Source organism: Nonomuraea insulae (assembly GCF_042656245.1).
This window is the reverse complement of the sequence record NZ_JBHSPA010000073.1, coordinates 56709-102602: the sequence shown is the minus strand read 5'-3', so window position 1 is coordinate 102602 and position 45894 is coordinate 56709. Positions and strand designations below refer to the sequence as shown.

Sequence of the window (45894 nt, the reverse complement as noted above, 5' to 3'; positions counted from 1 at the left end):
GCGGCCTCTTGCCGTTCCTTGCCGAATTGTCATTCCCTGCCGAATTGTCATGCTTCGCCGGGTTGTCACTCCTTGCCGGGGAAGCGCATGATCACCGTGCTGCCGCCGCTGCCCACGCGCAGGGTCAGGTCGGAGGAGAGCAGGCGGGCCACCCACAGCCCCATGCCGCCCACGGAGCCTGGCATGGGGCCCGGCTTCCACGCCCCCTCGTCGTGCACCTCGACGACGAGGTCCCCGTTGACCGCCCATGTGCGGATGGTGGCCCGTCCGGCCCCGTGGGTGACGGCGTTGGTCGCGACCTCGTTGACGGCGATGACGAAATCGCCGATGGCCTCTTCCGGCATGCCGAGAGCGCCGGCTTCGTCCTCGGCGAACTGACGGACCTGAGGTAGATCCGGCAGCCGGAAGCGGCGCTCTTTCACGGGCACGCCGGGTGGCGGACTCGTGTAGCCCGACTGGGGCTCGACGTCCTCGTTCACCCGGCGACCGCCCTTGTCAGCCGACCAGCTCGGTGCGCAGCTGGTCGAGAACCTTGCGAAGTATGCGTGAAACATGCATCTGGGAGATGCCGAACTCGGCCGCGATCTCGGCCTGCGTCATGTTGCCGAAGAAGCGCAGCAGCAGGATGTGCTTCTCGCGGGAGGGCAGCGCGTCGATGAGCGGCTTGACGGCTTCCCTGTCGACCATGTTGCTCAGCGTGTCGTCGTCCTCCGGGATGACGTCTCCGAGTGAGGCGGCGTCGTCGTCGGTGCCGAGCGGCGCGTCGAGCGACAGCGTGCTGTACGCGGCCGAGGCGTCGAGCGTGAGCAGCACGTCCTCTTCGGTGATGTTCATCTTCGCGGCCAGCTCCGCCACGGTCGGCGACCTGCCGAGATCCTGGCTGAGGTCGGCCACCAGCCGGTTGAGCTCGGAGCGGCGTTCCTGGTAGAGACGGGGCACCCTGATGGCCCAGGTGCGGTCGCGGAAGTGCCGCTTGACCTCGCCGGTCATGGTCACGACCGCGTACCCCCTGAACGCGTGGCCCAGGGTCGGGTCGAAGCCGTTGACGGCCTTCATCAGGCCAACATATGCGGCCTGGAGGAGATCCTCCAACGGTTCGCCGCGGTAGCGGTAGCGCCGGGCGATCTCCATGGCGAGCGGCCTGTGCATCTCGACGATGCGCTCGCGCAGGCGCTCCCTGTGGCTGTCGGGCGTGGCTTCCCTGACCATCTCGGCCAGAAGTTCTTCCGCGGTCATCTCCTCGAGGATGTATTCCTGCACAGCCATCGCTGCTCCTCATATGGATCGCAGGCGGCCTCATCACAGGAAAAAGCCCATGCAGAGGCACGCCTCGCTCTAACTCTCGAGACCGAAGCCCTCTGCTGGACTTCGCCTCCAGTGTCCCCCATACGGCCGGAAGTATTCCTGGATCGCGCGGTGACAGTAGGGTTGCCCCGTGACAATGCCCGAGAACGGCGAGGAGCCATTGGCGGCCCTCCGCCTGACGTCGTCGACCGTGGACGAGATCACCGTGGTCAGGGTCGATGGCGTGCTCGACGCCACGACCCGCGATCAGTTCGCCGACTGCCTGACGATGACGGGCACTGATCTGATCCTTGACCTGGCCGGGGTGACGTTCATGGATTCACGGGCGCTGGGGCTCATCGTGCATCACTGGCAGACGAGCCTGGCAGCGGGCGGCAAGTTCGCGCTGATCGGGGTCGAATACTCCAAGTCCAAGGTGATGTGGATCACCGGGCTGGCGCAGCGCCTGCCGCTCTACGACACGCTGGACGACGCGCTGGCCGCCATCAAATAGGGCGGGTCAGCGCTTCGAGGACTTGCGCTGGTGCTCCTCCACCAGAAGCCTGGCCAGGTCGGCGACCTTGACCTGGTGGTGCTGGGAGATCCTGCGCAGCTCTTCGAAGGCGGCCTCGGCGGTGCATCCGCTGGTCTGCATGATGATGCCCTTGGCCTGGTCGATCAGGGAGCGTCCGGCCAGGGCCTCCTGGAGTTGCGCGGCGTCGGTGCGTACTTCCTCGAACTCCCACATGTTCGCCATGGCCACCCCGACCTGCTCGGTCAGCATGCCGGCGAGGGAGTGGGCGCCCTGGGGCGAGAAGGCCCCTGGCCGTACCGAGTAGAGCCCGACGACCAGCAGGGCCGGCGGCGCCTCGATGGGCACGGCCAGCACGGAGCGCACGCCCCAGCGGGTGGCCAGGGCTTCGTAGCGGGGCCAGCGGGTCTCTTTGAGCACGTCTGTGATGGTCGCGCGGCCGCCGCTCTGCCTGGCCTCGATGGACGGGCCCTCGCCGAGTTCGCGTTCGCCCTCGACGAGCATGATGAGCTCGCTGTGCGAGCCGGAGACGAGGACCCGGTGGTCGCGCCAGTGCTCTGCTGAGGAGCCCGAGCAGCCGGGTACGCCGGCCGTCAGTGCCGTGGTCAGGCCGCGGAGCACGCTCTCTGTCGAGGTGCCCTCTCCCAGCCGTCCGAGGGTCGCGAGGTCGCGGGCAAGTCCGGGAGTGATCATCGCGGTCGATTCCATAGCAACAAGGCTCTACCCCTTATGGCTAGCATTATCCCGAGTGGCGTAGCGTTCAGACCATGACCATGCCGGACCTCGAACACGCGCTGGACGCGCTGACCGGGCGCGTCTCGTCGCTACGTGAAGCGAGGGCCGCCTATCCCGCCGACCTGGCGCCGACGCTCGACGCGGCGCTCGCCGAGCTCGACACCGCCGCCGAACTGCTGGCTGAGGCGCGCGAGGAGCTGCGCAAGGTCCCCAAGCGGGCGGGGGGCAAGAAGGACGGGGCGCAGCGGGAGCTGAAGCTGCTGCGGCAGGTGTTCCGGGCCTTTCCCGTGCCCGTCATCGTGCTCGACGGCGGCGGCGTGGTCAGGCGGATCAACCCCGAGACCTCCCGGGTGCTCGGCAGCCCCGACGGCTACCTCGTGGGACGGTCGTTTCCGCTGCTGGTGGACGTGTCGCGGCGGGCGGCGTTCCGTTCGCATCTGACGTCGGTCCTGCAGACCGGGCAACCGTCGGCGTTCGAGACGCGGCTGGCGCACCAAGGGCGCACGCACACTGTGCAACTCGCGTTGACCAGGCTGACGATGCCGGGCGAGCCGCAGCAGATGGTGGCGGCGGTCGCGCTGCCGACCGAGGTGCAGTTGCCCGAGCCGGGCGCGCGGCGGCCCGAGCAGACCGACGGCGCGCTGCTGCTGGAGACGGCCAAGCGGCAGGACCTGCTGGTCAGGATGGCCAGGTTGCTGCTCGACGAGGAGGCGCTGCTGCGGCCCGTGGCGCTGCAGCGGGCGACGCGGCTGCTGGCGGCCGAGTGGGCCGACTGGGTGATCGCCGACGTGGTGCGTGACGGCGTGCCGCGCCGCTCGGTCGTCATGGCGCCGAAGAACCATCCGCTGGGTGAGCTCGTACGGCAGGTGGAGGCCGCCGATCCGGCCGGCAGCCAGGTCGTGGTGCAGGTGCTGGAGCGCGGCTCCGGCGTGGTGCAGGAGATGCTGGACGACGAGACGCTGCTCGGGTTCTGCGCCGACGGGCCGGTGCTGACGACGATGGGCGCGGGCTCGATGGTGTGCGTGCCCATCGGCCGCTCCGACGGCGTGCTGACGCTGGTGCGCACGCACGACAGGCCGCCGTTCTCGCTGGCCGACCTCGCGATCATGCAGGAGGTGGGGCTGCAGATCGGCCTCGCCGTACGCGCTCAGACCAGCTTCCAGATCCGCTCCAGGGCGGCGGACGCGCTGTCGGCCAGCGTCGCCCCGCGCAACCTGCCCGACGTGCCCGGCTACGAGGCGGCCGCCGTCTACCATCCGGGTGCGTCGGTGGGCGCCGAGTTCTACGACGTCTTCCCCGTCTCGGGCGGGTGGGGGTTCGCGCTGGGCGGGGCGGCGGGCAAGGGCGAGGAGGCGGCCTCGGTCAGCGCCATGGTACGCGGCGGGCTGCGGGTGCTCAGCGCCTGGGATTCCGACCCCGACCTGGTGATGCGCAAGGTCAACGAGGCCCTGGTCACGCAGGGGACCGGCATGTTCGTGATGGCCGTGGCGGGGTTCGTGAAGGGCCGCGAGATCCATCTGTCGTCGGCCGGGCACCATCCCGCCGCGCTGTTGCAGCCCGACGGGCGGGTGCGCTTCGCCGCGGGCGGCGGGGTGCCGCTGGGCATCTCCCCCGAGGCGGAGACCGGGGTGGAGCGGCTGACGGTCGCCCAGGGCGAGACGCTGTTGCTCTATTCGGAGGGCCTGGTCTCCTCCAGGGACGAGCGGGGCGAGCCGTACGGCGAGGAGCGGCTGGCCGACGTGCTCAGCCGGTGCGCGGGTCAGGCGCCCTCGACCGTGGTCAAGGCGGTGGAGGCGGACAGGCACGCGTTCTCGGGCGGCGTGGTGTGGGACGAGATCGTGGTGTTCGCGCTCCGTGGTGTCTGATCTGCGGGGGTTTGCGATCGGCGTGAACCTGGGTATTGTCGGAATCATAGAACGACGTGCCTAAGACGCAGGCACACCTGAAGGCTTTCCACGCTGAGGTGTGCCATGAATATCGCGATCGTCGCTTCCGCCAACGGTAACCAGCGCCACCGCATCCTTTCCGTCGCACGTGAGCTGGGGCGCGAGCACCACGTCACCATCTACTCCCGCCGTGACAACGCCGAGGGCAAGCCCAAGACGCGGGTGGCCCCGGGAGTCACGCTGGAGCACATCGAGGTGGGCCCGGCCTGCGAGCTCACCAGTGACGACGTGGTCCCGTACCTGAACGAGGTCGGCGACCACCTGATGACGCGGTGGAGCCAGGACCGGCCCGACGTGATCCACGCCCACTCGTGGACCGGCGGACTCGTCGCCGTGGCGGCGGCCAAGGGGCTCGGCGTACCGGTCACGCAGACGTTCCACCTGATCGACGCCACGCACATGCAGCTGGAGCGGGCGCTCGGCCGCCGGGCCAACGCGGTCATCGCCGGGTCGGGCGACGAGGAGTCGGCGCTCATCAGGCTGGGCGTGCCGCGCGGGAACATCGCGGTCGTCCCGTATGGCGTGGACACCGAACGTTTCCAGCGCCGCGGCGCGATCGCCACCCGCGGCACCCGCAAGCGTCTCCTGCACGTGGGGCCGCTCACGATCGACCGGGGCGCACACACCATCGTGCGGGCCCTGCAGGGGCTCGGCGACGTCGAACTCGTCATCGCCGGCGGGCCGGAGCCCGAGGACCTGGACGGCGACAGGGACGCGCGCCGCCTGCGCGCGCTGGCGGAGCAGCTCGACGTGGCCGACCGCGTGACGCTGCTCGGCCAGGTGAAGCGGGCGGCGGTGCCCAAGCTGATGCGCAGCGCGGACGCAGTGGTGTCGGTGCCGCGCGAGGCCGGGACGGGGATCGTCGCGCTGGAGGCCATGGCCTGCGGCGTGCCGGTGATCGCCTCGTCCGTCGGCGCGCACCTCGACTCCATCATCGACGGCGTCACCGGGCTGCTGGTGCCGCCGGACCGGCCCGCGCGTACCGCGCGGCTGGCCCGCGAGCTGCTGTACGACCCGACCCTGCGCACCGCGCTGGGCTACGCGGGCGCCGACCGGGCCCGCTCGCGCTACTCATGGGAGCGGGTGAGCCAGGAGCTCGTACGGGTCTACGAGGCGGCCTGCGCCTGACCTGTCTCCCACACTCCGGCAGGTGGCATCAGCCACCTGCCGGCACCATTTCCACACGATCGGCATCCTGACCACGGTGAGCCGCGGCCGTGAGGCTTTGACCCGTACGTTGCTCGGTGCGCCCAAAGTGACAGATGGGGTGTTATCAGAGTGAAATCTTTGCTTCGATGGTCCGCATGTCCAAACGCAGCACGATCGTGGCGGCGGTGGCGCTCGCCGGCGTCGCCGTCCTTCCCCAGACCGCGCACGCGCAGACCCAGAGCTGGGGAGCCCCCGTCCTCGTGGAGAACTTCAACGGCTCCTCGATCAACACGAACAAATGGATGATCTACCACTCGCCCCAGGCCGGACACAACCCCCGCACAGGAAAGGCGTCCTCGGTCTCCGGCGGCGTGCTGCGCCTCAAGGGCGGTATGTACGGCGGCAAGGACCTGTCGGGGGGTGTGGCGACGAAGCTGGCGCAGGAGTACGGCCGGTGGGAGGTCAGGTTCAAGGCGGAGGCGGGCGCCGGGTACACCCCGGTGGCCCTGTTGTGGCCGACCTCGCAGGGTGAGGACTCCGACTATTCCGAGGTCGACTTCGCCGAGATCGTGGACCCGAAGCGGCGGGGTGGCGGCATCTTCGTCCACGGCGGTCACGGCCGCGCCCAGCGTCAGCTCCGGGCCGACTTCACCCGGTGGCACACGATGGCGGTGGACTGGCTGCCGGGGCGGCTGACGTTCTGGCTGGACGGGAAGCGGCTCTGGGACTATCGGGGCTCGTACGTGCCTTCTGGGCGGAAGATGGGGCTGGCGCTGCAGAACGACGTGGTCTGCGAGCCGCGCTGCCGCGACTCCGCCACGCCTGACACGGTCTCGATGTACGTGGACTGGGTGAAGGTCTACAAGGCCAGGTAGCTGAGCCGATGAGTTTGTGTCGGTCCTGAGGTCTACATTGGCGGCCATCGAGAAGGAGTCAGCCAATGACCGAGTCCAAGACCCACACCCTTGAGGTGCCCGGCGCCACCCTCGCCTACGACGTGCGGGAGGCCGCGGCGAGCGGCGAGCCGATCCTGCTGCTGATCGGTTCGCCGATGGACGCCAGCGGCTTCACCGTCCTGGCCGGGCATTTCGGTGACCGCACGGTGGTGACCTACGACCCGCGCGGCACGGGCAGGAGCGAGCGGAGCGACGGGCTCGCCGAGTCCACGCCCGACCTGCACGCCGACGACCTGCGGCGGCTGATCGACGCCCTCGGCGGCGGGCCCGTCGACGTCTTCGCCAGCAGCGGGGGCGCCGTCAACGGGCTGGCGCTGGTGGCGCGGCATCCCGGGCTGGTGCGCACGCTGGTCGCCCACGAGCCGCCCGCCGCCCAGACCCTGCCCGACCGGGAGGCGGCGCTGGCCGCCGTGCAGGACATTCGCCGCACCTACGACCGCGACGGGTTCGGGGCGGCGATGGCGAAGTTCATCGCGGTCACCGCGCATCAAGGCGAGATTCCCGCCGACTTCGCCGACCGGCCCGTGCAGGAGGTGCCCGGGCTCCCCGCGGACGACGGGTCGAGGAATGACGTGATGTTCGCGCAGAACCTCATCACCTGCACCCATTACGAGCACGACTTCGAGGCGCTGCGCGCGGCCTCGGCCCGCGTCGTGATCGCCGTCGGGGCCGAGTCGGAAGGGCAGATGGCGCGCCGCTCGGGCGAGGCGATCGCCGCGCGGCTCGGTGCCGAGCCGGTCATCTTCCCTAGCCACCACGGCGGTTTCCTCGACGCCACGTTCGGGATGGCAGGCGAGCCGGAGGCCTTCGCCGTCACCTTGCGCCAGGTCCTGGACGCCTAGGACGAGCACCACCGTCATGTTGTGCCGGGTCCTGGACGCCTAGCACGTTGCGTCAGGTCCTGGCCGGCCTAGGACGGCACCAGTCTGGCCGCCTTGAGCCCCAGGTGCACGGCCAGGCGGTCGTCGCCGTCCGACAGGTCGCGGTGGGTGAGGCGTTCGGCCTTGCCCAGCCGGTAGTAGAGCGTCTGGCGGTGGATGCCGAGCTCGGCGGCCGTCTTCTGGACGTGGCCGCCGCGGTCGAGGTAGATCTCGACGGTCTGGGCCAGCTCGGGGTTCAGCGCCGCCGTCTCGGCCGCCAGCTCGCGCAGGTCCGCCTGGCTCAGGCGGGCCAGCAGGCGGTGCACGCCCAGGTCCTCCCAGCGGGCGATGGGGGCGTGGCGGGGGAAGTGCTCGGCGATGCGCAGCGCCTGGCGGGCCTCGCGCCAGCTCAGCCAGGCCTCGGCCGGGTCGTCCCTGGGGGCGCCGATGCCGGCGGCGGTGCCGTACGCGCTCTGCACCGTTCGCGCCGCCTCGCCGGCCAGGTGGGCGGCGGCGAGCAGGGCGACCGGTGAGCCGGGGCGGGCCAGGACGCCGCGCGGGAGCGTCCAGAGGGCGGCCACGCGTTCCTGCGACTCGCGCACGGCGATGGCCGTGACCGGGCCCGGCACCTCGATCTGGGCGCCGGCGCGTTCCTCGGGGTCGGGCGAGAGCAGGGCGCGCAGGCCGCGGCCGACGTCCTGCCTGCTCCTGGCCTCCTGGGCGAGCGCGGCGGCGGCCCTGGCGACGAGCGGCGCGGCGGCGCGGAGGGTGTCGTCGGTCAGTTCGCCCGAGTCGAGCAGCCACAGGTAGCCGTAGGTGACATCGGCGTGGCGCAGCGGCCAGCAGACTCTGGCCAGGACCTTGAGCTCGGCGTCGGCGGGGATCCTGACCGGGCCGCCGGCGCGGGCGATGCCGTAGCGTTCGAAATAGTCGCGCACCTCCCCCGTGGCGCGCCGGCGCAGGATGGACTCCTGACGGACCGTGTCGATGTCACCGTGCTGAGCGCCGTAGGCCAGCAACCGGAACGAGCGGTCCTCCAGCGTCGCGGACGCCCCCAGCCGGGCGGCGATCTCGTCGACGATCTCTTGTAGGTCTGCCGAGTTGTGCATTTGTACGACAGCCTGCCACACCACGCGTTACGCGCGTCGATGGCCCCCTCTGAGCTGCTGTTTCTACACTATGAGCATGCTGGGTCAACTGCTGCTCGCCGCTTCAAGGAGCGGTGTCGTACGCCGTACCGTGGCGGGCTTCCCGCCCACCAAGAAGGTCGTGAAGCGGTTCGTCGCGGGCGAGAGCGTCGAGGAGGCCCGCGACGCGATCGAACGGCTGCGCGACGCCAAGCTCGCCGTGACCGTCGACCATCTCGGCGAGGAGACGCTCGACGGGCGGGCCGCGGAGGCGACCGCCGACGCCTACATCACGCTGCTCCAGGCGATCAGGCCGCTCGGCCTCGGGCCCAGGGGCGAGGTGTCGGTGAAGTTGTCGGCCGTCGGGCAGCGGCTCGACGACTCTATGGCTCTGGAGCACGCCCGCGAGATCTGCGCCGCCGCCGCGGCCAACGGCTCGACCGTGACGCTCGACATGGAGGACCACACCACCGTCGACTCCACGCTGACGATCCTGCGCAAGCTGCGCGAGGACTATCCCGCGACGGGGGTGGCGATCCAGGCGTACCTGTTCCGCAGTGAGCAGGACTGCCGCGACCTGTCCTCGGAGGGCTCACGGGTACGCCTGGTCAAGGGCGCCTACCGCGAGCCCGCCACCGTCGCGCACCAGGGCAGGACCGCCGTGGACAAGGCGTACGCGCGATGCCTGCGGATCCTCATGGCGGGCAAGGGCTACCCCATGGTGGCGACGCACGACGACCGCATGATCGCGATCACGGAGCTGCTCGCCGACCGGTTCGGACGGGCGATCGGCGACCACGAGTTCCAGATGCTCTACGGAATCAGGACCGACCGGCAGGAGGCCCTGGCCGGGGCCGGTCACACGGTTCGCGTCTATGTGCCCTACGGCGACGACTGGTACGGCTACTTCATGCGCCGGCTGGCGGAGCGCCCCGCCAACGTCACCTTCTTCCTTCGTGCCCTTGGGGGTAAGTGAAAAATGGATGCCATCAGCAACGTCCCCGTGCCCGCTAACGAGCGCATCTACGGTTACGCGCCCGGCAGCGCCGAGCGGGCCGCGCTGGAGGACCGCATCAAGGAACTGGCCGGGTCGTCCCTTGACCTGACCATGACCATCGGCGGCGAGCAGCGTCTGGGCGGCGGCGCCCCCATCGACGTCGTGCAGCCGCACAACCATGCCTCCGTCCTGGGCCGTGCCAACGACGCCACGGCCCAGGACGTGCGGGACGCCGTCGACGCCGCGCTCCAGGCGGCGCCGCTCTGGCGGGCGCTGTCATTCGACGAGCGGGCGGCGATCTTCCTGAAGGCGGCGGACCTGCTGGCGGGCCCGTGGCGCCAGACGCTGAACGCGGCGACCGTGCTGGGGCAGTCGAAGTCGGCGCAGCAGGCGGAGATCGACGCGGCCTGCGAGCTGATCGACTTCCTGCGGTTCAACGTGGCCTACGCGCGTCAGCTCTACGCCGACCAGCCGATCTCGTCGCCCGGTGTGTGGAACAGGATGGAGTACCGGCCGCTCGAGGGTTTCGTGCTCGCGATCACGCCGTTCAACTTCACCGCCATTTCCGGAAATTTGCCGACTTCGGCGGCCCTGATGGGAAATGTCGTTGTCTGGAAGCCTTCGCCCACCCAGCAGCTCGCCGCGCACCTCACGATGCGGCTGCTGGAGGCGGCCGGGCTGCCGCCCGGCGTGATCAACCTGGTCACCGGCAACGGGCAGGCCGTCTCGGAGGTCGCGCTCGCCCACCCGGCGCTGGCCGGCATCCACTTCACCGGCTCGACCGCGACGTTCCAGCACCTGTGGCGCACGATCGGCACGAACATCTCCGCCTACCACGGCTACCCGCGCATCGTCGGGGAGACCGGCGGCAAGGACTTCGTGCTCGCCCACCCCTCCGCCGACCCGGCGGTGCTCTCGACGGCGCTGATCAGGGGCGCGTTCGAGTATCAGGGGCAGAAGTGCTCGGCCGCCTCGCGGGCGTACGTGCCGCGCTCGGTCTGGAACCGCATGCGTGACGACTTCGTCGCCACCGCCGAGTCGCTGACCGTGGGCGACGTCGCGGCGGACCTGTCGACGTTCATGGGGGCGGTCATCGACGGCCGGGCGTTCGCCAAGCACAAGGAGGCGATCGACCGGGCGCGGGCGGCCTCGAACATCGACGTGCTCACCGGCTCCTACGACGACTCCACCGGCTACTTCGTCAAGCCGACGATCCTGGAGTGCGCCGACCCGGCCGACGAGATCTTCGTCAAGGAGTACTTCGGGCCGATCCTCGGCGTGCACGTCTTCGAGGACCGCGACTACGACACGGTGCTCGACCAGATGGAGGGCATCGCCCCCTACGCGCTGACCGGCTCCGTCATCGCCCAGGACCGCTACGCGATCGCCGCCGCCTCCGAGCGGCTGCGCTTCGCGGCGGGCAACTTCTACGTCAACGACAAGCCGACGGGCGCCGTCGTGGGCCAGCAGCCGTTCGGCGGCGCCCGCGCCTCGGGCACCAACGACAAGGCCGGCTCGATCTTCAACCTGACCCGCTGGGTGAGCGCCCGCGCGATCAAGGAGACGTTCGTGCCCGCCACCGACCACCGTTACCCGCACATGGGCTGATTTCCGCCCATCTTCGGCGAGAGCCCCCGGCCTGCCCCGGGGGCTCTCGGCGTATCGTGCGCCGGGTGATCGATCATTACCGCGCCCTCTTCCAGCGGTACGGGTGGCTGGAGGACCGGCTCCGCTGGATCGTCGTGCGGCCTCTGGACGAGGAGCTCACGGTCGACGACCTCTTGTGGCGGCTGAACGGCGGCCGCGATCCCGAGCACCGTGTCGTGCGGCATCCCAGGGAGGCGCCCTCACTGGAGGACCGACCACTGTTCTTCCTCTTCGAGGACGCGGGAGCCTGGGGCCTGTTCGAGTTCGGCCACGGCTTCGTCCTGCCGGACGACGCCCTCGCGGAGCTCAGCGAGGGGGCCCGGCTGTGGATGACGAGCTGGCACTTCAACGGCGGCTGGACGCTGCTGTACGCCGCCGACGGCCGGATCCGAGCGTGGACGCGCGACTTCGTCTTCACCGAGTTCCGGAGCGAGGACGGCGATCCGAGCGTCCTGGCCGGCTTCCGCGGCATGCTCGACGGCCTCGGCCCCGAGGACTTCCAGGGCAGGCGCGCCGCGGCGCTCGCCTTCATCGAGGAGTCGGCCGGGCTGCGGCTCGAAGGCGACTGGCTGGACGCGGACGAGGCCACCGCGATCATCCTGGACGGGCCGTCCGTGGCCTAAAGTGCAATAAGTGCGTCGTTGACGCCATGACGGGCCCGCGACCAGCATGGAAGGCATGCAACGACGGGTTCTGATCGTCGTATTCCCCGGTTTCCAGCTCCTCGACATGGCCGGACCGGCCGACGTGTTCGGGACGGCGGCACTGCTGCGGCCCACGGACGGTTACCGGGTCGAGCTGATCGCCGTGAATCCCGGGGCCGTGACGGCCGGGAACGGGGTCACGGTCACGGCCTCCTCGCTGGGCGAGGCCGCAGGGCCGGTCGACACGTTGCTGGTGGCCGGCGGGTTGTCGGTGCCCGAGCAGGTGGCCGACCGTGAGCTGATCGCGGGCATCGCCCGGCTGGCCGCGGGGGCGCGGCGGGTGGCGTCCGTGTGCAACGGGGCGTTCCTGCTGGCCGAGGCCGGGCTGCTGGACCACCGGCGGGTCACCACGCACTGGCTGGTGGCGGGTGAGCTCAAGAGCCGCTACGACCGCGTCGAGGTCGACGCCGACCCCCTCTACATCGAGGACGGCGACGTCTGGACCTCCGCGGGCGTGTTGTCGGGCGTGGACCTGGCGCTGGCGCTGGTGGCCAGGGACCACGGCCACGCGCTCGCCAGGACCGTCGCCCGCGGCCTCGTGGTCTATCTGCACAGGCCGGGAGGGCAGAGCCAGTTCAGCACTCCGATGCGGGCCATGACGCCGCGCAGCGAGCCGCTCAGGGAGTTGCAGGCCTACATCGACGCGAACCCGGCCGCCGACCTCAGCGTGCCCGCGCTCGCCGCGCGCGCCCGGATGAGCGAGCGCCACTTCTCACGCGTCTTCACCGAGCAGACCGGCCTGTCCCCCGGCCGGTACGTCGAACGCAGCCGGGCCGACACCGCCAGGCGGCTCCTGGAGGTGACCGGCCTGCCGCTGGACGCGGTGGCCAGGGAGTCGGGGCTCGGCCGCCCGGAGACGCTCTACCGGGTCTTCCGGCGGCACTGGCGGGTCTCGCCGGGCGACCACCGGCGCAGGTTCCAGTCGAAGGAGAGGTAAGCACATGAACGTCGTCATCCCGCTCTATCCCCGGTTCACGGCGCTCGACGCGGTGGGCCCGTACACGGTGCTGGCGTTCGCGCCGGGCTGGACGGTCACGTTCGCCGCGGCCGAGGCCGGGCCGGTCACCGACGACCAGGGCACGCTCACGCTGATGGCCACGGCCTCGTACGCCGACGTGCCGGCGCCGGACGTGATCGTGGTGCCCGGCGGCCCCGGCACCCTGGACGTCCTGGAGGACGAGGCCCTGGTCGGCTGGATCAGGCAGGCGCACGAGCACACCCGCTGGACGACCTCGGTGTGCAGCGGCTCGCTGCTGCTCGGCGCGGCCGGGCTGCTGCAGGGGGTCAAGGTCACGACCCACTGGGCCATACTCGAGTTCCTGACCCGCTACGGGGCCGAGGCCGTGAGCGAGCGGGTGGTCGGCGAGGGGAAGATCGTGACGGCGGCCGGGGTGTCGGCGGGGATCGACATGGCGCTGACGTTGCTGGCGCAGGCGACCGACGTGGAGACGGCGCAGAGCGTGCAGCTCGCGATCGAGTACGACCCGCGGCCGCCGTTCTCCTGCGGCTCCCCGAAGACGGCCCCCGAGGGCATGGCCGCGCGCGCCCTCGGCCTGATCAGCTGAGATACCGAACAGCCCCTCGTCCCTCCAGCCCGGGACGAGGGGCTGCCCCTTCCTGGCCCTATGTCCGGAGGGCCAGGAGGTCACTGTCCGGGTAAGGGCCGCGGCGCCGCCGAACCATTGCCCGCTCCGACGGCGGCGCCGCGCCCAGCATCCCGGCTCGCAGCACCCCTGGGCGAGCCCCCGCCGGCCGCCCATCGGAGCGTCCTCGGCCCGCCCTTGGAGCGTTCCAGGGGGCCGGGAGCGGTACGGGTCCCGAATCCACGGTCCGTCCGCCGCCCGCGCCGGTGCTGCGTGCCATGCTCTGTCTCCTTGGCCGGTGGAGGGGGTTGCTGGTGAAACGGCCGGAGGTTGCTGAAGGAGGCTATGGGGTGGCGTGAACCCCTGGCTTCAGGGCGGGACCTAGGGAAATCCCTAGGTTGTGATCGCCACGGGTACCCGGGCCCTCAGTCCCGGCGGCCGGCGCCCAGCGGCAGGACGTCGAAGTGGACGACCACGTGCCCGGCGGACTCGGGCGGATCCTGCCTGCCGTCCGACGCCGCCCGATAGCGTTCCAGCACCTCGAACACCTCATCCCGCATCCGCGCCGTCTCCTCGGGCGTGAGCCTGAGCGACCGCCGCCCGTACGTGCTCACCTCCACCCACTCCTCCGGGGCCTCGGCGGACTCCTGGCGCCAGCGGGCCAGTTCGGCGCCGCGGCGGCGTACCAGATCGTCGAGCAGGTACTCCATCGCGCCGGCCGTCTCGGCGTCGTCGTCGGCGGCGGGCGGCTCGCCGTAGGAGAAGCCGCCGGGCACCACGCGCCAGTACTTCTCCTTGCCGCGCCCCATCCCCCGCACCACCTCGATCATGCCGTGCTTGGCCAGCTCCCTCAGGTGGTAGCTGGTCGCCCCGGTGTTCTGGCCGAGCAGCCCGGCGAGCCCGGTGGCGGTGGAGGGGCCGTGCTCGTCCAGGAGTTCGTAGATACGCAGTCGCAGCGGGTGAGCGAACGACTTCAGGGCGTTCGCGTCGAGCGTACGGGCGGAAAAGCTCTTGATCTGCATCGCTGTGCAAGCCTATCTTTGCAAAGAAACTTATGCACACTTTCCCTTACACACTAGTCGGAGTCGGGCATGGTACGTCTTGGGCGATCTTTCTGGTTCCTGTGGTCCTCCACCGCGTCGTCCAATCTCGCCGACGGCGTGCTGAAGGTCGGGGCGCCGCTGCTGGCCGTGTCGTTGACCCGCTCCCCCACCCTGGTGTCCCTGGTGGGAGCGGCGGCCACGCTGCCGTGGCTGGCGCTGGCGCTGCACGCGGGCGCGATCGCCGACCGGGCCGACCGGCGCCGCGTCATGGTGCGCGCCAACCTCGCCCGCGCCGTCATCCTCACCGCCGCCACGACCCTGGCGGCCCTCGGGCTGCTGAACCTGTGGCTCCTGCTGGCCGCCGTGCTCCTGGCCGGCGTGAGCGAGGTCTTCGCCGACCTCTCGGCGCAGTCCATCCTCCCCATGGCCGTCTCCCAGGACGATCTGACCAGGGCGAACGGCCGCGTCTCCACCGCCCAGATGATCGGCAACGACTTCGTCGGCGCGCCGGTGGCCGGCCTGCTCGTCGTGTCGCTGCCCGCCGTGCTCTTCGGCGCCCCCGCCCTCCTGTACGGGGTCGCCGGGCTGCTCCTGCTGGGCATGCGCGGCACGTACCGGCTGCGAGCCGCCGCCAAGAGGCCGATACGCGCGGACATCGCCGAGGCGCTGCGTTACCTGTGGTCGCACCGGGTCCTGCGGGCCCTGGCCATCACGGCCGGGCTGCTCAACCTGGCCAACGCCGCCTACTTCGCCGTCTTCGTGCTGTGGGTGGTCGGGGACGGGTCGGCGATGGGGCTGGGGCCGGGCGAGTACGGGCTGATGACCACGGCCTTCGCCGTCGGCGCGGTCTTCGGGTCGCTGCTGGCGGGGCGGGCCGCGGCGATGTTCGGGGAGTTCAGGACGCTGGTGGGAAACTGGCTGATCAGCAGCCTGCTGCTCCTGGTGCCGGTGATCGTGCCGTCCGCCTGGACGCTCTATCCCACCGCCGTGTTGTGGGGGCTGGTGGGCGCGGCGGGGAACGTGCTGGTCATCTCGACCCGGCAGCGGCTGATCCCGGCGGAACTGCTCGGGAGGGTCAATTCGGCATACCGGCTCGTCGGGATGGGCGGGATGCCGCTCGGGGCGGCCCTGGGAGGCGTCGTGGCCGAGTTCGCGGGGCTTGGAGCCGTGCTGGTGGGCGCAACGGGAGTATGTTTGGCAGCAGTCGGACTCGTGTGGCGCGCTTTGTCAGATCAAATTTCTGGGCCTCTGACCTGCAAACCTACACTTTCCGACATATCCAGATCACGTTAGGCACCCTACAGCCTGTGCTGAGGTGACATGATTATCCCCGAGCTTTGAGGGGATGGTATGCGGGAGATCGGCGGACGGTACCTCCTGAATGAGGAGGCCGGTCGTGGGGGTATGGGAGTCGTCTGGCGGGCGTTCGATCAGCTCCTCCACCGTACGGTGGCGCTTAAGGAGCTGACCTTGGCCGGAGAGGCCGAGATGGTGCGCCGCCGGGTGCTGCGTGAGGCCAGGATGGCTGCCGGGCTGACGCATCCCAACATCGTCACGGTGCATGACCTGATCGAGGAGGGTGGCAAGCTCTGGATCGTGATGGAGTACCTCGACGGGCTCTCATTGCACCAGTTGCTCTCCCAGGTGGGCACGCTGCCCGCGCAGTCGGTGGCGGCCATCGGGCAGCACCTGCTCGCGGCCCTGCGCACCGCCCACCAGGCCGGCGTCCTGCACAGGGACGTCAAGCCCGCCAACGTCATGCTGACCGGCGACCGGGTGGTGCTGACCGACTTCGGCATAGCGACCGCCGAGGGCGACATCCGCATGACCACCTCCCGGCGGCTGCGCGGCACCCCGGCGTTCATGGCCCCCGAACGGCTGCACGGGGGGCCGGCCAGCAAAGAGGCCGACATGTGGTCCTTCGGAGCCACCCTCTACAGCGCCATCGAAGGCCAGCCGCCCTACCCGGGGCAGGACGCGGCCACGGTGCTGGGCATGGCCCGCAGCGGCCCCTACCCACCGCCGCGGCGGGCCGGGGTGATGCGGCCCCTCATCGAAGGCCTCCTGCACCACGACCCCGTGCGGCGCTTCACGCCCGAACAGACGGCGGGCTTACTCGCGGGCATGCGCGCCAGCGCCTACCAGGCAGCCATCTGACCTTCCCCTCCTAACGGCGGGATGGCCGGACCACGGTGCGTCGACCCCTGTCGCGCTCTCCACCCTGCACCAACGGCTCAGCACCGCCCCTTCGCGCCGCCCACCACCGACCGACCCCTTCGCGCCGCACAACACCCCACCGCACCGGCGCCACGTGCCCCGAGCGGGCGCGGCACTGGAGCCCGAGCGGCCGCACGACGCCGGGCGAACCGCGCGTGACGCCGGGCGAACCGCACATGGCACTGAGAACCGCGCATGACGCTGGGCGAACCGCGCATGGCGCCGGGCGGGCCGCGCGCGAGCAACGGCCCACAGGCGGAAGTGCGCGGGCGGAGGCGCTTAGTCTTGTTTGGCGCGGGCCTCGGCCTCGGCGGCGTCCATGGCGGCCGCCTCCTCCGGGGTAGGTGCCGAGCCGCCGAGGTGGGCGGGTTGCCACCACACCCCCGGCGGCACCTCGGGGTAGGTCCGCTGCGCCCGGTCCACCAGCTCCGACAGCCGCACGTGCAGGTCGGCCGCGTGGTCGTTGACGTTCTCGCCCCGCTTGGGGTGGATGGGCTCCCCCACCAGGATGGTGAGCGGGATGTGCCGTTGCAGGAGGTTGCGCGGCCGGCCCTTGGTCCACATGCGCTGGCCACCCCACAGCGCCACCGGGATGATCGGCACCTTCGTGGCCTGGGCCATGCGGATGGCGCCGTTCTTGATCTCCTTGACGGTGAACGAGCGGCTGATCGTGGCCTCGGCGAAGACGCCCACCACCTCGCCCGCCTTCAGCATGCGCAGCGCCGTGGCGTACGAGCCCGCGCCCGCCCCCCGGTCCACCGGGATGTGGTGCATCCCGCGCATCAGCGGCCCCGAGATGCGGTGGTCGAACACGTCCTGCTTGGCCATGAACCGCACCAGCCGCTTCGACGGCAGCGCGGCGAACCCGGCGAAGATGAAGTCGAGGTAACTGATGTGGTTGCTCACGAGCACCGCCCCTCCGGTTCTCGGCACGTGCTCGGTCCCTTCCATGTGGAAGCGGACGTCGAGCACGCGAAAGAGGGTCCGCGCGGCGGCGATCACCGGCGGGTACACGATCTCAGCCATGAGCAGAAGGTAACGTATTCAGGCACGCTTCACGGAAGTCGGGAGGCGGACCATCCCCCTGACGTTGCCGTGCGCGGTCCTCCTGATGCCCGTGGGGTCGATGTCGTAGTCGGGGGCGACGGCCCTCGTGAGCTCCTCCAGCGCCACCCTGCCCTCCAGCCGGGCGAGGGGGCCGCCTAGGCAGTAGTGGCGGCCGGCGCCGAAGCTGATGGCCCGGGCGGTGTCGCGGTTCAGGTCGTACACGTCGGGGTCGGGGAAGACGCGCTCGTCGCGGTTGGCCGAGCCGATCAGGAGCCAGACCTTGGCGTTCTCGGGGACGCGGGTGCCGTACCACTCGAAGTCGCGCGTGAGGCGGCGGGCGGTGCCGTGCGCGGGGGTGTCGTAGCGCAGGGACTCCTCCGTCCACCGCTCGATCGCCCCGGCGAAGGCGGCGGCGCGCTGGTCGGGGTTGCGCCACGCCCAGTACCAGGCGGCGCTGAGCAGGTGGGTGGTGGTCTCGGCGCCCGCGCCGATGAGCAGGAACAGGAACGCCACGATCTCCTCGTCGGTCAGATCGTCGTCGGCGACGAGCGCGGAGACGAGGTCGTCGCGGGGCGCGGCCCGGCGTTCGGCGACGATGGAGCTGTAGTAGCCGCCGAGTGAGACGACGCCCTTGACGCCGTCCTCGGACATGGTGCCCTGGGGGTCGTACTCGAGGATGGACCTGGAGTCGCGGCGCACCCTGGCCCGTTCTGACGGCGGGACGCCGACCAGCTCGGAGATCACGTCGAGCGGCAGCACGGCGGCGAAGTCGCGGGCGAAGTCGAACGTCCCCCGCTCGACCGCCCGCTCGATGTGCCCCCGGGCGATCTGCCTGATCATGGGTTCGAGCGCGGCGACCCGGCGCGGGGTGAAGCCGCGGGAGATGGCGGCGCGCATGCGGGTGTGCTCGGGCGGGTCCATGGCCACGAACGACAGGAACGTGCGCACGTGTGTGCCCCAGGCGCCCGGGTCGAGGAGGGGGCCGTGGTCGCTGGACAGCAGGCCGCTGTCGGAGAGCGCGGCGGAGACGTCGGCGTGCCGGGACAGCGCCCAGAAACCGAGGTCGGTGTTGTGGTACAGCGGCGCTTCCGCGCGCAGCCGCGCGTAGACGGAGTAGGGCTCGTCGTTGACCGCGGGATCGTACGGGCTGTAGAAGACGTCCACGTCGCCCACGCTACGACGCTTGCGCGGTCGTGAAAACGGGCAGATGTTTTGACCATGAAGAAGCTCATCAACACGGCAGGCACCGTCGTTGAGGACGCGCTGAACGGCATGGCCGCGGCCCACCCGTCGCTGCGGATCCGCGACCAGGTGGTCTACCGGGCCGAGGGCCCGCGCCGCGGGAAGGTGGGGCTGGTCTCCGGCGGCGGCTCGGGCCATGAGCCGCTGCACGCCGGTTTCGTCGGCTACGGCATGCTCGACGCCGCCTGCCCCGGCGAGATCTTCACCTCGCCGGTGCCCGACCCGATCATCGAGGCGACGAACGGCGTGGACGGCGGCGCCGGGGTGCTCCACATCGTCAAGAACTACACCGGCGACGTCCTCAACTTCGAGATGGCCGCCGAGCTGGTCGAGGGCGTCGAGGTGGTCAGCGTGCTGGTGGACGACGACGTGGCCGTACAGGACTCGCTCTACACGGCGGGCCGGCGCGGCACCGGGGCGACGCTGTTCGTGGAGAAGATCGCGGGGGCGCTGGCCGAGGAGGGCGCGCCGCTGGCCGCGGTCGCCGCGGTGGCGGGCGAGGTGGACGGGCGCAGCAGGTCGTTCGGCATCGCCCTGACCTCCTGTACGACTCCCGCCGCCGGCAAGCCCACCTTCGACCTGCCGGAGGCGGAGGTGGAGCTGGGCATCGGCATCCACGGCGAGCCGGGGCGGGCCAGGGTGCCGCTGGCGCCGGCGCGCGAGCTGGCGGGCATCGCGATGGAGGCCATCCACGGCGACCTGCCGCTGCGGGGCGACCTGCTGGTCATGGTGAACGGCATGGGCGGCACGCCTCTCATGGAGCTGTACGTGGTGTTCGCGGAGGTGGCGGCGTACGTGAAGGGCAAGGGGGCGCGAGTGTCCCGCTCGCTGGTGGGCAACTATGTGACGAGTCTGGATATGCAGGGCTTCTCCGTGACGGTCTGCCTGCTCGACGACGAGCTGACCCGGCTGTGGGACACCCCGGTCGAGACGCCCGCGCTGCGTTGGGGGCGCTGATGGAGACCGATCTGTTCGTGGCCTGGTTCGAGGAGGCCGCCAAGCTCGTACGCCAGGACCGCGACCGGCTGACCAGGCTCGACGCGGCCATCGGCGACGCCGACCACGGCACGAACCTCGACCGTGGCCTGACCGAGGTCTGCAAGGCGCTGGCCGACACGCGGCCGGAGTCCCCTGAGCAGGTGCTGGCGACGGTGGGCACGACGCTGATCCGCCGCGTCGGCGGCGCTTCGGGGCCGCTGTACGGATCGGTGTTCCGGGCCATGGGCAAGACGCTGGAGTCGCCAGTGACGCTGGCCGGGTTCTCGGCGGCGTTCGAGGAGGGGGTCGTCGCGGTCGAGCGGCTGGGCAAGGCCGCGCTGGGCGACAAGACCATGGTGGACGCGCTGGCTCCGGCCTCGCGGGCGCTGGCCCTGGCCGTACGCGACGGGGTCGGGGTGCGCAAGGCGCTGGACGAGGCGGCGCGGGCGGCGGAGGAGGGCGCCAAGGCCACGATTCCGATGCAGGCGCGCAAGGGGCGGGCCAGTTACCTCGGCGAACGCAGCATCGGGCACGAGGATCCAGGGGCGGCGTCGGCGGCGCTGTTCCTGGCGGCGCTGGCATCCGTGGCGGGATAGGCGCCGACGCGAGATGGCCCCCATGGCGGATTGGCTGACGATAGGACGGCGTGGATGGTCGGGGTGGTGCTGGTCTCCCACAGTGCCGGGCTGGCGGCCGAGGCGGCGGCGCTGGCGCGGGCCATCGCGGGTGCGGACGCGCCCATCGCGGCGGCCGGAGGGACCAAGGACGGCGGGCTGGGCACGAGCTTGGACCTCATCGAGGCGGCGGTGCGCAGCGTCGATCGGGGACACGGGGTGCTGCTCATCCCCGATCTCGGCAGCTCGGTGCTGACCGCCCGGCTGCTGGAGGAGGCCGGGCGGCGGGTGGTGGCGGACGTGCCGTTCGTGGAGGGGGCGATCGCGGCGGCGGTGGCGGCGGGCGCGGGCGCGAGGCTGGCCGACGTGCTGGCCGCCGCCGAGGACGCCCGCACCTTCCGCAAGCTCTGACCCGCCTACATGCCGGCGGCGATCAGCGTTCGACCAGGGCCAGCACGCGTACGGGGCTGCCGGAGCCGCCCACGATGGGCAGCGGCGGCGCGAGCACGACGGCGCCGGTCACCGGGAGGCGGTCGATGTTGCGGAGCTGGGTGAGACCGTACTTGCCCGCGCCCAGCAGGAAGGAGTGGCAGGGGAAGGCCGGGTCGAAGGAGTGGGCGGCGCCCGCGTCGGTGCCGACGGTCTCGACGCCGAGGCCGAGGATCGGGGTCTCGCTCGCCAGCCACCGCGCGCACTCCGGCGAGATGCCGGGGGTGTGCGGGCCGCTCTCGTCGGCGTTCAGGAAGGCGGCCTGGTCGGCGGAGCGGGCGTCCCAGCCGGTCCGGTAGAGCAGCCAGCCGCCGTCGGGGAGCGGGCCGTTGGCCCGCTCCCACTCCTTGACGTGGTCGATCTGGAGGAGGAAGTCGGGGTCCTTCGACGCCTCGGCGGCCAGGTCCAGCACCACGGCGGGCGCGATGAGGCTGCGCGCGGGCACCTGGGAGACGTCCTGGCCGTCACGGCCGGTGACCCAGTGGACGGGGGCGTCGAAGTGGGTGCCGGTGTGCTCCCCGGTGTGGATGTCGTTCCAGTACCAGGCCGGGCCTCGATCGTCGTAGCGGCTGATCTCCTCCAGCCGGAACGGGATCGTGTTGCCGAACGGTTGCGGCAACTGCAGGATCGGCGTCTCCGCCGTGAGAGGCGCGGTGAGGTCGATCACCTCGATCGCCCCGCTGCGCACACTGTCCACGAAGCTCCGCAACACCGACATGACTTCCTCCTTGATGGGCTGAGCGCATCCTCCTACGCTCGCCCTACCAGTGCAAAGTGCTCCTTACACGCCCCGGCAGGCCGTCCGGGTGCCGTCCAGCTCGTAGGTCTTCTTCAGCGAGTTGAAGTTCTGGGCGTTGGACTTGGCGCAGAACTTCGAGGTGGCCAGGTTGTACTCGACCTGGAAGACGGCCTTGCCCGCCTTGACGAACTGGTCGTAGCCGTAGTCGCCGTTCTGCGCGGTGGTGCACTCCGAGTGCTCCCAGCACTCCTCGTTCAGCGCGAAGTCGAAGTACGGCAGCAGCGCGGGGATCTGCTCCACGTCGTTCTTGAGCGCCACGGACAGGCCCCGCTTGTGCGCCTCGTTGGCGAACCAGGTGTTGTACGCGAGCTGGTCGGCGGCCTTGAGCGGGAAGCCGCTGTCGTTGCTGTAGCCGTCGACGTTGTCGGGCTCCACGGCGTCGAACCCGGCGGCCTTGCACATGTCGAGCCGGGCCTTCATGATCTTGCCGAGCGTGCCGGTGTAAGCGCGGATGTCGAGCCAGCGCTCGCCCTCCCAGTCCTCCAGCGGCGTGCCGAGCACCTCGTCGGGGAACTGGCCGGCGTCGGGGCGCCAGTCCTCGTAGGTTCCCGCGCTGATGTAGCAGACGACGCGGCGGCCGGGCTTGGCGGCCTTGAGCGCCTTGACGATCGCGCCGTCCTGGGCGGCGAAGCCGTCGATGTCGTACATCTGCACGTCCAGGTACGGCTTGGCGGGCAGCGACGAGAGCCGCCACTCCCAGCTCGTGTTGAGCGCGGGCTTCCAGCAGCCGGCGCAGGCGACGGGAGCCGGCAGCTCGGCGGCCTGGGCGGGCGGGGCGGAGATGAGAGCGGTGGCCGCCAGAGCGATGGCGGAGACGATGACGGAAAGACGCATGGACACTCCTCGCGAACGAAAGGGTTCGGATCGGTGGCGACGCGCGCTGTTCCGCACTCTCCGCTGCGCGTCCTGGCCAGGGACGCCGGAGTGGCATGGCCCATAGAGAGCAGGGACTCACGCCAGCACGCTCGGGACGGGGCTCCTTTCTGTCGCCGGATAGAATTGCGCGTTCCTGACGGGTTGTCCAGCGTTTCAGGCAGAAAGGTGCGTCAAGCCCGGGTCCACTCCGCGCAACCACCGGTCTGGAAGGCCTTGTCCGTGGCCTGGACGGTGACGCTGGCGGGGCCTGTGGGCATGCCGCTCGCGAGCACGTCGGCGAGCGCGATCGTGCCGGGGGTCACGCTCTTCAGCCTGGCCCAGTAGCACATGGAGAACCCGCCGGTGGGCCCGGCCGTGCGGTAGGTGCCTGGCTGGATGTCGGTGCCGACGACGAGCGTGCGCAGCGAAGGAAGGCCCGCGGCCGGGCCGGTGGTGGTCCCCGCGGCCGGAGGCGTCGTGGTCGCACCGGGCTGGGTCTGGCCCGGCTGGGACGTCTGGCCCGGCTGGGACGTCTGGCCCGGCTGGGACGTCTGGCCCGGCTGGGACGTCTGGCCCGGCTGGGACGTCTGGCCCGGCTGGGACGTCTGGCCCGGCTGGGACGTCTGGGCGGGCGGCGTGCCGGGGGCCGTCTCCTGGGGCGGGGTCGTCGTCTCGCCGGGGGTGGTGGCGTCGGGCATGGCCGGCTGGCTCTCCTCGACCGTCACCGTGACCTTGGGCGCGGGCTCTTCCGCCGGCGTCGCCGTCTGCGCGCCGAACCCCACGAACACCCCCAGCAGGAAGCCCAGCAGCGCGGTCAGCCCGGAAACGAGCACGATGATGGGCGGACTGCTCGTCGCCCGGGGATACTCAGGGGGTGGGGGCCCGTACATCACGGACCAAGCGTGCCATCACTGTCAACGATGGAGATAATCGACGAGCGACGCCTTCTCCGTCTCGAGTTCCTCGATGGCGCTCTTGACCACGTCGCCGATGCTCACGATGCCGACGAGCCGTCCGTTCTCGACGACGGGCATGTGCCGGAAGCGCTGCGTGGTCATGGTGTGGCGCAGCGTGTCGACGTTCTCGCCCGGCCCGACCGTGGTGACCTCGGTGGTCATGATCGACGAGACCGGCGCGTCGAGGATCGTGGCGCCCCGGTCGTGCAGGCGACGCACGACGTCGCGCTCGGAGACGATGCCCTCGATGGTGAGCCCGTCGGAGGAGACCACCACGGCTCCGATGTTGTGCTCGGAGAGCTCGGCGAGCAGCTCCCGCACGGTCGCCCCAGGCGCAACTGTCGTGACTTCGCTGCCCTTGTTGCGAAGGATCGTACCGATGAGCATGTGCACCACCCCTGATCCTCAGTGTTCCAAGCCTGGGTCCAGGCAAACAACACCCTAGGGACCGCGTCAAGCGGTCACGTAGGCTGCGTCCGTACCAATCCGGATAATTACCTGGGGACAGCGAAATGACCGAGCCGCTCAACACCGGAAGCCACGACCTTCCTGTCACCGGCGAACTGGCCGCGTTCATGCGTACGGGGTGGGCGCGAGCGGGAGGGGCCGAGGTGAGCGCACGGCCGATCGCCCCGTGGGCGGCCAAGCGGCGCGCCGCGCTGGCGCAGCGCTTCCCCGGTGAGCGGCTGGTGATCCCGGCGGGCGGGCTGAAGGTGCGCAGCAACGACTCCGACTACCGGTTCCGGCCGCACAGCGCCTACTCCTACCTGACCGGGGCGAACGAGTCCGACGACGTGCTGGTGATCGAGCCATCGGGCGAGGCGGTCCTCTACGTCAGGCCGCGCGCCCCGCGCGAGGAGGGCCAGGAGTTCTACCGCGACCGCCGCTACGGCGAGTTCTGGGCCGGCCCCCGCCCCGACCTGGCGGAGGCCGCGGAGCTGTACCAGGTGGAGTGCGCCCACATCCGCGACCTGGAGGCGGGGCGGCCCGCCAGGGTGCTGCGCGGAGTGGACGCCACAGTGGACGCGCGGGTGCCGAGGGGCGAGGGGGACGCGGAGCTGGAGTCGTTCCTGTCGGAGATGCGGCTGGTCAAGGACGAGTGGGAGGTCGGCGAGCTGCAGTCCGCGGTGGACGCGACCGCGCGCGGCTTCGAGGACGTCGTACGCGCGCTCCCCCAGGCCATCGGGCACCCCCGGGGCGAGCGGTACCTGGAGGGCGTGTTCGGGCTGCGGTCGCGGCTGGAGGGGAACGCGGTCGGCTACGACAGCATCGTGGCCTCCGGGTCGCACGCGTGCGTGCTGCACTGGATCCGCAACGACGGCGCCCTGAACCCCGGTGACCTGCTGCTGCTCGACGCGGGGGTCGAGTCGGACACGCTCTACACCGCCGACGTCACCAGGACCTTCCCGCTCTCGGGCCGGTTCGGCGCCGTGCAGCGGCAGGCGTACGAGCTGGTGTACGAGGCCCAGACGGCCGCCATCGCCACCCTCAGGCCCGGCGCGCGCTTCCGCGACTTCCACCTGGCGGCCATGCGTGTCATCTGCGAGGGCCTGCGCGACTGGGGCCTGCTGAAGGAGAGCACCGACACGCTCATGGAGACGGGCCTGTACCGGCGCTACACGTTGTGCAGCAGCGGCCACATGCTCGGCCTGGACGTGCACGACTGCGCGCGGTCGAGGGCGGAGGTCTACCTGGACGGCGTGCTGGAGGAGGGCCAGGTGCTGACCGTGGAGCCAGGACTGTACCTGCAGCCGGACGACCTGACGCTGCCGGAGGAGCTGCGCGGCATCGGCGTCCGCATCGAGGACGACCTCGTGATCACCGCCGACGGCGCGAGGCTGATGTCCTCCGCGCTGCCCCGCCACCCAGACGAGGTCGAATCCTGGATGGGCGCCTTGTCGTAACGGACCGGTCACGTTTCGTGCCGTACTGACAAGGTGTGACCTGGGTCTCATACCTTTTCCTCAAATTCCCACCAAAGCATGGCCTACTGGAAAACCCGTCAGTAAGGTTGCCAATCCGTAGGCGGCGGAGGTGGTGATGGCCTGGTCCGGGTACGTCGGACGCCGGGCCGGCTCGGCCCTCGGCCAGGTCGGAGACCTGTTCGTCATCGTCCTGGAGGGCCTGCGCCGGAGCTGGGACGTCAGGCGCTGGTGGTGGGAGTTCGTCGACCAGTGCTGGTTCCTGGCCCGCGTCACCAGCGTCCCCGTGCTCCTGGTCTCCCTGCCGCTCGGCGCCACCGTGGCCTTACAGGTGGGCGAGCTGGCCCGGCAGCTCGGCGCCGGCTCGGCCACCGGCAGCGCGGTCTTCGTCGGCCTCATCCGCGAGGTCGCCCCCCTCGCCAGCGCCCTGCTGATCGCCGGGGCCGGCGGCAGCGCCATGACCTCCGACATCGGCGCGCGCAACATCCGCGACGAGCTGAGCGCGATGGAGGTCATGGCGGTCAACCCGATCCACCGCCTGGTCACGCCGCGCATGTGGGCGGCCAGCACGATCGCGGTGTGCCTGTGCCCGCTGGTCATCCTGGCGGGCGCGAGCGGCGGCTACTTCTTCAACGTGGTCGTGCAGGGCGTCACGCCGGGCGCGTACTTCGAGGGCGCGCTGTCGCTGGTGGTGGCCTCCGACCTGTACGTCACGCTGTTCAAGGCGTGGATCTTCGGGTTCATCGCGGCGGGGGTGGCCTGCTACAAGGGCATGACGTGCGCGGCCAGCCCCGTCGGGGTGGGGCGGGCGGTCAACCAGGCGACCGTGGTGACGTTCATGCTGGTGTTCACCTTCAACTACGTGATCTCCGCCGTGTACTTCCTGGCCTACCCGCCGAGGTCGCTCTGATGGCGACGCGGACCGCCGGCCTCAGACTCGCCCTGCGGGGGCGGGACGTCGCCGAGCGGTTCGCGACGCTGGCCGACTGGCCGCTGTTCGTGTGGAGGGTGCTGTTCTACTCCGTACGCGACATCGTGCTGCGGCTCAAGTACGCCAAGGTCGTCGTCCGGCAGGTCAGCGACGTCGTCGTGGGCGTCGGCGCGACCGTCATCGGCGGCGGGATGATCTTCGTGGTGTTCACGATGGCGTTCGTCGTCGGCGCGACCGTGGGCCTGCAGGGCTACCAGGGGTTGCAGGCCATCGGCGCGGAGTCGTTCATGGGCCTGGTCGGCAGCTTCGCCAACGTCCGCGAGATCACCCCGATCATCGCGGCCACCGCGCTGGCGGCGCAGGTCGGCTCGTCGTTCACGGCGGAGCTGGGCGCGATGCGGATCTCGGAGGAGATCGACGCGCTGGAGGTGATGGGCATCAACGCCTTCACCTACCTGATCTGCACCCGGGTCGTGGCGGCGCTGCTGGCGCTGGTGCCGATCTACCTGATCGCGTTGTTCGCCAGTTTCTTCGCCACCCGGCTGATGTGCACGGTGCTGTTCGGGCTGGCGCCCGGGGTCTACGACTACTACTTCTACCTGTACCTGCCGGTCAGCGACATCGTGTTCAGCGTCACCAAGGTCGCCGTGTTCGCCTTCGCGGTCATCGTCATCCACTGCTTCCACGGCTTCCACGCCACGGGCGGGCCGGTGGGCGTGGGGGTGGCGGCGGGCCGGGCCATCCGCCAGTCGATCGTCACGATCGTGCTGCTCAACCTGCTGCTGTCGTTCCTGTTCTGGGGCGGCGGCGGCAACATACCGCTGACGGGGTGATCCGGTGGGCCGAGCTGATCTCTCCCTCGCAGCCCGGGTGGGCATCGCGTTCGCCGTGCTGGCGGTGATCGCCGCGGCCACCCTGTACGTCGTCCGCACCGCCACCGCGATCACCGGCACCCGGATCGACGCCGTGTTCGGCCGGGCCGGGCAGGGCCTGGACGGCAGCTCCCCCGTCAAGATCCGCGGCATCACGATCGGCAAGGTGACCGGCGTCTCCCTCGACGCCAAGGGCAGGGCCGTGGTCACCATGCACCTCGACCCGGGGATCAAGGTGCCGCGGACCACGGTCGCCTCCGTGGAGCCGACGTCGGTGTTCGGCCCCAAGTTCGTGGACCTGCGGCCCGGCGCCGGCGAGGCCAACGGCCCGTTCCTGGCGGCCGGCGCGGTCATCACGGACACCGAGGACCCGCTCGACCTGTCCGACACGCTCGGCGAGGCCTACCGCGGCCTGGACGCCATCGATCCGCGCGAGGTCACGGTCATCGTGCACACCCTGGCCAAGGGCCTCGAAGGCGAAGGCCAGAACCTGCGCGAGCTGCTCGGCGACGCCGGCACGATCGTCGGCGTCGCGCACAGGCAGCGGGAGCGGGCGCGGCGGTTCCTGCAGGACACCGCCCTGCTGGGCACGGCACTGTCGGACAAGGGCGACGAGCTGGTCTCGATCTCCTCCGACGTCAACGTCATCACGCCGGACCTGCTGAAGCGGGCCGACAAGGTGCGCGCGCTGCTCCAGGAGATCACCTCGATCTCCGGGCAGGTGTCCCACGGCCTGGCCGCGCACCGCCAGGACCTGCGGGCCGGGGTGCACTCCGGGGAGCGGGTGGCCGCGCTCATCTACGCCCAGCTCGGCCTGGCCGGCGACGGCGTACGCGGCCTGAACCGGCTGGTGGACCTGCTCAACGAGCTGATCGAGGCGCCGGGCCCCGGCGGCAACCGCCAGCTCCAGGTGGAGGCGTTCGTCGCCACCGACGTCTGCGAGCTGATCGTCGGCGCCTGCGGCCCGACCGACGGGAGGCGCTGACATGGAACGCGTCCGGCGCCGGTGGACCTTCGTCCGCTTCGCCCTGTTCATCGGCGTGTGCGTGTCGCTCATCGTGGCGGTCGGGGTGCAGATCGCGCGGGTGAGCACGGGCGGCGGCTACCGGCTGGTGGCGATGTTCGACGACGTGTCCGGGCTGGTCGAGGGCGACCAGGTCAAGATCGCCGGGGCGCCCGTCGGGCAGGTGGACACGATCAGGGTCGTGGACGGGCGGGCGGAGGTGACCATGGAGGTGCGGGAGGCGGTCAGGGTGCCCGCCGACACCGAGGCCGCCGTACGCTGGCGCAACGCCGTCGGCCAGCGCGTGATCTACCTGCTGCCCGGCACCGCCCCCGGCCGGCTGCCGCCGGGCTCGCGCATCACCCGCACCTCCTCCGTGGTGGACATCGGCGAACTGGTCAGCGACCTAGGCCCGCTCACCCGCAGCCTGGACCCCGAGCAGATCAACCAGCTCCTGACCGCCGCCGCCAAGTCGCTCAAGGGCAACGACAGGAACATCCCGCGGCTGCTCGACAACGTCAACGCCATCACCACCACGCTCACCGAGCGCAAGAAGACCATCGAACAACTCCTGAAGGACTACGCCACCGTCACCGGCGTGGTCGCCAGGCGGGACAAGCAGATCGAGCGGCTCATCGACAACCTCGTCACGCTGTCGGAGGCGTTCGCCGACAACCGCGAGCTGGTGGACGACGCGCTGGTGGAGCTGTCGGCCACCTTCCACACCTCCAACGAGGTGCTCGGCAAGAACGCCGACGAGCTGGGCGGCCTGGTGGACAACCTGTCGGGGCTGACCGGCGGCATCAGGCGGCACGTGGGCGAGATCGACCGGACGGTCAGCACGTTCCAGCCCCTGTTCGCGCGGGCGTACTCCAGCGTCAACCGCGGCCACTACTTCATCACCGCGGTCCCCTGCGTGGCGCTGAACGCCGCGCCCTGCCCGTACGGGATGCAGACGCCGCCGCCGCTGCGCAACACCAGGATCCAGAGCGAGAAGGACCTGCGGAAGCTGCTGGTGGGCGAGTGAAGTCTTTCCGCGACAGAAACAAGCACGCCGTCGGGCTGGTGTCGCTGGCCACCCTCGCCGCGGTGCTCGTCGCCACGTTCCTGGTCGGCAACCTGGGGCTGCTGGAGGGCGGCTACACCGTGTCGGGCGTGTTCGTGGACTCGGGCGGCCTGCGGACCGGCAACGACGTCCGCGTCGCCGGGGTGCGGGTCGGCAAGGTCACCGAGGTACGCGCCGACTACGCCCAGGGCAACGTGGTCGTCACGTGGAGGGTGGACGACGGCGTCCGGCTCGGCCGCGCCACCCGGGCCGACATCACGCTGTCCAACCTGCTCGGCGGCCGGTACGTCAAGCTCACCGGCGCCGTCTCGGCCCCCTACCTCGACCAGCTCCCCGAGAGCCGGCGGCGCATCCCGGTACAGCGGACCGGCGTGCCCACGCTGATCAACGACGCCATCAAGGACGCGACCCGGCTGATCGAGCGGCTCGACACCGACGCCGTGGACGACCTGCTCACCGAGCTCGGCAAGATGGACACCTTCAAGCGCGGCCGCGTCACCCGGTTGCTGGACAACATCGGCGACCTGTCGGACACCATCAGCAGGAGCGAGCCGCAGGTCCAGCGGCTGCTCGACAACGGCACCAAGATCATGGACGTGCTGGAGAAGAAGGACCGGCAGCTCGGACGGCTCATCGACGCGGTCGAGGTGATGCTGAGCGAGCTGCGCAGACGCCGCAACGAGCTGCGTACGCTGCTCGGCGACGGCAGCGACCTGGTCCAGAGCACCACCCGGCTGATCACCGAGCACGAGGGCACGCTCGTCCAGGTCCTCGACGACAACGCCGCCATCACCACGCGGCTCAGCGGCAGCAACGAGCGGCTCAACTCGCTGCTCGCCTGGGCGGGGCCGACGTTCTCCGGGCTGTCCACGATGGGCGGGCAGGGGCCGTGGCTGGAGGCCATCGCCACGGGTCTGGGCCCGATCAATCCGGAGGTGCTGGCCGCGATCGCCAGGGACAGGAAGAGCGACAGATGAGACGGCTCGCGGTGGTGCTGCTGGTCTGGACGTTACTGGCCTCGGGATGCTCGGTGCTGGGGGCGGAGCCGTACCGGCTGGTGGCGATCTTCAACAAGGCGCCCTCCCTGTACGAGGAGGCGCGGGTGAAGGTGATGGGGCTGGACGCGGGCTACGTAGAACAGATCCAGATTTTTGGCGACAAGGTACGGGTTGAGCTGCGAGTCGATCGGAACGTGCCGTTACCCTCCGACGTCAAGGCCGTGGTCGCCCCGCAGAACACGCTCGGCGAGCGCAACGTCGTGCTCTACCCCCCGTGGAAGCCCGGCAAGCAGCGGATCCAGCCCGGGGCGACGATCCCGCTGGAGCGTACGGACCTGCCGGTGGAGATCGACGACGCACTCGACGCCTTCACCAAACTGACCGACGCGCTCGACGACGACAAGCTGGGCGACGTGGCCGGCGACCTGGCCGACGGCGTCAGGGGGCGCGGCAAGACGATCAACAACGCGATCGCCGACACCTCCGAGCTCACCGGCGTCCTGGCCAAGCAGGACCAGCAGCTCGTCGATCTGGCCAAAGGGCTGAACAAGCTGGCCACCAGCCTCAACAAGCGCGAGAGCCAGGTGACGGGCGCCATCGACGCCTTCTCCGAGGCCAGTGCGATCCTGGCGGACGAGCGGCGGCGGCTGCGCGGGTTCGTCTCGTCCATGGCCGGTTTCGTACGGCGCGGCGACGTGATCATCGAACAGTACGCCGAACGCCTCCCCCAGGCCGCCGGGACCCTGGCCGAGCTGGTGCTGACGGTCCGGGCCAACAGCGCCTCCATGGCGCGGGCGGTCAAGGGCGCGGCCGACTTCGCCGACGTGCTGATCGACTCCTGGGACCGCGAGCAGCACGTGCTGAAGATCCGCGTCGTGCTGAACGCGATGACCAGGGCGTGGCTGACGCCGCTGTTCGACGCCCTGAACCTGGGCGAGGTGCCGTGCCTGCCCGGCGGGCTGAGCAACTGCCCCTTCTCGCAGCGGGGAGGCGGGCGATGAGGTTGACGGCCGCTTTGGCGGCGCTGGCCCTCACCGCGTCCTGCTCCCTGCAGACGCTGGGCGCGACCGGCGGCGACCTGACGCTGAACGCGGTCTTCGACGACGTGCAGAGCCTGGTGGCGGGACACAGCGTGCAGATCTCCGACGTACGGGTGGGCACCGTCACCGGCATCGAGCTCCAGGGGTACCGGGCCAAGGTCACCATGTCGATCCAGTCCGCGCACCGGGTGCCCGAGGGCAGCACCGCCACCGTGGCCAAGACGTCCGTGCTGGGCGAGAACTACGTGCTGCTCAGCCCGCCGCCGGGCAAGGACCTGGCCACGGGGCCGTACCTGAAGAACGGCGCCACCATCTCCGACACCTCGGTCGAGCCGGACATCGAGCAGGTCACCGCCAGGGCCGGGCCGCTCATCGAGGCGCTCGGCGCGCAGGACGTGAACGCCGTCCTCGACGCGGCCTCCACGGCGTTCGCCGGGCAGGGCGACGAGGTCAACAAGCTGATCAAGCAGACCGCGCAGGTCACCGACGCCTACGCGGCCGCCCGCCAGGACCTCGGCACCACGATCGACGCCCTGGCCAGGCTCGGGGACGACCTGGCCAAGGGCAGCGCAGAACTGGACCGGCTGCCGGGCACGCTCGCCTCGGCCACCGAACGGCTCGCCCACGGGCGCAAGCACGTCAAGAAGGCCATCGTCGCGCTGACCAGGCTGGCGAAGGAGGCCAACCTCACCGTCTATCCGCGCCACGCGGCGCGGCTGCGCACGCTGCTGCGCGAGCTGGCGGCGATCTCGTCGGCCATGCAGCGGGGCAAGGAGGACCTGAAGGCGCTGGTGGTCAAGCTCCAGAAGTTCATCGACGCGCCGCCGATCACGGTGAACGGGCAGGTGCTGATCTACGTCTGGCTGAAGGGCGTGCTGCCGTCCAAGCGTGCGGATCCCGTACGCGATCGGATCGAGGACTTCCGCCTGCTGCTGGAGCCGCCGCGATGAGAAACCGGATCTATCTGAACCTGGGGTTCTTCGTGCTGCTGGGGATCGTCATGACGGTCTGGGCGTTCAGCACGATCATCCGGCTGGACGCGATCGAGCGGCCCTACCGGGTGTCGGCCGAGTTCGTCTCCTCCCCCGGGCTGATTCGCGGGTTCGACGTGGCGTACCTGGGCGTCCGGATCGGCAAGATCGGCGATGTGCGGCTGGCGCCTGGCAAGATCGTCGTGGGCCTCGACATCGACAGGGAGATCCGGCTGCCGAAGGGCGTCACGGCCGAGGTGCGGCGCAGATCGGCCGTCGGGGAGCCGTACGTGGAGCTCTCCCCGCCCGCCGCCGGCGTCACCGGGGCCCGGCTCGCGGCCGGCGACACGATCCCGCTGGCCAGGACGACCGTGCCGCTGGACTACAAGAAGTTGTTCGAAGGGGTCGGCAAGCTGCTGAGCGCGGTGCCGCCCGAGGACGCCGACACCATCGTGCACGAACTGGCCGTCGCGCTGGACGGGCGGGCGCCCGCCATCAGGAACATCATCGACGACGCCCACTCCCTCACCGGCACCCTGGCCGACAACGCCGCCGTGCTCGACGACCTGTCCGTGCAGCTCACCCGGCTCACGCACACGCTGGCCGGCAGGCGGGGGGAGCTGGCCTCAGGGATCACGGACCTGAGCACGGTGACGGCGGCGCTGCGGGAGTCCCGTACGGATCTGAACGCCTTCCTCGACCAGGGGCCCGGCGTGTTCGCCCAGATCGACCAGGCCGTACGGACGTCCAGGCCGGGGTTCTCGTGCCTGCTGACGGCCCTGGGGCTGCCGCACGAGCCGGCGTTCTCGGCCGCCACCGAGCGGAACGTGCACCACCTGCTGAGCATCATCCCCACCGCGCTCTCCCTGGCCGACGACATCAGCGACCGGCGCGAAGGCACGGTGTACGGCAAGGCGGCGTTCGTCTTCAGCGTGCCCGGTGGGCCGACGCCCGCCGAGGAGTACGCGGGCGCCCTCGGCCCGCCCACCGTCCCCAAGCTTCGCGCCTGCCCCAACCGCGCCCCGGCCCCGGACACCTCCGATGACCCGTCCGACCGGCACCGGGACGTCGCCGCCCAACCGGACGATTCCGACCGCCCGGTGACGAAGGCGACGCGCACTCCCGCGCGGCAAACCCCGCGAGCCACCGAATCGCCGTCGGGCGTGGCCTCCACCCGGGCCGCGTCCGGTACCCCGATGAACACCGTCCCGCTGATTGCCGCGATTTTCCTCGCCGTGGTGGCGAGTGGTGGCATCGTGGGCTGGATCGCGGCGGGCCGGGCCGCCCGCCGCCGTGAGGAGCCGACATGAGCACCAGGCACGACCTGGCCGAGCAGGCCCACCCCGACACCCCACCCCCCGCCACCGAACCCCCCACCGACCCCACCCCACCGGCAGCCGCCGAACCCCCCACCGACCCCACCCCACCGGCAGCCGCATCCGGCGCCGCAGTTCCCGATGGGGATGCCGGAGGCGGCGCGGACAAGGACCCCGCGACGGAGGTGGAGTCCGGTGCGGGCACCGGCTCTGGAGGCGAGACGTCCAGGGGCGGGCGGTTCACGCGGGCCAAGGTCCTCGGCGCGCTGGGCGCGATGCTGGTGGCCGCGATCGCCGCCACCGCCGTCCTGCAGTGGGTCTCCGCCGCCCAGGCCCAGGACGCCCGCGCCGCGCTGGAGGCCGAGCGGTCCCTGCGCCTGGAGGTGTCGGGCGCGGCGAGCGCGTTCAGCCGGGCGCTGCTCAGCTACGACTACAAGGACCTCCAGACCACCCGCTCCACCCTGGCGGCCCAGGCCACGGGCGACTTCCTGGCCACCTACGACACCGCGTTCGGCGGCGCGATGGCGCAGGTGATCGTCAAACTCGAGGCCGTCTCGCAGGCCACCGTGCGCGAGGTGTACCTGTCCGACGTGGACGAGGCCACCGCCCACGCCATCGTCGTCGTCGATCAGCAGGTGAACACTTCCGAGGCGATCCGCTCCGTCACGGATTCCCACCTTAAGATCAGCCTTGTGAAGGAGAAGGGGAGCTGGAAGATCAATGACGTGACCGTGCTCGGCGCGGCCTCGGAAGACCAGTACAACCTCGACGGCGACAAGAAGAAGGATTGACGATCGGCCCTTTAGCGATGGGCGGCCACCCCGACGAGGTGCGCGCGCCGGACGACTGGCTCACCGAGGTGGAGCGGGAGCGGGCGGCCCACTTCATGTTCGAGCAGGACCGGGTCTGCTTCATCGCGGCCCACCTCCTCATCAGGATCTGCGCCGCCGCCGTGCTCGACGCCGACCCCCGGGAGCTGACGCTGCTGCAATACTGCGACCTGCACGGGCTCGGGCACGGCAGGCCGTACCTTGAACAGGCCCCCGATCTGGGCGTGAGCTTCAGCCACACGCGCGGCTACGTCTGCGCGGCGGCCGGGCCCGGCAAGGTCGGGGTGGACGCCGAGCACGTACGGCCAGGTCCTCTCGACAAGATGCTGGCCGACCGCGTGCTCACCCCGCGCGAACGTGCTCTGGTCACCGGCAACGACGAGCTGATCAGGCACTGGACCCGCAAGGAGGCGCTGATCAAGCGCGGCGAGCTGACCCTCGACAAGCTCGGCGCGGGAGGCGACGACCTGACGGGACGTCACCTGCTGGAATGGAGCACAGGACCGGACATCAGGGTCGCGATCGTCACCGACGCGCCCGCCAGGAGGGTGGCCATCCCGGAGGTCAGCGGCGGCGGGTCGGAGTGGGGTCGAGGAAGACCTGCATGACCCCGGGGAAACACTCCCGCAGCCGCCGGTCCACCTCCTCGCAGGCGATCTCCACCCCGGCCGCGCTGAACTCGTCCCTGAAGTCGATCTTCGCGGCGACCAGGATGTGGCCCGGCCCGATCATCATGGTGAGGAGCTCGACCACGTCCTGCACCTCGGGCTGGGCCGTCAGCACTGCGCGGATGCCGGTCTCGATGCCCTGGGGCGCGGCCTGGCCGATGAGCAGCGACAGGTTCGACTGGATCAGGATGAGGGCGACGACCACCAGGAGCAGGCCGATCGCGACGGAGGCGGCCCCGTCCCAGAGCGCCGAGCCGGTGAGCTGCGAGCCGAGCAGCCCGGCGGCGGCGATCAGCAGTCCGACGAGGGCGGCGGCGTCCTCGAACAACACGGCCTTCAGCGGGGTGTCGGAGGTGAGCCGCACCAGGCGGAACGGGTTGACGTCGTATCGCGCCGCCTCGGCCCGCAACTGGGAGAACGCTTTCGAGAACGACACGCCCTCGATCACGAACGAGACCGCCAGCACGACGTAGGACGGGGTGAGGTTCGACAACTCCTCGCCGTGGCTGATCTCGTGCAGGCCGTGCGTGATGGAGAACCCGGCCCCGCCCACCAGGGTCGCCACCGCCGCCATCATCGCCCAGAGGAAGCCCGCCTTCCCGTACCCGAACGGATGACGCCGGTCGGCGGGCTTGCCCGAGCGGCGCACCGCCACCAGCAGCAGGATCTCGGTCACGGTGTCGGCGGCGGAGTGGGCCGCCTCCGACAACATGGCCGCCGAGCCGCTGATGAGGCCGGCGACGAGCTTGGCCAGCGCGATGGTGAGGTTCGCCGCTCCGGCCACGAGCACGGTGCCCAGGCTCTCCCCCGACTTCTCCTCCATAGCGCTCCACGATACGTGCGCTAGATTGGGGATCTTGGCTGCTCCCCTCCCTGAGGAAAGGGATTCCTGCTTCACCGCCAACCGCCCGCCCAGGAAAGGAGCCCCTGTTGAGGTCTTACATCAGCTCCACAGGCGTTTCACCTCTCCGCCAGCCCGGCGGCGAGGATGTTCCGCGCGGCGTTGACGTCCCGGTCATGGACCACGCCGCAGGCACAGGCCCACTCCCGCACCTGCAACGGCAGCTTCCCCCGCAGGGCGCCGCAGGCCGAGCACAGTTTGGAGGAGGGGAACCAGCGATCTATGATCACCAACTCCCGGCCGTACCAAACAGCCTTGTACGCCAGCATGCTCCGCAGTTCGCGCCATGCGGCGTCGGCGATGGCGCGGGCCAGCGAGCGGTTCTTGATCAGATTGCGGACGGGCAGGTCTTCCACGGCGATCACTTGGTTCTCGCGAACAAGCCGGGTGCTGACCTTGTGCAGATGATCGCGCCGACGGTCGGCGATCCGGGCGTAGACCTTCGCGACTTTCAGCCGGGCCTTGGCCCGGTTCGCGCCGTCCGGCTGCTTGCGGGCCAGCGCCCGCTGGGCTCTGGCCAGCTTACGGCGGTCGGCCCGCTCATGCCGGGGGTTGGCGATCGTCTCCCCGGTGGACAGCGTCGCCAGGGCGGTCAGACCTGCATCCACCCCGACTATCCGCTCGACCGGCGGCAGCGGGGCAATGCGTTCCTCGACCAGGATCGACACGAACCAGCGCCCGGCCGCGTCCTTGGACACGGTGACCGTGGACGGCTGCGCGCCCTCCGGCAGCGGCCGCGACCACACGATGGCCAGCGGCGCGTCCATCCTGGCCAGCGTCAGCCGCCCGTCCCGCCAGCGGAACGCCGAGCGGGTGTACTCCGCCGACAGCCGCGATCTCTTGCGGGACTTGAACACCGGATAGCGGGCTCGTTTGGCGAAGAAGTTCGCGAAGGCGACCTGCAGATGGCGCAGCGCCTGCTGCAACGGCACCGACGACACCTCCGCCAGGAAGGTCAACTCGCTGTCGCGTTTCCACGCCGTCAGCGCCGCCGAGGATTCCGCGTAGGAGACCCGCCGCCCCTCCCGGTAGGCGCGAGTGCGCTCCTGCAACGCCCTGTTGTAGACCAGTCGCACACAACCGAACGTCCGGGCCAGCTCAGCGGCTTGCTCGGGGGTTGGGTAGAAGCGGTACTTGTAGGCCCGCTTCACGATCTGCGCCACAACTCAAATCTTAGTACACGATCAGTAACGCTGCGTACACATGTTCGATCCTGTCGCACCGTTCCGCGTTTCCTCTCCGCCCTGAAGAATGGGGTTTCCACGCTTGAGGAGATTCGATGAGCGCGCCTCGCTGGCTTTCATCCGCCGAACAGCGTGCCTGGCGTACACACCTGGCGCTGCACAAGCTGCTCATGCACCGGCTCGACCGCGAGCTGCAGGAGCACTCACTCTCGTTGAACGACTACGAGATCCTCGTCAACCTCTCCGAGAGCCCGGAACGGCGCATGCGGATGAGCGACCTGGCGGACGCGACGATCCAGTCGCGCAGCCGGTTGTCGCACCAGATCTCCCGCATGGAGGCCAAGGGCCTGGTGACCAGGGAGGACTGCTGGGACGATCGGCGGGGCACGTTCGCGGTGCTGACCGACGAGGGGTGGGAGACCATTCAGCGGGTGGCGCCGCACCACGTGGGTGGCGTGCGCGAGCACTTCGTCGACCTGCTCACCGACGATCAGCTTGAGGCGATCGAGGAGGCGTACGCGCCGATCGTGGAGCACCTGAAGAAGCTGCGCTGACATCTCGTGGAGCAGCTGAAGAAGCCGCACTGACTTTCTCGTGGGACAGCTGAAGAAGGCGCGCTGACATCCAACCGATATCCGCGACGCCCCACGCGCGTTCCAGCCGGTGGATACGATCCGGTCATGCTCAGAAGGTTACTGATCGTGGCGGTCCTCGCTCTGGCCTCGGCGTGCTCGTCGGGTGGTGGCGGGGCCGAGTTGCCCGCAGGGCCCGACCTGATGAAGAAGGCCTCGGAGGCCATGAAGGCCGTCAAGTCGGCCGGCTTCTCGATCGCGACCGAGGGCAAGCCGCAGGTGCCGGTCAAGAAGGCCGACGGCCGGCTCACGGCGCAGGGCGACGCCGACGGCACCATCACACTTGAGGTGCTGGGCACCCTGCAGGAGGTCACGTTCACCTTGATCGGTGACACCGTGCACTTCAAGGGGCCGACGGGCGGCTTCCAGAAGATGACGCGCGCCCAGCTCGCGCAGTTCTACGACCCGTCGGTGATCCTCGAACCCACCAAGGGCATCGCGCAGCTCCTCGCCACGGCCACCGATCCCAAGGTGGAGGGCGTGGAGAGCGGCTCCTACCGGGTCGCCACGACCTTCCCCGGCGACGTCGTCGGCCGGATCGTCCCCGGTGTCACGCAGGGCGTGAACGGCAAGGTCTGGCTCGACCAGGCCAGCAGCCGCCTCACCAAGGCCAGCCTGCCGTTGAAGGACGGCACGGTGACGGTGACGTTCAGCGACTACGACGCGCCCATCACGATCACGCCGCCTCCCGCCACGTGAGGCGCGCCCGCCGGGTGGTGCTCGGCGCGGGCGGCGCAGTGGTGCTGCTGGCCGCGCTGGACGCGTACGTGGTGGTGACGGTCCTGATCGACATCGCCGAGGACGTGGACATCCCGCTCAACCACCTCGAACGCGCGACGCCGATCGTCACGGGCTTCCTGCTCGGGTACGTGGCCGCGATGCCGCTGCTCGGCCAGCTCTCCGACCGGTACGGGCGGCGCCCCCTCATCCACGCCTGCCTGGCCGCCTTCGCGCTCGGCTCCATCCTGACCGCGCTGGCCTCCGGCGAGGTCATGGTGGTGGCCGGGCGTACCGTGCAGGGCGTGGCCGGGGGCGCGCTGCTGCCGATCACCATGGCCCTCATCGGGGACCTGTGGGAGGAGCGGGAGCGGCCGGTGGCCCTCGGGGCCGTGGGGGCGGCGCAGGAACTGGGCAGCGCGCTCGGGCCGCTGTACGGCGGGGTGCTGGCGCTGGTGCCGAGCACGGTGGTGGCGGGGGTGGAGCTGGGGGGATGGCATGCCATCTTCTGGATCAACGTTCCCCTCGCCGCCCTGGCCGCCGTCGCCGTCCACCTTACGATCCCGCCCCGATCCCCCGCACCCACCACCTCCACACGCGCCTCCGAGACCGCACCCACCATCTCCGCAAGCTCCTCCGAGACCGTGCCCGCCTCCGGAACGGCACCTCGCACGGCGGACACCAGCAAGGGCGCGGGCGATTCCGAAGCCGCCCTCCCTGAGCCGGGGACCGCATCGGCGCGCCCCCTCGGCACGAACGCGACGCCGTCGGCCTCCACGGACCTGCGGGCGGCAGGCCGAGCGGACGAACCGGCAGGTCCGACAGGACCCACGAGTGGTCCGACAGGACCGGCGAGTGAGCTGGCAAGGCGAGCGGATGAACCGGCAGGACCGGCCAGTGAGCTGGCAAGGCGAGCAGGCGAACCGGCAGGGCAGGCGGGCGAACCAGTAGCCGGGCGGGTGGACGTGGTCGGCGGGGTGTTGCTGGCGCTCGCGCTCGGTCTCCTGGTCGTGGGCCTGTACAACCCCGACCCCGCCCGCGCCGTACTCCCGCCCTGGGGCCTGCCCGTGCTCGCGGCGGGCGCGGTGGCGGCGGCGGGATTCGTGTGGTGGGAGATCCGCTCACCCGTCCGCCTCCTCGACCTCACCGGCACCCGCAAGGGCCCCCTGCTCGCCACCCTGGCCGTCAGTTTCCTGGCCGGGGCCGCGCTCCTCGTCACCATGGTGTTCGTCCAGTTCACCGCCCAGACCCTGCTCGGCGAGGACGCGCTGGGAGCGTCGCTGGTCCTGGCCAGGTTCCTGGCCGCCCTGACCGCCGGCGCCCTGGCCGGCGGGTTGCTGGCCCGCAGGCTGGGCGATCGGACGGTGGCGGTGGCGGGCATGGTGCTGGCCGCGGCGGGTTACTGGCTGATGAGCCGGTGGCCGCTGGACCTGGCCGGCGCGGGCCTCGTGGTGGACCTGGACCTGGTCGTCGCCGGTCTGGGCCTCGGCCTGGTGATCGCCCCGGTGTCGTCGGCGGTGCTGCGCGTGAGCACGGCGGCCCAGCACGGCGTGGCGTCGGCGGCGGTCGTGGTGGCCAGGATGATGGGCATGCTGGTGGGTATCGCCGCCGTGTCGGCGTGGGGGTTCTACCGGTTCCAGTCGCTGACCGCCCACCTGGACACGCCGCTCCCGTTCGGCGTGGACCCGGAGACGTACCAGCGCAGGCTGGCCGACTACACCGAGAAGGTGCAGGCGGCGCTGCACACCGAGTACACCGAGATGTTCCTCGTCACGGCGTTCATCTGCCTGCTCGGGGCGGCCGTCGCCACGCTCATGCCGGCCCGCCCGCGCGGGTAGCCCACCAGACCGTCGCCACACTCATACCGGCCCGCCCCCGCGGGTAGCCCACCAGGCCGACCGGCGGGGGCGGCCGCCGGTCGGTCTCTCAGCTCATGAGCACGGTCACGGTGAGAGGCGGTGCAGGTCGCGGGGGAAGGCCGTGATCTGGCGGATGTTGGCGGCGCCCGTCAGCCGCGCCGTCCACCGCTCCAGCCCCAGCGCGAACCCCCCGTGCGGCGGCATACCGTACCGGAACGCCTGCAAATACCCCTCGTACGCCTCCGTCTGACCGTCCAGCGCCCGCACGTAGTCCTCGTACCGATGCAGCCGCTGCCCGCCGGTGACGAGCTCCAGCCCCCGGAACAGCAGGTCGAACCCGTTGGAGTACCCCGGCCGCGCCGGGTCGGGATGGGTGTAGAAGGGCCGTTTGGACATCGGATACCCGGTTACGAACAGGAACTCCGACCCGTGCTCCCGCTCGGCCCACTCCGACAACCACCGCTCCTGCGCGGGCGACAGGTCGGGCTCGGACGACGAGGTGAGCCGCTGCGCCTCGGTGAAGTGGATGGCCGGAATCTCGTCGGGCACCGTGGGCGGCACGACGCCGAGCAGGTCGAGCGCGGAGACGGCGCGCAGGCGTACCGACTCCAGCATGCCCGCCACCGCCTCCCGCAGCACCGCCATCACGTCGCGGTGGTCACGGATGAAGCCCAGCTCGGCGTCGAGGCTCGTGTACTGGGCCAGATGCCGCACCGTGTCGTGCGGCTCGGCGCGGAAGACGGGCCCGACCTCGTAGACCCGCTCGAACACCCCGACGAGAGCCTGCTTGTAAAACTGCGGCGACTGCGCCAGGTAGGCGGGCCGGCCGAAGTAGTCGATGCCGAAGACGTTCGCGCCCGACTCGGTGGCCGAGCCGACGATCTTCGGGGTGTGGGTCTCGGTGAACCCGAGCCGGTCGAGCGTCTCGCGGAACCCGGCCACGCTCGCGGCCGAGATCTCCAGCGGCGCCCGCAGCAGCGGATGCCGCAGCGCGACGGGCGCGTGGTCGAGCACGGTCGGCAGCGATGCCCCGACCACGGGCCGATACAGGTCGAACGGCGGCGCCACGCACGGCTCCGCCAGGACCTCGACCTCCGGAGAGACCAGTTCGTAGCCGCCGGGGGCCTGCGGGCTGACGGCCACGGTGCCGGTGACCTCGACGACGCTCTCCTCAGGAGGCAGGTCGTGCGCGGTCACCGCCTGGGCCAGCCCGGAACGGTCCCTGACGACGAGGAAGGACACGGATTTGAGTTGCCGGCGGCGATGGACCCAGCCGGCGATCGTCACTCGTTTCCCGGCGTGCTCCGCGAGCTCCGCCGACAAGACACGAGAGATCATTACAGCTCCTCACAAGGAATTGCATGACCCCCTTGGAAGTGCGGGGGAGAAGAGGAAACTCCCGGTGCCACCGCACTTTCGCCGCCCCAGCAGAGAGGGCGGCCTCCACGACCCGATGACGGGGGTCAGACCGGCGGGGCATTTCCTCCCCGCACTCGGGAGTGTCTTCACCAGCGGGGCACGGGGCCGCCTTCACAGCTGCCGGCGGCTCTCTGGGCCCGTGCGGACCCGCTGGCTACTCGTCTCCGTCTACGCGTTGCCGAAGATCCTACCTGGTGTTCTTGGCGCGCTTCTCCCGGATTTTCATCGTCACGTCGATCGGCGACCCGGCGAAGCCGAACTCCTCCCGGATGCGCCGCTCGATGAAGCGCCGGTAGGTGTCCTCCAGCCACCCGGAGGTGAACAGCACGAACTTGGGCGGCTCGACCGACGCCTGCGTGGCGAAGAGGATCTTCGGCTGCTTGCCGCCCCGCACCGGCGGCGGCGTCTTCTGCACCAGCTCGGTCAGGAATGCGTTGAGCCTGGCCGTCGGCACCCGGGTGGACCAGGAGTCGAGCGCCTTCTCCAGCGCGGGGACGAGCCGTTCGAGGTGCCGGCCCGTCTTGGCGGAGACGTTGACGCGCAGCGCCCACGGCGTGCGTACGAGCTGCCGGTCGATCTCCTTCTCCAGGTAGTAGCGCCGGTCCTCGTCGACCAGGTCCCACTTGTTGAAGGCCACCACCATGGCCCGCCCCGACTCGATGACCAGGCTGATGATGCGCAGGTCCTGCTCGGTGAGCGGCTCGCTGGCGTCGATCAGCACGACCGCCACCTCGGTGCGTTCCAGCGCGGCCCTGGTGCGCATGGCGGCGTAGAAGTCGGCGCCCTGCAGCTCGCGGTCACGCCGCCGGATGCCTGCCGTGTCGACGAAGCGCCAGGTGCGCCCGCCCAGCTCGACCAGCTCGTCCACCGGGTCACGTGTGGTGCCCGCCATGGGGTCGACGAGCACTCGCTCCTCCCCGGCCAGCTTGTTGAGCATGGAGGACTTGCCGACGTTGGGCTTGCCGAGCAGCGCGACGCGGGCGGGCCCGCGCTCGGCGTCGAAGGTGACCTGCGGCGTCTCGGGCAGCGCGTCGAGCACGATGTCGAGCAGGTCGCCGCTGGAGCGGCCGTGCAGGGCGGAGACGGGGTACGGCTCCCCCAGCCCGAGCGACCACAGCGCGGCGGCCTCCATCTCCAGCTGCTGGTTGTCGACCTTGTTGGCGGCCAGGATGACCGGCTTGCCGGACTGGCGCAGCACGGAGCCCACGATCTCGTCGGCGTCGGTGGCGCCCACGGTCGCGTCCACGACGAACACGATCGCGTCGGCCAGCTCGGCGGCCACCTGGGCCTGCTCGGCGATGCGCAGGTTCATGCCGGTGGCCTCGGGATCCCAGCCGCCGGTGTCGACCACGGTGAAGCGGCGGCCGCGCCAGTTGGCGTCGTAGGTGACGCGGTCGCGGGTGACCCCGGGCACGTCTTCCACGACGGCCTCGCGGCGGCCGATGATGCGGTTGACCAGTGTGGACTTGCCGACGTTCGGCCGTCCGACGATGGCGACGACCGGTACCGGCGCGCCGTGCTCGTGCTCACTGATCTCAAGGTCCTCGAGGTCAGCCTCGACCCAATCCCCCGTTGTCACGATATTTCGTCCTTTGTGAGTACCGCACCTGAAGCTCAGGTGCGCTCTTTGACCAATCTCAGCACCTCTCCGATGACCTCTTCCAAGGTCAGCGGGGTGGTGTCGAGCTCGACGGCGCCAGCCGCCATCGAGAGTGGGTCCGTCTTACGTGTCGAGTCCAGCTTGTCACGCCGGGCCATGGCCTCCTGGTGCGCCTGCGCCGTGGTGCCGGCCACCTCGGCGCTGCGCCGCCTGGCGCGCGCCTCGGGGCTGGCCGTCAGGTAGATCTTGACGGCGGCCTCCGGCCAGACGACCGTACCGATGTCGCGGCCCTCGACCACGATGTCACCGGCGCCGATGATCTCCCGCTGCAGCGCGACCAGGCGCACGCGCACCTCGGGCACGGCGGCGACGGCGGAGACCGAGCCCGTGACGTCGCTCTCCCTGATCGGCCCGGCCACGTCCACGCCGTCCACGTGGATGGCGGGGCCGTCGGGGTCGGTGCCCGAGACCAGGACCGGCTCGCCGCAGCGGGCCGCGACCGCGGCAGGATCGGCCAGGTCGACGCCCTGCCCGAGCATCCACCAGGTCATCGCGCGATACATCGCCCCGGTGTCGAGGTAACGCAGGCCCAGCGCACGGGCGACTCCGCGCGACACGCTCGACTTACCCGACCCCGAAGGGCCGTCCATGGCGACGACCAGACCGGTCACGGCCTCTCCTTCTTCACGTTTGCCCAACCTGAGAAGGCTACCGCCTCCGGCTCAGTCGGCGATCCAGCTTCCGTGGAAGCCGAGCGGCACGCGGGCGGGCAGGTGCACGGTGGCGACCGGATCGCCGGTGAAGTCCTGCGCGGAAAGGATCACCAGATCGGCCGCCCCTCGGGCCGGGTTGTTCACGTACGTGATCACGTATCCGTCGTCCTCGGCCTCCCCCGAGCCGACGAAGACGGGCTCGCCCACGTACGCCTCGCGCCCGAACCGCCGCGACTCCTGCGTGCCCCGCTCCAGGTCGTGCTTGATGAGCGTGTTGTCGAACGCCTCGTCGGGCAGGTCCTCCATCTCGGTCTCGGCCGGGCGGAGCAGGCCGTACAGGTCGCGGGCGGCGGCGGTGTAGCCGTAGCGGTAGGGGCGGCCGGTGCGGCGCTCGTCCATGCGCGGGAACTCCTGCGTGCGGTCGTCGAGCCGGGTCACCCGGACCCGCCCGCTGCCCGGGTCGATCCGCCACCGGTCGAGCGCCGGGGCGCCGCCCAGGTCGAGCCGGGCGTCCACGAACCCCTTGGGGTAGCTGACCACGTCCACGACCACCTGGTCGCCGTCGTCGTAGGCGTTGAGCGTGTGGAAGACCCAGCACGGCGGGACCTCCACCCACCGCACGTCGCCGGTCTCGCGCGACATGAGCCCGACGCGGGCGCCGTGGGCCTCGTTCCACGCGTACGGCAGCGAGTGCCCCGCCTCGGCGTGGGCCAGGCTGAAGGTGACCGGCAGGTCGTAGATCACGACGTACCGCTCGGTGATGGCGAAGTCGTGCACCATCGGCGAGTCGTCGATCGGGATGTTCCTGACCTGCGACACCACGCCCTTGGGGTCGAGGACGAGGTGCTGGTGATGGTCCCAGCCGAAGTAGTAGGCCAGCGCGTGCAACTCGCCGCTGACCGGGTCGAGGTGGGTGTGCGCGGCGAACCCGCCGGGCAGCCCGCCCTGGAAGTCGCAGGAGCCGATGGTGTCGAGCTCGTAGCCCAGTTCGTACGGCAGCGCCCCCGCCTCCACCGTCGCGAACGTGCGCCCCGCCAGCCCGATGACGTGCGTGTTGGCCGCGAAGTCCATCCCCTCGTGCACGGGCCCCGGCCGGGCGGGCTCGCCGAGCCGCTCGGCGACGCGGGCGCTGCGGACCCAGCGGTTGCGGTACCACTCGGCGCGCCCCTCGCGCAGCCGCACGCCGTGCACCATGCCCTCGCCGAGGAACAGGTGACTGGCACTGGGATCGTCGAGGCTGAGCGGGTTGGGCCCGTTACGCAGGTAGCGGCCGTTGAGCTCGGCCGGGATGCGGCCGGTGACCTCGAGGTCGAAGGCGGTGACCTCCTCGGTCACCGGGGCGAATCCGTTCTCGTAGGGCGTGGTGGTCATGGGATGTCCCTCCCGTCGTGTGCCAGGAATGGCGTCAGCACCGAGGTGCAGAGCAGCTGGTAGCGCTGCCCTGCCTCCTCTTCCTCAAAGAAGCCCGAAATTTCAAGACTTACGGCCCCGT

46 protein-coding genes and 1 pseudogene (1 of these 47 cut by a window edge) are annotated in these 45894 nt (G+C 70.7%); 29 read left to right on the top strand and 18 right to left on the bottom strand.

The window, feature by feature from the left end; translation table 11 throughout:
• Positions 1-65: 65 nt before the first annotated feature.
• Positions 66-479, bottom strand: a complete 414-nt coding sequence (locus tag ACFPZ3_RS50275; RefSeq protein ID WP_379521542.1) for an ATP-binding protein — start codon at positions 477-479, stop codon at positions 66-68.
• Positions 480-495: 16 nt separating this feature from the next.
• Positions 496-1266, bottom strand: a complete 771-nt coding sequence (locus ACFPZ3_RS50270) for a SigB/SigF/SigG family RNA polymerase sigma factor (RefSeq protein WP_379521541.1) — start codon at positions 1264-1266, stop codon at positions 496-498.
• Positions 1267-1441: 175 nt separating this feature from the next.
• On the opposite strand from ACFPZ3_RS50270, the gene ACFPZ3_RS50265 reads away from it, so the two are divergent.
• Entirely contained in the window at positions 1442-1798 is a 357-nt protein-coding gene (locus ACFPZ3_RS50265) for an STAS domain-containing protein (protein ID WP_379521731.1), read from the top strand.
• A 6-nt stretch (positions 1799-1804) separates the two neighbouring features.
• On the opposite strand, the gene ACFPZ3_RS50260 is transcribed toward ACFPZ3_RS50265, so the two are convergent.
• Entirely contained in the window at positions 1805-2524 is a 720-nt protein-coding gene (locus ACFPZ3_RS50260; RefSeq protein WP_379521540.1) for an ANTAR domain-containing protein, read from the bottom strand.
• Between the two features lie 59 nt (positions 2525-2583).
• On the opposite strand from ACFPZ3_RS50260, the gene ACFPZ3_RS50255 reads away from it, so the two are divergent.
• The 4 genes from ACFPZ3_RS50255 to ACFPZ3_RS50240 all read left to right on the top strand — a co-directional run bounded on the left by ACFPZ3_RS50255 (position 2584) and on the right by ACFPZ3_RS50240 (position 7444).
• The gene (locus ACFPZ3_RS50255; protein WP_379521539.1) at positions 2584-4416 is read left to right on the top strand and encodes a SpoIIE family protein phosphatase; all 1833 of its coding nucleotides are present in this window, start codon (positions 2584-2586) and stop codon (positions 4414-4416) included.
• 105 nt (positions 4417-4521) lie between these two features.
• Positions 4522-5625, top strand: a complete 1104-nt coding sequence (locus tag ACFPZ3_RS50250) for a glycosyltransferase (protein WP_379521538.1) — start codon at positions 4522-4524, stop codon at positions 5623-5625.
• A 176-nt stretch (positions 5626-5801) separates the two neighbouring features.
• Positions 5802-6521, top strand: coding sequence for a glycoside hydrolase family 16 protein (locus ACFPZ3_RS50245; RefSeq protein WP_379521537.1), 720 nt, complete (start codon positions 5802-5804; stop codon positions 6519-6521).
• 65 nt (positions 6522-6586) lie between these two features.
• Positions 6587-7444, top strand: a complete 858-nt coding sequence (locus ACFPZ3_RS50240) for an alpha/beta fold hydrolase (RefSeq protein WP_379521536.1) — start codon at positions 6587-6589, stop codon at positions 7442-7444.
• 68 nt (positions 7445-7512) lie between these two features.
• On the opposite strand, the gene ACFPZ3_RS50235 is transcribed toward ACFPZ3_RS50240, so the two are convergent.
• The gene (locus ACFPZ3_RS50235; protein ID WP_379521535.1) at positions 7513-8571 is read right to left on the bottom strand and encodes a PucR family transcriptional regulator; all 1059 of its coding nucleotides are present in this window, start codon (positions 8569-8571) and stop codon (positions 7513-7515) included.
• A gap of 76 nt (positions 8572-8647) precedes the next feature.
• Here ACFPZ3_RS50235 and ACFPZ3_RS50230 point away from each other — a divergent pair, with 76 nt between their 5' ends.
• The 5 genes from ACFPZ3_RS50230 to ACFPZ3_RS50210 all read left to right on the top strand — a co-directional run bounded on the left by ACFPZ3_RS50230 (position 8648) and on the right by ACFPZ3_RS50210 (position 13502).
• Positions 8648-9565 (top strand): proline dehydrogenase family protein, encoded by a 918-nt coding sequence (locus ACFPZ3_RS50230; RefSeq protein ID WP_379521534.1) that lies wholly within the window; start codon positions 8648-8650, stop codon positions 9563-9565.
• Between the two features lie 3 nt (positions 9566-9568).
• On the top strand, positions 9569-11194 hold the full coding sequence (pruA, locus tag ACFPZ3_RS50225; protein ID WP_379521533.1) for an L-glutamate gamma-semialdehyde dehydrogenase: 1626 nt from the start codon (positions 9569-9571) through the stop codon (positions 11192-11194).
• Between the two features lie 65 nt (positions 11195-11259).
• Entirely contained in the window at positions 11260-11856 is a 597-nt protein-coding gene (locus ACFPZ3_RS50220) for a hypothetical protein (protein ID WP_379521532.1), read from the top strand.
• 55 nt (positions 11857-11911) lie between these two features.
• Complete coding sequence (locus tag ACFPZ3_RS50215; RefSeq protein ID WP_379521531.1) at positions 11912-12874, top strand: GlxA family transcriptional regulator; 963 nt, start codon at positions 11912-11914, stop codon at positions 12872-12874.
• A gap of 4 nt (positions 12875-12878) precedes the next feature.
• Complete coding sequence (locus tag ACFPZ3_RS50210; RefSeq protein ID WP_379521530.1) at positions 12879-13502, top strand: DJ-1/PfpI family protein; 624 nt, start codon at positions 12879-12881, stop codon at positions 13500-13502.
• Between the two features lie 443 nt (positions 13503-13945).
• Here ACFPZ3_RS50210 and ACFPZ3_RS50205 read toward each other — a convergent pair whose 3' ends face one another.
• The gene (locus tag ACFPZ3_RS50205) at positions 13946-14542 is read right to left on the bottom strand and encodes an ArsR/SmtB family transcription factor (RefSeq protein ID WP_379521529.1); all 597 of its coding nucleotides are present in this window, start codon (positions 14540-14542) and stop codon (positions 13946-13948) included.
• A 69-nt stretch (positions 14543-14611) separates the two neighbouring features.
• Here ACFPZ3_RS50205 and ACFPZ3_RS50200 point away from each other — a divergent pair, with 69 nt between their 5' ends.
• Both ACFPZ3_RS50200 and ACFPZ3_RS50195 read left to right on the top strand, forming a co-directional pair.
• Positions 14612-15856 carry an MFS transporter gene (locus tag ACFPZ3_RS50200; RefSeq protein WP_379521528.1) on the top strand — a complete coding sequence of 415 codons (1245 nt, stop codon included), beginning with the start codon at positions 14612-14614 and terminating at the stop codon, positions 15854-15856.
• 57 nt (positions 15857-15913) lie between these two features.
• Complete coding sequence (locus tag ACFPZ3_RS50195; RefSeq protein ID WP_379521527.1) at positions 15914-16720, top strand: serine/threonine-protein kinase; 807 nt, start codon at positions 15914-15916, stop codon at positions 16718-16720.
• 339 nt (positions 16721-17059) lie between these two features.
• Here ACFPZ3_RS50195 and ACFPZ3_RS50190 read toward each other — a convergent pair whose 3' ends face one another.
• Both ACFPZ3_RS50190 and ACFPZ3_RS50185 read right to left on the bottom strand, forming a co-directional pair.
• A complete protein-coding gene (locus ACFPZ3_RS50190) occupies positions 17060-17806 on the bottom strand; it encodes a lysophospholipid acyltransferase family protein (protein WP_379521526.1) in 747 nt (248 codons plus the stop codon).
• 18 nt (positions 17807-17824) lie between these two features.
• Positions 17825-19000: a cytochrome P450 gene (locus tag ACFPZ3_RS50185; RefSeq protein ID WP_379521525.1), complete on the bottom strand. Its 1176-nt coding sequence runs from the start codon at positions 18998-19000 to the stop codon at positions 17825-17827.
• Positions 19001-19045: 45 nt separating this feature from the next.
• On the opposite strand from ACFPZ3_RS50185, the gene dhaK reads away from it, so the two are divergent.
• The 3 genes from dhaK to ACFPZ3_RS50170 are packed head-to-tail and all read left to right on the top strand — an operon-like array spanning position 19046 to position 21072.
• Positions 19046-20026, top strand: a complete 981-nt coding sequence (gene dhaK / locus ACFPZ3_RS50180) for a dihydroxyacetone kinase subunit DhaK (protein ID WP_379521524.1) — start codon at positions 19046-19048, stop codon at positions 20024-20026.
• Positions 20026-20643: a dihydroxyacetone kinase subunit DhaL gene (gene dhaL / locus ACFPZ3_RS50175; RefSeq protein WP_379521523.1), complete on the top strand. Its 618-nt coding sequence runs from the start codon at positions 20026-20028 to the stop codon at positions 20641-20643. The genes dhaK and dhaL overlap by 1 nt, the downstream gene beginning before the upstream one ends.
• 30 nt (positions 20644-20673) lie before the next feature.
• A complete protein-coding gene (locus ACFPZ3_RS50170) occupies positions 20674-21072 on the top strand; it encodes a PTS-dependent dihydroxyacetone kinase phosphotransferase subunit DhaM (RefSeq protein ID WP_379521522.1) in 399 nt (132 codons plus the stop codon).
• Between the two features lie 22 nt (positions 21073-21094).
• Here the strand turns inward: ACFPZ3_RS50170 and ACFPZ3_RS50165 are convergent, their stop codons facing one another.
• The 4 genes from ACFPZ3_RS50165 to ACFPZ3_RS50150 all read right to left on the bottom strand — a co-directional run bounded on the left by ACFPZ3_RS50165 (position 21095) and on the right by ACFPZ3_RS50150 (position 24147).
• Positions 21095-21868 carry a cyclase family protein gene (locus ACFPZ3_RS50165; protein ID WP_379521521.1) on the bottom strand — a complete coding sequence of 258 codons (774 nt, stop codon included), beginning with the start codon at positions 21866-21868 and terminating at the stop codon, positions 21095-21097.
• A 63-nt stretch (positions 21869-21931) separates the two neighbouring features.
• A complete protein-coding gene (locus ACFPZ3_RS50160; protein ID WP_379521520.1) occupies positions 21932-22783 on the bottom strand; it encodes an endo alpha-1,4 polygalactosaminidase in 852 nt (283 codons plus the stop codon).
• A gap of 212 nt (positions 22784-22995) precedes the next feature.
• On the bottom strand, positions 22996-23697 hold the full coding sequence (locus tag ACFPZ3_RS50155; protein WP_379521519.1) for a hypothetical protein: 702 nt from the start codon (positions 23695-23697) through the stop codon (positions 22996-22998).
• Between the two features lie 21 nt (positions 23698-23718).
• Positions 23719-24147 (bottom strand): CBS domain-containing protein, encoded by a 429-nt coding sequence (locus ACFPZ3_RS50150; protein WP_379521518.1) that lies wholly within the window; start codon positions 24145-24147, stop codon positions 23719-23721.
• Between the two features lie 125 nt (positions 24148-24272).
• On the opposite strand from ACFPZ3_RS50150, the gene ACFPZ3_RS50145 reads away from it, so the two are divergent.
• The 11 genes from ACFPZ3_RS50145 to ACFPZ3_RS50095 all read left to right on the top strand — a co-directional run bounded on the left by ACFPZ3_RS50145 (position 24273) and on the right by ACFPZ3_RS50095 (position 35317).
• On the top strand, positions 24273-25664 hold the full coding sequence (locus tag ACFPZ3_RS50145) for an aminopeptidase P family protein (protein ID WP_379521517.1): 1392 nt from the start codon (positions 24273-24275) through the stop codon (positions 25662-25664).
• 136 nt (positions 25665-25800) lie between these two features.
• The gene (locus ACFPZ3_RS50140) at positions 25801-26592 is read left to right on the top strand and encodes an MlaE family ABC transporter permease (RefSeq protein ID WP_379521516.1); all 792 of its coding nucleotides are present in this window, start codon (positions 25801-25803) and stop codon (positions 26590-26592) included.
• Complete coding sequence (locus ACFPZ3_RS50135; protein ID WP_379521515.1) at positions 26592-27446, top strand: ABC transporter permease; 855 nt, start codon at positions 26592-26594, stop codon at positions 27444-27446. Before ACFPZ3_RS50140 ends, ACFPZ3_RS50135 begins: the two co-directional genes overlap by 1 nt.
• 4 nt (positions 27447-27450) lie before the next feature.
• Positions 27451-28470, top strand: a complete 1020-nt coding sequence (locus ACFPZ3_RS50130; protein WP_379521514.1) for an MlaD family protein — start codon at positions 27451-27453, stop codon at positions 28468-28470.
• A gap of 1 nt (position 28471) precedes the next feature.
• Positions 28472-29515: an MCE family protein gene (locus ACFPZ3_RS50125; RefSeq protein ID WP_379521513.1), complete on the top strand. Its 1044-nt coding sequence runs from the start codon at positions 28472-28474 to the stop codon at positions 29513-29515.
• A complete protein-coding gene (locus ACFPZ3_RS50120; protein WP_379521512.1) occupies positions 29512-30531 on the top strand; it encodes an MlaD family protein in 1020 nt (339 codons plus the stop codon). The genes ACFPZ3_RS50125 and ACFPZ3_RS50120 overlap by 4 nt, the downstream gene beginning before the upstream one ends.
• Positions 30528-31553: an MCE family protein gene (locus ACFPZ3_RS50115; protein ID WP_379521511.1), complete on the top strand. Its 1026-nt coding sequence runs from the start codon at positions 30528-30530 to the stop codon at positions 31551-31553. Before ACFPZ3_RS50120 ends, ACFPZ3_RS50115 begins: the two co-directional genes overlap by 4 nt.
• A complete protein-coding gene (locus tag ACFPZ3_RS50110) occupies positions 31550-32542 on the top strand; it encodes an MCE family protein (RefSeq protein ID WP_379521510.1) in 993 nt (330 codons plus the stop codon). Before ACFPZ3_RS50115 ends, ACFPZ3_RS50110 begins: the two co-directional genes overlap by 4 nt.
• The gene (locus tag ACFPZ3_RS50105) at positions 32539-33873 is read left to right on the top strand and encodes an MlaD family protein (protein WP_379521509.1); all 1335 of its coding nucleotides are present in this window, start codon (positions 32539-32541) and stop codon (positions 33871-33873) included. Before ACFPZ3_RS50110 ends, ACFPZ3_RS50105 begins: the two co-directional genes overlap by 4 nt.
• A complete protein-coding gene (locus ACFPZ3_RS50100) occupies positions 33870-34670 on the top strand; it encodes a hypothetical protein (RefSeq protein WP_379521508.1) in 801 nt (266 codons plus the stop codon). Before ACFPZ3_RS50105 ends, ACFPZ3_RS50100 begins: the two co-directional genes overlap by 4 nt.
• Positions 34667-35317, top strand: a complete 651-nt coding sequence (locus ACFPZ3_RS50095; protein WP_379521507.1) for a 4'-phosphopantetheinyl transferase superfamily protein — start codon at positions 34667-34669, stop codon at positions 35315-35317. The genes ACFPZ3_RS50100 and ACFPZ3_RS50095 overlap by 4 nt, the downstream gene beginning before the upstream one ends.
• Here the strand turns inward: ACFPZ3_RS50095 and ACFPZ3_RS50090 are convergent.
• Positions 35274-36200 (bottom strand): cation diffusion facilitator family transporter, encoded by a 927-nt coding sequence (locus ACFPZ3_RS50090; RefSeq protein ID WP_379521730.1) that lies wholly within the window; start codon positions 36198-36200, stop codon positions 35274-35276. The genes ACFPZ3_RS50095 and ACFPZ3_RS50090 overlap by 44 nt on opposite strands.
• A 21-nt stretch (positions 36201-36221) precedes the next feature.
• Positions 36222-37441: pseudogene (locus tag ACFPZ3_RS50085) on the bottom strand (RNA-guided endonuclease InsQ/TnpB family protein); the annotation flags it as partial.
• A 116-nt stretch (positions 37442-37557) separates the two neighbouring features.
• On the opposite strand from ACFPZ3_RS50085, the gene ACFPZ3_RS50080 reads away from it, so the two are divergent.
• From ACFPZ3_RS50080 to ACFPZ3_RS50070, 3 genes are all read left to right on the top strand, one after another.
• Positions 37558-38016: a MarR family winged helix-turn-helix transcriptional regulator gene (locus tag ACFPZ3_RS50080; RefSeq protein WP_379521506.1), complete on the top strand. Its 459-nt coding sequence runs from the start codon at positions 37558-37560 to the stop codon at positions 38014-38016.
• Between the two features lie 126 nt (positions 38017-38142).
• Positions 38143-38793, top strand: coding sequence for an LppX_LprAFG lipoprotein (locus ACFPZ3_RS50075; RefSeq protein ID WP_379521505.1), 651 nt, complete (start codon positions 38143-38145; stop codon positions 38791-38793).
• Positions 38790-40649: an MFS transporter gene (locus ACFPZ3_RS50070; RefSeq protein WP_379521504.1), complete on the top strand. Its 1860-nt coding sequence runs from the start codon at positions 38790-38792 to the stop codon at positions 40647-40649. Before ACFPZ3_RS50075 ends, ACFPZ3_RS50070 begins: the two co-directional genes overlap by 4 nt.
• 105 nt (positions 40650-40754) lie before the next feature.
• On the opposite strand, the gene aspS is transcribed toward ACFPZ3_RS50070, so the two are convergent.
• The 5 genes from aspS to ACFPZ3_RS50045 form a co-directional block, all read right to left on the bottom strand.
• On the bottom strand, positions 40755-42008 hold the full coding sequence (aspS, locus tag ACFPZ3_RS50065; protein ID WP_379521503.1) for an aspartate--tRNA(Asn) ligase: 1254 nt from the start codon (positions 42006-42008) through the stop codon (positions 40755-40757).
• Between the two features lie 268 nt (positions 42009-42276).
• The gene (gene der, locus ACFPZ3_RS50060; RefSeq protein ID WP_379521502.1) at positions 42277-43668 is read right to left on the bottom strand and encodes a ribosome biogenesis GTPase Der; all 1392 of its coding nucleotides are present in this window, start codon (positions 43666-43668) and stop codon (positions 42277-42279) included.
• A gap of 35 nt (positions 43669-43703) precedes the next feature.
• Positions 43704-44339 carry a (d)CMP kinase gene (gene cmk / locus ACFPZ3_RS50055; protein ID WP_379521729.1) on the bottom strand — a complete coding sequence of 212 codons (636 nt, stop codon included), beginning with the start codon at positions 44337-44339 and terminating at the stop codon, positions 43704-43706.
• 72 nt (positions 44340-44411) lie between these two features.
• Positions 44412-45773: a carotenoid oxygenase family protein gene (locus ACFPZ3_RS50050; protein WP_379521501.1), complete on the bottom strand. Its 1362-nt coding sequence runs from the start codon at positions 45771-45773 to the stop codon at positions 44412-44414.
• A protein-coding gene (locus ACFPZ3_RS50045; protein ID WP_379521500.1) for a TetR/AcrR family transcriptional regulator crosses the window boundary here: on the bottom strand, positions 45770-45894 show its final stretch. The gene runs 502 nt beyond the window's last position; 125 of the gene's 627 nt are visible here — the last part of the coding sequence; its start codon lies off the right edge, out of view; it ends in the stop codon at positions 45770-45772. Before ACFPZ3_RS50045 ends, ACFPZ3_RS50050 begins: the two co-directional genes overlap by 4 nt.

Bases quoted from the DNA above. Each gene is read 5' to 3' on its own strand.
- ACFPZ3_RS50270 (WP_379521541.1), bottom strand. From the start codon at position 1,266: ATGGCTGTGCAGGAATACATCCTCGAGGAGATGACCGCGGAAGAACTT.
- ACFPZ3_RS50265 (WP_379521731.1), top strand. From the start codon at position 1,442: ATGCCCGAGAACGGCGAGGAGCCATTGGCGGCCCTCCGCCTGACGTCG.
- ACFPZ3_RS50260 (WP_379521540.1), bottom strand. From the start codon at position 2,524: ATGGAATCGACCGCGATGATCACTCCCGGACTTGCCCGCGACCTCGCG.
- ACFPZ3_RS50255 (WP_379521539.1), top strand. From the start codon at position 2,584: ATGACCATGCCGGACCTCGAACACGCGCTGGACGCGCTGACCGGGCGC.
- ACFPZ3_RS50250 (WP_379521538.1), top strand. From the start codon at position 4,522: ATGAATATCGCGATCGTCGCTTCCGCCAACGGTAACCAGCGCCACCGC.
- ACFPZ3_RS50245 (WP_379521537.1), top strand. From the start codon at position 5,802: ATGTCCAAACGCAGCACGATCGTGGCGGCGGTGGCGCTCGCCGGCGTC.
- ACFPZ3_RS50240 (WP_379521536.1), top strand. From the start codon at position 6,587: ATGACCGAGTCCAAGACCCACACCCTTGAGGTGCCCGGCGCCACCCTC.
- ACFPZ3_RS50235 (WP_379521535.1), bottom strand. From the start codon at position 8,571: ATGCACAACTCGGCAGACCTACAAGAGATCGTCGACGAGATCGCCGCC.
- ACFPZ3_RS50230 (WP_379521534.1), top strand. From the start codon at position 8,648: ATGCTGGGTCAACTGCTGCTCGCCGCTTCAAGGAGCGGTGTCGTACGC.
- pruA (WP_379521533.1), top strand. From the start codon at position 9,569: ATGGATGCCATCAGCAACGTCCCCGTGCCCGCTAACGAGCGCATCTAC.
- ACFPZ3_RS50215 (WP_379521531.1), top strand. From the start codon at position 11,912: ATGCAACGACGGGTTCTGATCGTCGTATTCCCCGGTTTCCAGCTCCTC.
- ACFPZ3_RS50210 (WP_379521530.1), top strand. From the start codon at position 12,879: ATGAACGTCGTCATCCCGCTCTATCCCCGGTTCACGGCGCTCGACGCG.
- ACFPZ3_RS50205 (WP_379521529.1), bottom strand. From the start codon at position 14,542: ATGCAGATCAAGAGCTTTTCCGCCCGTACGCTCGACGCGAACGCCCTG.
- ACFPZ3_RS50200 (WP_379521528.1), top strand. From the start codon at position 14,612: ATGGTACGTCTTGGGCGATCTTTCTGGTTCCTGTGGTCCTCCACCGCG.
- ACFPZ3_RS50195 (WP_379521527.1), top strand. From the start codon at position 15,914: ATGCGGGAGATCGGCGGACGGTACCTCCTGAATGAGGAGGCCGGTCGT.
- ACFPZ3_RS50190 (WP_379521526.1), bottom strand. From the start codon at position 17,806: ATGGCTGAGATCGTGTACCCGCCGGTGATCGCCGCCGCGCGGACCCTC.
- dhaK (WP_379521524.1), top strand. From the start codon at position 19,046: ATGAAGAAGCTCATCAACACGGCAGGCACCGTCGTTGAGGACGCGCTG.
- dhaL (WP_379521523.1), top strand. From the start codon at position 20,026: ATGGAGACCGATCTGTTCGTGGCCTGGTTCGAGGAGGCCGCCAAGCTC.
- ACFPZ3_RS50165 (WP_379521521.1), bottom strand. From the start codon at position 21,868: ATGTCGGTGTTGCGGAGCTTCGTGGACAGTGTGCGCAGCGGGGCGATC.
- ACFPZ3_RS50160 (WP_379521520.1), bottom strand. From the start codon at position 22,783: ATGCGTCTTTCCGTCATCGTCTCCGCCATCGCTCTGGCGGCCACCGCT.
- ACFPZ3_RS50150 (WP_379521518.1), bottom strand. From the start codon at position 24,147: ATGCTCATCGGTACGATCCTTCGCAACAAGGGCAGCGAAGTCACGACA.
- ACFPZ3_RS50145 (WP_379521517.1), top strand. From the start codon at position 24,273: ATGACCGAGCCGCTCAACACCGGAAGCCACGACCTTCCTGTCACCGGC.
- ACFPZ3_RS50140 (WP_379521516.1), top strand. From the start codon at position 25,801: ATGGCCTGGTCCGGGTACGTCGGACGCCGGGCCGGCTCGGCCCTCGGC.
- ACFPZ3_RS50135 (WP_379521515.1), top strand. From the start codon at position 26,592: ATGGCGACGCGGACCGCCGGCCTCAGACTCGCCCTGCGGGGGCGGGAC.
- ACFPZ3_RS50125 (WP_379521513.1), top strand. From the start codon at position 28,472: ATGGAACGCGTCCGGCGCCGGTGGACCTTCGTCCGCTTCGCCCTGTTC.
- ACFPZ3_RS50115 (WP_379521511.1), top strand. From the start codon at position 30,528: ATGAGACGGCTCGCGGTGGTGCTGCTGGTCTGGACGTTACTGGCCTCG.
- ACFPZ3_RS50110 (WP_379521510.1), top strand. From the start codon at position 31,550: ATGAGGTTGACGGCCGCTTTGGCGGCGCTGGCCCTCACCGCGTCCTGC.
- ACFPZ3_RS50105 (WP_379521509.1), top strand. From the start codon at position 32,539: ATGAGAAACCGGATCTATCTGAACCTGGGGTTCTTCGTGCTGCTGGGG.
- ACFPZ3_RS50100 (WP_379521508.1), top strand. From the start codon at position 33,870: ATGAGCACCAGGCACGACCTGGCCGAGCAGGCCCACCCCGACACCCCA.
- ACFPZ3_RS50090 (WP_379521730.1), bottom strand. From the start codon at position 36,200: ATGGAGGAGAAGTCGGGGGAGAGCCTGGGCACCGTGCTCGTGGCCGGA.
- ACFPZ3_RS50080 (WP_379521506.1), top strand. From the start codon at position 37,558: ATGAGCGCGCCTCGCTGGCTTTCATCCGCCGAACAGCGTGCCTGGCGT.
- ACFPZ3_RS50075 (WP_379521505.1), top strand. From the start codon at position 38,143: ATGCTCAGAAGGTTACTGATCGTGGCGGTCCTCGCTCTGGCCTCGGCG.
- aspS (WP_379521503.1), bottom strand. From the start codon at position 42,008: ATGATCTCTCGTGTCTTGTCGGCGGAGCTCGCGGAGCACGCCGGGAAA.
- cmk (WP_379521729.1), bottom strand. From the start codon at position 44,339: ATGGACGGCCCTTCGGGGTCGGGTAAGTCGAGCGTGTCGCGCGGAGTC.
- ACFPZ3_RS50050 (WP_379521501.1), bottom strand. From the start codon at position 45,773: ATGACCACCACGCCCTACGAGAACGGATTCGCCCCGGTGACCGAGGAG.